The sequence below is a fragment of the Ruegeria sp. CL3 genome (assembly GCF_056536505.1).
In genome coordinates this window covers 56,660-112,370 of sequence record NZ_JBQFPT010000004.1, presented here as the reverse complement: position 1 = coordinate 112,370, position 55,711 = coordinate 56,660, and the positions used below count along the sequence as shown (strand labels likewise).

The 55,711-nt window shown below is 59.5% G+C and carries 54 protein-coding genes (2 of these 54 cut by a window edge); 29 read left to right on the top strand and 25 right to left on the bottom strand.

The window, feature by feature from the left end; genetic code table 11:
• The 4 genes in view from zwf to ACR0NO_RS07000 are tightly spaced (at most 51 nt apart) and all read left to right on the top strand, a layout consistent with a single transcriptional unit that may run on beyond the window.
• Positions 1–872: the 3' portion of a glucose-6-phosphate dehydrogenase gene (gene zwf, locus ACR0NO_RS07015; RefSeq protein WP_480723448.1), read on the top strand. It extends 574 nt beyond the left edge of the window; 872 of the gene's 1,446 nt are visible here — the last part of the coding sequence; the start codon falls outside the window, past its left edge; its stop codon occupies positions 870–872.
• A gap of 2 nt (positions 873–874) precedes the next feature.
• The gene (edd, locus tag ACR0NO_RS07010; protein ID WP_480723447.1) at positions 875–2,680 is read left to right on the top strand and encodes a phosphogluconate dehydratase; all 1,806 of its coding nucleotides are present in this window, start codon (positions 875–877) and stop codon (positions 2,678–2,680) included.
• Between the two features lie 3 nt (positions 2,681–2,683).
• Complete coding sequence (locus ACR0NO_RS07005; protein ID WP_480723446.1) at positions 2,684–3,316, top strand: bifunctional 4-hydroxy-2-oxoglutarate aldolase/2-dehydro-3-deoxy-phosphogluconate aldolase; 633 nt, start codon at positions 2,684–2,686, stop codon at positions 3,314–3,316.
• 51 nt (positions 3,317–3,367) lie between these two features.
• Positions 3,368–4,558 (top strand): pyridoxal-phosphate-dependent aminotransferase family protein, encoded by a 1,191-nt coding sequence (locus ACR0NO_RS07000; RefSeq protein WP_480723445.1) that lies wholly within the window; start codon positions 3,368–3,370, stop codon positions 4,556–4,558.
• Positions 4,559–4,638: 80 nt separating this feature from the next.
• Here the strand turns inward: ACR0NO_RS07000 and ACR0NO_RS06995 are convergent, their stop codons facing one another.
• Entirely contained in the window at positions 4,639–5,748 is a 1,110-nt protein-coding gene (locus ACR0NO_RS06995) for a pyridoxal phosphate-dependent aminotransferase (RefSeq protein ID WP_480723444.1), read from the bottom strand.
• A 125-nt stretch (positions 5,749–5,873) separates the two neighbouring features.
• Here ACR0NO_RS06995 and ACR0NO_RS06990 point away from each other — a divergent pair, with 125 nt between their 5' ends.
• Entirely contained in the window at positions 5,874–6,656 is a 783-nt protein-coding gene (locus ACR0NO_RS06990) for a crotonase/enoyl-CoA hydratase family protein (RefSeq protein WP_170719376.1), read from the top strand.
• Here ACR0NO_RS06990 and ACR0NO_RS06985 read toward each other — a convergent pair whose 3' ends face one another.
• The 3 genes from ACR0NO_RS06985 to ACR0NO_RS06975 all read right to left on the bottom strand — a co-directional run bounded on the left by ACR0NO_RS06985 (position 6,657) and on the right by ACR0NO_RS06975 (position 11,497).
• Entirely contained in the window at positions 6,657–6,989 is a 333-nt protein-coding gene (locus ACR0NO_RS06985; RefSeq protein WP_170640347.1) for a DnaJ family domain-containing protein, read from the bottom strand. It abuts the gene before it with no gap.
• 39 nt (positions 6,990–7,028) lie between these two features.
• The gene (locus ACR0NO_RS06980; protein ID WP_480723443.1) at positions 7,029–8,192 is read right to left on the bottom strand and encodes a benzoate/H(+) symporter BenE family transporter; all 1,164 of its coding nucleotides are present in this window, start codon (positions 8,190–8,192) and stop codon (positions 7,029–7,031) included.
• Between the two features lie 143 nt (positions 8,193–8,335).
• Positions 8,336–11,497: a valine--tRNA ligase gene (locus ACR0NO_RS06975; protein WP_480723442.1), complete on the bottom strand. Its 3,162-nt coding sequence runs from the start codon at positions 11,495–11,497 to the stop codon at positions 8,336–8,338.
• A 361-nt stretch (positions 11,498–11,858) separates the two neighbouring features.
• Between ACR0NO_RS06975 and ACR0NO_RS06970 the strand changes: the two genes are divergently transcribed.
• The 3 genes from ACR0NO_RS06970 (at position 11,859) to gntH (ending at position 14,633) form a co-directional block, all read left to right on the top strand.
• A complete protein-coding gene (locus ACR0NO_RS06970) occupies positions 11,859–12,083 on the top strand; it encodes a hypothetical protein (RefSeq protein WP_480723441.1) in 225 nt (74 codons plus the stop codon).
• Between the two features lie 3 nt (positions 12,084–12,086).
• A complete protein-coding gene (locus ACR0NO_RS06965) occupies positions 12,087–13,163 on the top strand; it encodes a DUF2235 domain-containing protein (RefSeq protein WP_480723440.1) in 1,077 nt (358 codons plus the stop codon).
• A gap of 210 nt (positions 13,164–13,373) precedes the next feature.
• Entirely contained in the window at positions 13,374–14,633 is a 1,260-nt protein-coding gene (gntH, locus tag ACR0NO_RS06960; RefSeq protein WP_480723439.1) for a guanitoxin biosynthesis MBL fold metallo-hydrolase GntH, read from the top strand.
• 227 nt (positions 14,634–14,860) lie between these two features.
• On the opposite strand, the gene ACR0NO_RS06955 is transcribed toward gntH, so the two are convergent.
• Positions 14,861–15,436 carry a GcrA family cell cycle regulator gene (locus ACR0NO_RS06955; protein WP_170719371.1) on the bottom strand — a complete coding sequence of 192 codons (576 nt, stop codon included), beginning with the start codon at positions 15,434–15,436 and terminating at the stop codon, positions 14,861–14,863.
• Between the two features lie 125 nt (positions 15,437–15,561).
• Here ACR0NO_RS06955 and ACR0NO_RS06950 point away from each other — a divergent pair, with 125 nt between their 5' ends.
• Positions 15,562–16,365: an ABC transporter permease gene (locus ACR0NO_RS06950; protein WP_480723438.1), complete on the top strand. Its 804-nt coding sequence runs from the start codon at positions 15,562–15,564 to the stop codon at positions 16,363–16,365.
• Here the strand turns inward: ACR0NO_RS06950 and ACR0NO_RS06945 are convergent.
• A complete protein-coding gene (locus ACR0NO_RS06945) occupies positions 16,347–17,237 on the bottom strand; it encodes a DMT family transporter (RefSeq protein WP_170554598.1) in 891 nt (296 codons plus the stop codon). The two genes, ACR0NO_RS06950 and ACR0NO_RS06945, sit on opposite strands and share 19 nt — an antisense overlap.
• Positions 17,238–17,539: 302 nt before the next feature.
• Between ACR0NO_RS06945 and ACR0NO_RS06940 the strand changes: the two genes are divergently transcribed.
• Positions 17,540–18,727 carry an acetylornithine transaminase gene (locus tag ACR0NO_RS06940; RefSeq protein ID WP_480723437.1) on the top strand — a complete coding sequence of 396 codons (1,188 nt, stop codon included), beginning with the start codon at positions 17,540–17,542 and terminating at the stop codon, positions 18,725–18,727.
• A 68-nt stretch (positions 18,728–18,795) separates the two neighbouring features.
• Positions 18,796–19,722, top strand: coding sequence for an ornithine carbamoyltransferase (gene argF, locus ACR0NO_RS06935; RefSeq protein ID WP_170471881.1), 927 nt, complete (start codon positions 18,796–18,798; stop codon positions 19,720–19,722).
• Here the strand turns inward: argF and ACR0NO_RS06930 are convergent.
• Complete coding sequence (locus tag ACR0NO_RS06930; RefSeq protein ID WP_480723613.1) at positions 19,719–20,279, bottom strand: ferric reductase-like transmembrane domain-containing protein; 561 nt, start codon at positions 20,277–20,279, stop codon at positions 19,719–19,721. The genes argF and ACR0NO_RS06930 overlap by 4 nt on opposite strands.
• A 44-nt stretch (positions 20,280–20,323) precedes the next feature.
• Positions 20,324–20,803, bottom strand: a complete 480-nt coding sequence (locus ACR0NO_RS06925; protein ID WP_480563627.1) for a twin-arginine translocation pathway signal — start codon at positions 20,801–20,803, stop codon at positions 20,324–20,326.
• A gap of 283 nt (positions 20,804–21,086) precedes the next feature.
• Here ACR0NO_RS06925 and ACR0NO_RS06920 point away from each other — a divergent pair, with 283 nt between their 5' ends.
• Positions 21,087–22,049, top strand: coding sequence for a pirin family protein (locus ACR0NO_RS06920; protein WP_209254443.1), 963 nt, complete (start codon positions 21,087–21,089; stop codon positions 22,047–22,049).
• 74 nt (positions 22,050–22,123) lie between these two features.
• The gene (locus tag ACR0NO_RS06915) at positions 22,124–23,098 is read left to right on the top strand and encodes a 2-dehydropantoate 2-reductase (protein ID WP_480723436.1); all 975 of its coding nucleotides are present in this window, start codon (positions 22,124–22,126) and stop codon (positions 23,096–23,098) included.
• Positions 23,099–23,160: 62 nt separating this feature from the next.
• Here the strand turns inward: ACR0NO_RS06915 and ACR0NO_RS06910 are convergent, their stop codons facing one another.
• The 3 genes from ACR0NO_RS06910 to hrpB form a co-directional block, all read right to left on the bottom strand.
• The gene (locus tag ACR0NO_RS06910; RefSeq protein ID WP_170554586.1) at positions 23,161–24,639 is read right to left on the bottom strand and encodes an inorganic phosphate transporter; all 1,479 of its coding nucleotides are present in this window, start codon (positions 24,637–24,639) and stop codon (positions 23,161–23,163) included.
• 81 nt (positions 24,640–24,720) lie between these two features.
• Positions 24,721–25,179 (bottom strand): NUDIX hydrolase, encoded by a 459-nt coding sequence (locus tag ACR0NO_RS06905; protein ID WP_480723435.1) that lies wholly within the window; start codon positions 25,177–25,179, stop codon positions 24,721–24,723.
• A gap of 163 nt (positions 25,180–25,342) precedes the next feature.
• Positions 25,343–27,793 carry an ATP-dependent helicase HrpB gene (gene hrpB / locus ACR0NO_RS06900; RefSeq protein ID WP_480723434.1) on the bottom strand — a complete coding sequence of 817 codons (2,451 nt, stop codon included), beginning with the start codon at positions 27,791–27,793 and terminating at the stop codon, positions 25,343–25,345.
• A 120-nt stretch (positions 27,794–27,913) separates the two neighbouring features.
• Here hrpB and meaB point away from each other — a divergent pair, with 120 nt between their 5' ends.
• The 4 genes from meaB (at position 27,914) to ACR0NO_RS06880 (ending at position 30,670) form a co-directional block, all read left to right on the top strand.
• On the top strand, positions 27,914–28,885 hold the full coding sequence (gene meaB / locus ACR0NO_RS06895; RefSeq protein ID WP_480723433.1) for a methylmalonyl Co-A mutase-associated GTPase MeaB: 972 nt from the start codon (positions 27,914–27,916) through the stop codon (positions 28,883–28,885).
• Between the two features lie 221 nt (positions 28,886–29,106).
• A complete protein-coding gene (rpmB, locus tag ACR0NO_RS06890) occupies positions 29,107–29,394 on the top strand; it encodes a 50S ribosomal protein L28 (RefSeq protein WP_085794823.1) in 288 nt (95 codons plus the stop codon).
• A gap of 397 nt (positions 29,395–29,791) precedes the next feature.
• On the top strand, positions 29,792–30,142 hold the full coding sequence (locus tag ACR0NO_RS06885) for a hypothetical protein (protein ID WP_480723432.1): 351 nt from the start codon (positions 29,792–29,794) through the stop codon (positions 30,140–30,142).
• Positions 30,143–30,187: 45 nt separating this feature from the next.
• Complete coding sequence (locus ACR0NO_RS06880) at positions 30,188–30,670, top strand: copper chaperone PCu(A)C (protein ID WP_480723431.1); 483 nt, start codon at positions 30,188–30,190, stop codon at positions 30,668–30,670.
• A 98-nt stretch (positions 30,671–30,768) separates the two neighbouring features.
• Here the strand turns inward: ACR0NO_RS06880 and ACR0NO_RS06875 are convergent, their stop codons facing one another.
• Complete coding sequence (locus ACR0NO_RS06875; RefSeq protein ID WP_480723430.1) at positions 30,769–31,377, bottom strand: HdeD family acid-resistance protein; 609 nt, start codon at positions 31,375–31,377, stop codon at positions 30,769–30,771.
• Between the two features lie 63 nt (positions 31,378–31,440).
• Complete coding sequence (locus tag ACR0NO_RS06870; RefSeq protein ID WP_480723612.1) at positions 31,441–32,133, bottom strand: NAD-dependent deacylase; 693 nt, start codon at positions 32,131–32,133, stop codon at positions 31,441–31,443.
• 28 nt (positions 32,134–32,161) lie between these two features.
• On the opposite strand from ACR0NO_RS06870, the gene ACR0NO_RS06865 reads away from it, so the two are divergent.
• Positions 32,162–32,605: a low molecular weight protein-tyrosine-phosphatase gene (locus tag ACR0NO_RS06865; RefSeq protein ID WP_170377955.1), complete on the top strand. Its 444-nt coding sequence runs from the start codon at positions 32,162–32,164 to the stop codon at positions 32,603–32,605.
• Here ACR0NO_RS06865 and ACR0NO_RS06860 read toward each other — a convergent pair.
• From ACR0NO_RS06860 to ACR0NO_RS06850, 3 genes are all read right to left on the bottom strand, one after another.
• On the bottom strand, positions 32,602–33,555 hold the full coding sequence (locus tag ACR0NO_RS06860) for a LysR family transcriptional regulator (RefSeq protein ID WP_170554570.1): 954 nt from the start codon (positions 33,553–33,555) through the stop codon (positions 32,602–32,604). The genes ACR0NO_RS06865 and ACR0NO_RS06860 overlap by 4 nt on opposite strands.
• 66 nt (positions 33,556–33,621) lie before the next feature.
• A complete protein-coding gene (locus ACR0NO_RS06855; RefSeq protein WP_170660004.1) occupies positions 33,622–33,930 on the bottom strand; it encodes a hypothetical protein in 309 nt (102 codons plus the stop codon).
• Positions 33,931–33,932: 2 nt separating this feature from the next.
• A complete protein-coding gene (locus tag ACR0NO_RS06850) occupies positions 33,933–35,033 on the bottom strand; it encodes a Hint domain-containing protein (RefSeq protein ID WP_480723429.1) in 1,101 nt (366 codons plus the stop codon).
• A gap of 162 nt (positions 35,034–35,195) precedes the next feature.
• On the opposite strand from ACR0NO_RS06850, the gene lepA reads away from it, so the two are divergent.
• Together lepA and ACR0NO_RS06840 are read left to right on the top strand one after the other, a co-directional pair.
• Positions 35,196–36,995 (top strand): translation elongation factor 4, encoded by a 1,800-nt coding sequence (gene lepA / locus ACR0NO_RS06845; RefSeq protein ID WP_170665622.1) that lies wholly within the window; start codon positions 35,196–35,198, stop codon positions 36,993–36,995.
• A gap of 1,286 nt (positions 36,996–38,281) precedes the next feature.
• Positions 38,282–38,461: a CTP synthetase gene (locus ACR0NO_RS06840; RefSeq protein ID WP_480723428.1), complete on the top strand. Its 180-nt coding sequence runs from the start codon at positions 38,282–38,284 to the stop codon at positions 38,459–38,461.
• Positions 38,462–38,574: 113 nt separating this feature from the next.
• Here ACR0NO_RS06840 and ACR0NO_RS06835 read toward each other — a convergent pair whose 3' ends face one another.
• Positions 38,575–39,351, bottom strand: a complete 777-nt coding sequence (locus tag ACR0NO_RS06835; protein ID WP_170377970.1) for a Bax inhibitor-1/YccA family protein — start codon at positions 39,349–39,351, stop codon at positions 38,575–38,577.
• Positions 39,352–39,529: 178 nt separating this feature from the next.
• Complete coding sequence (locus tag ACR0NO_RS06830; protein WP_170477309.1) at positions 39,530–39,745, bottom strand: YjiS-like domain-containing protein; 216 nt, start codon at positions 39,743–39,745, stop codon at positions 39,530–39,532.
• 123 nt (positions 39,746–39,868) lie between these two features.
• Between ACR0NO_RS06830 and ACR0NO_RS06825 the strand changes: the two genes are divergently transcribed.
• Entirely contained in the window at positions 39,869–40,750 is an 882-nt protein-coding gene (locus ACR0NO_RS06825; protein WP_480723427.1) for a LysR family transcriptional regulator, read from the top strand.
• Here ACR0NO_RS06825 and ACR0NO_RS06820 read toward each other — a convergent pair.
• Entirely contained in the window at positions 40,747–41,703 is a 957-nt protein-coding gene (locus tag ACR0NO_RS06820; RefSeq protein WP_480723426.1) for an NADPH:quinone oxidoreductase family protein, read from the bottom strand. The two genes, ACR0NO_RS06825 and ACR0NO_RS06820, sit on opposite strands and share 4 nt — an antisense overlap.
• A gap of 326 nt (positions 41,704–42,029) precedes the next feature.
• On the opposite strand from ACR0NO_RS06820, the gene ACR0NO_RS06815 reads away from it, so the two are divergent.
• From ACR0NO_RS06815 to ACR0NO_RS06805, 3 genes are all read left to right on the top strand, one after another.
• On the top strand, positions 42,030–42,401 hold the full coding sequence (locus tag ACR0NO_RS06815) for a helix-turn-helix domain-containing protein (RefSeq protein ID WP_170377978.1): 372 nt from the start codon (positions 42,030–42,032) through the stop codon (positions 42,399–42,401).
• A 45-nt stretch (positions 42,402–42,446) separates the two neighbouring features.
• Positions 42,447–43,238, top strand: coding sequence for a histidinol-phosphatase (gene hisN, locus ACR0NO_RS06810; protein WP_480723425.1), 792 nt, complete (start codon positions 42,447–42,449; stop codon positions 43,236–43,238).
• A 114-nt stretch (positions 43,239–43,352) separates the two neighbouring features.
• Complete coding sequence (locus ACR0NO_RS06805) at positions 43,353–44,690, top strand: 8-oxoguanine deaminase (RefSeq protein ID WP_480723424.1); 1,338 nt, start codon at positions 43,353–43,355, stop codon at positions 44,688–44,690.
• A 61-nt stretch (positions 44,691–44,751) separates the two neighbouring features.
• Here ACR0NO_RS06805 and guaD read toward each other — a convergent pair whose 3' ends face one another.
• The gene (gene guaD / locus ACR0NO_RS06800) at positions 44,752–46,041 is read right to left on the bottom strand and encodes a guanine deaminase (RefSeq protein WP_480723423.1); all 1,290 of its coding nucleotides are present in this window, start codon (positions 46,039–46,041) and stop codon (positions 44,752–44,754) included.
• A 143-nt stretch (positions 46,042–46,184) separates the two neighbouring features.
• Here guaD and mgtE point away from each other — a divergent pair, with 143 nt between their 5' ends.
• Together mgtE and ACR0NO_RS06790 are read left to right on the top strand one after the other, a co-directional pair.
• Positions 46,185–47,576, top strand: coding sequence for a magnesium transporter (gene mgtE, locus ACR0NO_RS06795; RefSeq protein WP_170665608.1), 1,392 nt, complete (start codon positions 46,185–46,187; stop codon positions 47,574–47,576).
• Complete coding sequence (locus ACR0NO_RS06790) at positions 47,573–48,130, top strand: 5-formyltetrahydrofolate cyclo-ligase (protein WP_170677173.1); 558 nt, start codon at positions 47,573–47,575, stop codon at positions 48,128–48,130. Before mgtE ends, ACR0NO_RS06790 begins: the two co-directional genes overlap by 4 nt.
• 10 nt (positions 48,131–48,140) lie before the next feature.
• Here ACR0NO_RS06790 and ACR0NO_RS06785 read toward each other — a convergent pair whose 3' ends face one another.
• Positions 48,141–48,374: a putative hemolysin gene (locus tag ACR0NO_RS06785; RefSeq protein ID WP_170377990.1), complete on the bottom strand. Its 234-nt coding sequence runs from the start codon at positions 48,372–48,374 to the stop codon at positions 48,141–48,143.
• Between the two features lie 89 nt (positions 48,375–48,463).
• Between ACR0NO_RS06785 and ACR0NO_RS06780 the strand changes: the two genes are divergently transcribed.
• The 3 genes from ACR0NO_RS06780 to ACR0NO_RS06770 all read left to right on the top strand — a co-directional run bounded on the left by ACR0NO_RS06780 (position 48,464) and on the right by ACR0NO_RS06770 (position 51,965).
• Positions 48,464–49,276 (top strand): TIGR00282 family metallophosphoesterase, encoded by an 813-nt coding sequence (locus tag ACR0NO_RS06780; protein WP_480723422.1) that lies wholly within the window; start codon positions 48,464–48,466, stop codon positions 49,274–49,276.
• A 77-nt stretch (positions 49,277–49,353) separates the two neighbouring features.
• Entirely contained in the window at positions 49,354–51,132 is a 1,779-nt protein-coding gene (locus tag ACR0NO_RS06775; RefSeq protein ID WP_170462063.1) for an SLC13 family permease, read from the top strand.
• 98 nt (positions 51,133–51,230) lie between these two features.
• Positions 51,231–51,965: a YbaY family lipoprotein gene (locus ACR0NO_RS06770; RefSeq protein ID WP_480723421.1), complete on the top strand. Its 735-nt coding sequence runs from the start codon at positions 51,231–51,233 to the stop codon at positions 51,963–51,965.
• 4 nt (positions 51,966–51,969) lie between these two features.
• On the opposite strand, the gene ACR0NO_RS06765 is transcribed toward ACR0NO_RS06770, so the two are convergent.
• The 4 genes from ACR0NO_RS06765 to ACR0NO_RS06750 all read right to left on the bottom strand — a co-directional run.
• Entirely contained in the window at positions 51,970–53,631 is a 1,662-nt protein-coding gene (locus tag ACR0NO_RS06765) for an FAD-binding dehydrogenase (RefSeq protein WP_480723420.1), read from the bottom strand.
• An 11-nt stretch (positions 53,632–53,642) separates the two neighbouring features.
• Entirely contained in the window at positions 53,643–54,500 is an 858-nt protein-coding gene (locus tag ACR0NO_RS06760; protein WP_480723419.1) for a bile acid:sodium symporter family protein, read from the bottom strand.
• A gap of 73 nt (positions 54,501–54,573) precedes the next feature.
• Entirely contained in the window at positions 54,574–55,308 is a 735-nt protein-coding gene (locus ACR0NO_RS06755; protein ID WP_480723418.1) for a glutamine amidotransferase, read from the bottom strand.
• A gap of 16 nt (positions 55,309–55,324) precedes the next feature.
• Positions 55,325–55,711, bottom strand: the 3' portion of a protein-coding gene (locus ACR0NO_RS06750; RefSeq protein WP_480723417.1) for an SLC13 family permease. The gene runs 1,386 nt beyond the window's last position; only the last 387 of its 1,773 coding nucleotides appear in the window; its start codon lies beyond the right edge, outside the window; the stop codon is at positions 55,325–55,327.

Sequence of the window (55,711 nt, the reverse complement as noted above, 5' to 3'; positions counted from 1 at the left end):
CCAATTCGCTGTTCGAGCCGCTGTGGAACGCGACCCATGTCGATCACGTGCAGATCACTGTGGCCGAGACTGTCGGGGTCGAAGGGCGCGGTGCTTACTACGACCAATCCGGCGCGATGCGCGATATGATCCAGAACCATCTGGTGCAGCTTCTCTGTCTGACCGCGATGGAGCCGCCTTCGAAATTCGCGCCTAACGCGGTGCGCGATGAAAAGGTCAAGGTGATCGAAGCGCTGGAGCCGGTCGAGCCGAAGGATATCGCGCGCGGTCAGTATCGCACAGACAAGGGCGGCGACGGTTACCTCGATCATGTCGGCGATCCTGCCAGCCGCACCGAAAGTTTTATTGCTTTGAAGGCTCATATCGGCAACTGGCGCTGGGCGGGCGTGCCATTCTACCTGCGCACCGGCAAACGCCTAAGGGCGCGCGAGTCCGAAATTGCAGTGTTTTTCCGCGACCCACCGCATACGATTTTCCCCAATGTGGGGCCTCTGCACGGCAATGTTCTGGTGATCCGTTTGCAACCGGACGAAGGCATCACGCTGCGCACTACGATCAAGGAACCGGGGCAGGGCGGGTTCCGTCTATCCGACGTGGCGCTCGACATGAGCTTTGCCGATGCGCTGGGCGATGGCGCGCAATCGCCTGACGCCTATGAACGCCTGATCATGGACGTGATCCGCGGCGACCAAACCCTGTTCATGCGCGGGGATGAGGCCGAGGCCGCCTGGGCCTGGGTTGATCCCATTATTCGCGGCTGGGAAGAGCGCGGCGACAAGCCCGCAAAATACGATCAGGGCAGTTCAGGGCCAGAAGAAGCATTGATGCTGATGCATCGCGATGGACGCCGCTGGCGTCAGATCGGAGGGTAATCATGGTCAATACAGTTATTTCGGACGTCACCAAACGTATCATCGACCGCAGCGCCAACCTGCGCGGCCCGCATCTTGAGCGCATGGAACAGGCCAAATCCAAGGGCCCCGCCCGTGCGCATCTGTCCTGCAGCGGTCAGGCGCATGCTTATGCCGGAGCCGGTGAGGATCAGAACTCGATGGCGACCGGTACGGCTGGGAACCTTGGTATCGTCACCGCCTATAACGACATGCTCTCGGCCCACCAACCGTTCGAGCGGTATCCCGAGTTGATCCGTCAGGCGATCCGCGCGGCAGGTGGCACAGCGCAGGTCGCAGGCGGGGTTCCCGCCATGTGCGACGGCGTGACCCAAGGCGAGGCGGGGATGGAACTGTCGCTGTTCTCGCGCGATGTGATCGCGCTGGCGACGGGCGTGGCTCTCAGCCACAACACCTATGACGCGGCGGTGTTTCTTGGGGTTTGCGACAAGATCGTGCCCGGCCTGATCATCGGCGCGCAGGCCTTTGGCCATCTGCCGGCCGTCTTCCTGCCGGCTGGTCCGATGACCAGCGGTCTGCCCAACGACGAAAAGGCCAAGGTCCGCCAGCAATTCGCTGCCGGAGAGGTTGGTCGCGACGCCCTGATGAAGGCTGAAATGGCCGCCTATCACGGCCCCGGCACCTGCACCTTCTACGGTACCGCCAACACCAACCAGATGCTGATGGAGTTCATGGGTCTGCACCTGCCGGGCTCCAGTTTCGTCAACCCCAACACGCCTCTGCGCGATGCCCTGACCGAGGAAGGCGCGCGCCGCGCCCTGTCTCTCAGCGCGTTGGGCAATCACTACACGCCGGTTTGTCAGATCCTCGATGAACGCGCCTTCGTCAATGGTATCGTTGGTCTGATGGCCACAGGCGGGTCGACCAACCTGCTGATCCACCTTATCGCCATGGCGCGCGCAGGCGGTATCGTTCTGGATTGGGAGGATTTTTCCGACATCTCTGCAGTGGTCCCTCTGGTCGCGCGGGTCTATCCCAACGGTCTGGCCGATGTGAACCACTTCCATGCCGCCGGGGGCTTGGGCTTTACCATAAGCACGCTGTTGGACGATGGGCTGCTGCACCCCGACACACTGACCGTCGCGGGGCAGGGGCTTCACAACTACACCAAGGAACCCAAGCTGAAAGACGGCGAGTTGGTCTGGGAAGACGGCGCTGGTCACAGCCTGAATGAAAAGATCGTACGTCCGGCCAAGGACCCGTTCCAGCCCACCGGTGGCCTGTCGCGCCTGACAGGAAATCTGGGCACGGGCGTCATGAAGGTCTCGGCCGTGGCCCCCGAACATCAGGTGGTCGAAGCACCCGTCCGTGTGTTCCACGACCAGAATGACGTCAAAGCCGCCTTCAAGGCCGGAGAGTTCACTGATGACGTCATCGTGGTAGTTCGGTTCCAGGGCCCGAAGGCCAACGGCATGCCCGAGCTGCATTCGCTGACGCCGATACTGTCGATCCTTCAGGGCAGAGGCCAAAAGGTCGCTCTGGTCACCGATGGCCGCATGTCTGGTGCGTCGGGCAAGGTTCCCGCTGCCATCCATGTCTGCCCCGAGGCGCTGGACGGTGGCGCCATCGGCTATCTGCAAGACGGTGATCTGCTGCGCGTCGATGCCGTAAAGGGTGAGCTGGAAATCCTCACACCCGGCGTCCTCGACCGCAGCCCAGCGACTGCTGATCTGTCTGCCAACCAGCACGGCGTCGGCCGCGACCTCTTCGGCGCGTTCCGCCAGAATGTCGGGTCCGCCGACACAGGTGCCAGCATTTTCGGAGTTTAACCCATGACCAAAACCCAACGCACCCGCGAGATCTGCGCGCTGGCCCCCATCGTTCCGGTGCTGGTTGTCGATGACGCCGCACACGCCCGCCCCTTGGCCGAGGCGCTGGTCGCAGGCGGTCTTCCCGCGCTCGAAGTCACTCTGCGCACCCCTGCGGCACTGGACGTGATCCGTGCCATGGCCGCTGTGCCCGGAGGCGTCGTGGGCGCAGGCACGCTGGTCACTCCCGAAGACGTCCGCGCCGCCAAAGAGGCAGGTGCGCAGTTCGGGGTCTCACCCGGCGCGACCGATGCCCTGATCGCCGCCTGCGAAGCTGAAGGCCTGCCCTTGCTACCCGGCGCGGCCACCGCGAGTGAGGCCATGGCCCTGCTGGAAAAGGGCTATGACATGCTGAAATTCTTCCCTGCCGAGGCCTCGGGCGGCGCGCCGGCCCTCAAAGCGATTGGGGCGCCCCTGCCTCAGATCACCTTCTGCCCTACAGGGGGCGTATCGCCCTCGAATGCCCGCGACTACCTTTCGCTGTCCAACGTGGTCTGCGCCGGTGGCAGCTGGGTCGCGCCCAAGCAGATGGTTCAAGAGGGCGACTGGTCCGGGATCGAAGCGCTTGCGCGTGAGGCGACCCACCTGACGGATTGACGCCGCAAGGCGAAACGCTAGGGTAGGCCACAAGTTAAGCAGGTTACCCTCATGACAAACCAAACCTCCCTCGTGCATGGGCGCGAGTATCTGGCCATTCCGGGCCCTTCGGTGATGCCCGACGCGGTGTTGCAAGCCATGCACCGCCCGTCGCCCAATATCTACGATGGCGCGTTGATCGAGATGATGCCCGCGCTGACGCAGGACCTAAAGCGCGTGGCCGGAACTCAGCACAGCGTCGCCATTTATATCGCCAACGGCCACGGCACGTGGGAGGCCGCGCTGTCGAATGTGATCGCCCCCGGAGAAACCGTTCTAGCCCCGGCCTCGGGTCGTTTCACCCATGGCTGGGCCGAGATGGCCGAGGGGATCGGCGCAAAGATCGACCTAATAGACTTCGGCTTGTCTTCACCCTGGGATTTCGACCGCATCGCCGAGGCGCTGAACGCCGACAAGGAGCACAAAATCAAAGCTGTGCTTGCCGTCCACGTGGATACGTCCACCTCGATCCGGAATGATATCCCTGCCTTGCGCGCTTTGCTGGATGAGTTGAATCATCCCGCACTCCTGATGGCCGACTGTATCGCTTCCATGGGGTGCGACCGGTTCGAGATGGATGCTTGGGGAGTCGATGTCACAGTGACAGCCTGCCAAAAGGGCCTGATGACCCCGGCGGGCACCGGCTTTGTCTTCTTCAACGACAAAGCGCAGGCGAAACGTGCCGCCATGCCTCGCGTTTCGCAGTATTGGGATTGGCAACCGCGCGCCGACCCAGAGCTGTTCTATCAATATTTCAATGGCACCGCGCCCACCCATCACCTCTACGGCCTGCGCGCCGCGCTGGACCTGATCCATGGTGAGGGTCTCGAAAACGTTTGGTCCCGGCATGAGCGCCTTGCCAAGGCCATCTGGGCCGCCTGCGATGTTTGGGCGCAAGGCGGAGCACTTCATTTCAATGTCAGCGACCCGACCCATCGCAGCCATGCGGTCACCGCCCTCCGCCTGACCGAGGGGCGCGGCACGCCGCTGCGCAACTACACCGAAAACCAGCTTGGTCTGACGCTGGGCATCGGCTTGGGAATGGAGGATTGGGATGCCTGTTTCCGCCTCGGTCATATGGGGCACGTCAACGCGCAGATGATCATGGCGATCCTGGGCGGCATGGAAACCGCCATGGCGGCACTTGATATCCCCCGCGGCCAAGGCGCGCTGGAAGCCGCCGCCGCGACATTGGCCACATAGCGCCGATCCGCCCCTTCATCTGGCCGAAAATATCCTCGGGGGGAATCGCGCCTTGGCGCGATGGGGGGCAGACAGCCCCCCTATACCGCGCGAGCTTGCGCCAAAGCCAAAGGCAAGGCAGCTTCAAAAGCCGCCATCTCTGCCTCTGCACCACAACTCACCCGGATGCAGCGGTTCTGCGGGGCCGCAAATGGCATCCGCACAAACACACCCTGTTCGACCAGCGAGTCCAGAACAGCCTTCGCAAACACCCCGTCACGCCCGCAGTCAATCGCAACGAAATTCGTGGCCGAAGGCAACGGGATCAAACCGTTGGCCTGCGCAATGCGTCCGATATGATCCCGCGCCTCAGTGATCCGGGCCTGCACTTCTGACAGCCAGTCGCCATCCTCAAGTGCCGCCAGCGCCCCGGCTTGCGCAGCCCGGTTCATGCCGAAATGGTTGCGTACCTTGTTGAACGCCGCAATCAATTCGGGGGCACCGATAGCATAGCCCACCCGCGCGCCTGCCATCCCGTACACCTTGGAGAACGTCCGCATCCGGATCACACGGGGATCATCGGCGGCAACAGGCGCAGCAGTGCCGTCCGGCGCACATTCGACATAGGCCTCGTCCAGAACCAGCAGGCATCCTGAGGGCAGAGCCTCCATCGCGGCCACGATATCGGCGCCCGAATGCCAACTTCCCATCGGGTTGTCGGGGTTTGCCAGATAGACCAGCTTGGCATTAACCTCTGCGGCCTTGGCAAACAAAGCTGCGGGGTCTTCGTGATCGTCGCGATAGGGAACCTTGTGCAACTCACCTCCGAAACCCGCCACATGGTAGTTGAATGTGGGATAGGCCCCGTCTGAAGTCACCACCGCGTCACCCGGCCCGATTAACAGCCGCACCAGATAGCCCAATAGCCCGTCAATGCCTTCGCCCACCACGATATTCTCGGGGGCAACACCGTGATGTGCGGCCAAAGCATTGCGCAGATCGTGATTCTCGGGGTCGCCGTACATCCAAATCTCACCGGCAGCCCGTTGCATCGCTTCGATGGCGCGAGGCGAGGGGCCAAACACGCTTTCATTCGCGCCAAGCCGTGCCTTGAAGGGGGCACCGCGCTGACGCTCCTGCGTTTCCGGCCCCACAAACGGGACGGTTGCAGGCAGGGATTGGGCGAGAGATGTGTAGCGAGGTTTGGTCATAGGCGCAGATAAGCCCACCGTGCGGGTTGCTGCAAGCCCGAGCCTCAGCATGCCTCAACGTCGCGGTGGAACTGCACGCACATTCGGGGCAGTCTTGTAAAGACTGCAAATCAAGGAGGTCCGGAATGGCGCGCGTATCTGTCGAGTACAAGGATCACATCGCTCATGTCACGCTCACGCGCGGCGACAAGATGAATGCTCTGGACGAGGCGATGATCAAGGCGCTGCTGGCCGCTGGGCAAGAGGTCGCGGCCTCAGACGCCCGCGCTGTTGTCCTATCTGGTGAGGGCAAAAGCTTCTGTGCCGGTCTCGACATGGCGAGTTTTGCGAAGATGGCCCATATGGACCCGACCGAATGGCTGATGACCCGCAGCCATGAAGACGCCAACGAGATGCAGGAACTGGCCCTGATCTGGCGGCGCATCCCCGTTCCTGTCATCTGCGCGATCCAAGGCGCGGCCTATGGGGGCGGCCTGCAGATTGCCCTAGGCGCGGATATCCGCATCGCCCACCCCGAGGCGAAGCTGGCGGTGATGGAAATGAAATGGGGTATCATTCCCGATATGGGGGGCATGGTTCTGCTTCCGAAACTGGTCCGCTCAGACGTTTTGCGGCTGCTGACCTATACCGCGCGTCCCATTGGGGCTGCACAGGCGGCCGAGTGGGGCTTGGTCACCAGGCTGTCCGACGATCCGCAGACCGAAGCACTGGCCTTGGCTGAAAACATCGCCTCACAAAGCCCCTCGGCCATCCGTGCCGCTAAGCGGCTCATAGACTTTGCCGAAACCAATCCGCGCGCCGATGTGTTGCTGGCCGAGTCTTCGGAACAGGTAGATCTGATTGGAAAACCCGACCAGATGGAGGTCGTTATGGCGCAGATGCAAGGCCGAAAGCCCGAGTTCAAGTGATCACCGCATAAAGGCGCGCCGCGCGTCTCGGGCCATGTTGTAGCGCATCTCGAGATCGGCGATCTTTGACATCGTGGCTTTGCGGGCCTCGGGATCGGTCAATCCGGCATACTGTTTACGGGCCTCGTCCAACTGTTTTTTGATGTCGAACTCCTCGGGCAGTACCCCGGCTTGCGCCATGATCCGATGGCCGGCCGCAATGGCGGGATCGCTTTGCGCTTCGCCTGAGCGATCGGGCAGAGGCGCACCTTCGCCCTCAAGACCCTGCAATTGACCTTCGGCCTGAGCCTTCTTGATCTGGCGTTCTACCAATTTTCCAAGCGATCCGAACATGGGTGCAGGATAGCTTTTTCAGGCGCGGGGAGAAAGGGATCATCGCAGTTTGGTGGTCAAGATGTAGGCGACGCCCCCAGCCATCAAGCCCCAGACCGCAGCGCCCAGACCGAACACCGTGATCCCTGAGGCCGTGATGGCGAAGGTCAGGATTGCGGCTTCGCGCTCGGCGGGTATTTCGAGTGCTGCGAAGGTGGCGTTGGCCATCACTCCGATCAAGGCCACGCCGGTCAGCGTGCCCATAAGTAGCGGGTCGGCATGGGCGGCAAAGCCTGTGATCGCCACGGCGAAGATACCGAAGACGCAGTAGAACACACCTGCCATAATTGCTGACCAATAGCGCAAACTACGGTCTGGGTGGCTGTCTTCGTTCGAACACATCGCGGCGGTGATGGCCGCCAGACAGGTGGCAGGGGCTCCAAATGGGGCCGACAACATGCTTGCCCCTCCTACGGACGAGAACAACTTGTCGGGTGCGGGGGTGTAGCCAAAGCTGCGCATCACGGCGATGCCGGGGATGTTCTGGGTTGCCATTGTGACGACGAATAGCGGCAGGCCGATGCCGATGGCTGACGCAAACGAGAATGAGGGCATCGTCCAGACAGGCGCGGCCAGATAGGCCTCGGGCCGGACGGATGCACCTTCGGCGCTGAACACTACCACGAGGGCTGCGGCTACGACGGCTGCGGGAACGGCAAACAGCCGGTTCAGGCGTCCGGCGATGAACCATGTCAGGATTACGGGCAGTGCCTGCCAAGGTAGCTCAACAGCCGCTTTGAACGGGACAATACACAGGGGCAAGAGCACTCCGCCGAGCATCGCCTGCGCCAGAGTGGTCGGGATCGCAGCGGCCAGACGCCCCAAGGGTTTCCAAAGTCCGGCCAGAATCGTTAATGCTCCTGCGCAGAGAAAGGCTCCGATTGCGCCTGAGAAGCCTGCGACCGGGGTGGCTGAAACCGCTAGCAATGCCGCTCCGGGGGTAGACCAGGCAACGCTGATGGGTTGCCGGTAGCGCAGGCTGAGAACAATCGCGGCCAGCCCCATGGCAATCGCAGCACTCATCAGGCCCGAGGCAGCTTGGCCCGGTGATGCGCCCATCGCACCCAGCCCTTGTAGCACGATGGGAAACGAGCTGAAGAACCCGACAATGGCGACTACGAGTCCTGTTGAGACGGTCTGCATCGGAGGAAAAGGTCGTGCCATAGGGGCCTCGGAGGGTTGTTATTCCGAACTGCTAACAAGCGCGGGCTGGCGCGAACAAGGGGAAAGCTCTGAGGGCAAAGAAAAACCTCACCACCGCTTCGGGTGGTGAGGTTGGGATTTCCCTATTTGGAACGAGAAGGAAATCAGGCGAGTTCGGCCAGACGAGCGAGGGCTTCGTTCAGCTTGGCCTCTTCTTCTTCACGCGCAGCGAGGTTTGCTTTGGCTTCCTCAACTACTTCTTCCGGGGCCGAGGCCACGAATTTGGGGTTGTTCAGACGCCCACGAAGACCGCCGAGTTCTTTGGCCAGTTTGCCCTTGGCTTTCTCCAACCGTTCCTTTTCGGCGCCGATGTCGATGATGTCCGCCAGAGGCAGGCCGAAGCTCGCGCCCGGGGCGGCAATCGAGATCGTGCCTTTTGGCAGCTCATCAGCCTTGGTCAGACTATCGATCCGCGCAAGACGTTTGATCAGTGCTTCGTTGCGCTCCCACGCGGCTTGACCGTGATTGTCGATCTCGGTCACCAGCATCGGCACGTAGAGGCCCGCCGGAACCCGCATTTGCGCACGGGCGGAGCGGGTGTTTTCGATCACCGAGATCACCCAGTTCATTTCGCGATCCGCGTCGGCGTCGATCAGGTCGGCAGCGGCGTAGGTCGGCCAGTCGGCGTGGACAACCATCTTGGCGCGGTTGCCGGTCAGCGCCCAAAGCTCTTCGGTGATGAAGGGCATGATCGGGTGCAGCAGGACCATGCACTGATCCAGAACCCAGCGCATGGTGGCGCGGGTCTCGGCCTGTGCCTCGGTGTCGTCGCCTTGTAGTAGGGGTTTCGACAGTTCTACGTACCAGTCGCAGACCTTGCCCCAGACAAAGGCATAAAGCCCGTTGGATGCATCGTTGAAACGATAGCTTTCCAGCGCAGCATCGACCTCTTCCCGCACGCGGGCAGTTTCACCGATGATCCAGCGGTTCACGGCCGCCTTGGGCTTCAGGTCGGCCACATCCAGTTGTGGGACGGCGTCGGTGAATACCTCGTTCATCTCAGCAAAGCGGACGGCGTTCCACAGCTTGGTGCCGAAGTTCCGGTAGCCGGTGATGCGTTCGCGGGACAGTTTCAGCACACCACCAATCGCCGCCATCGAGGCGTTGGTAAAGCGCAGCGCGTCGGCGCCGAATTCGTCCACGATTTCCAGCGGGTCAATGACGTTGCCGGTGGTCTTGGACATCTTCTTGCCCTTCTCGTCACGGACGAGCTGGTGCAGGTAGACGGTGTGGAACGGGATCTGATCGACCACGGCCAGTTGCATCATCATCATCCGGGCGACCCAGAAGAACAGGATGTCGAAACCGGTAACCAGAACGTCCGTCGGGAAATAGCGTTCCAGTTCCTCGGTCTGTTCGGGCCAGCCTAGCGTACCGATGGGCCAGAGGCCGGAGGAGAACCATGTGTCGAGCACATCCGGGTCGCGCCAAACCGGATAGACCAGCTTGGTCGGGTCTTGTTCGACCGCGTATTGAGCAAGGCTTTCGGCGAACTGATGGATCGCTTCCTGCTTGTCGGCGACTTCGACAACCGTCGCGTGGCTCAGCGGACTGGGGATGTTTGCGTTGTCGTCGAGGAATTTCTCGGTGACGGCTTCAAGGCTAGCAGCGCATTCCATGACATTGCCACGATGCAACATGCCGCCTTCGTTCAGCAAACGGCCCAATTCGACCAGATCAAGGTCGCCGTCGTTTTCGTCGTCCTTGAAGTTCTCAGCCGAGAGATCGAGGCCATACCAAACCGGAATCTGATGCCCCCACCACAGCTGGCGCGAAATACACCAGGGCTCGATGTTTTCCAGCCAGTGGTAGTAGGTTTTCTCGCCCGACTCGGGGATGATCTTGACCGTACCGTCCTTGACCGCATCCAGCGCGGGGCCGACGACTTTGGCGGCATCAACGAACCATTGGTCTGTGAACATCGGCTCGATGACCACTTTGGAGCGGTCGCCAAACGGCTGCATAATCGGTTTGCTCTCGACCAGCGGGACCAGCTTGTCCGCGCCTTCATGATCGGGCTTCAGAGCGGTTGAACCCAGACGCGGATCATCCGCGCGGGTCATAACAGCCAGACCGTCCGCAGTGATTTCTTCGACAACCTTCGCTCGCGCTTCGAATCGGTCGAGGCCGCGCAGGTGGTCGGGGATCAGGTTGATCGCGTCGATCTCGTTCTCGGTGAACTCCTTGCCGCGTGCGTATTCCTGCGCCTTGTCCGCTTCTTCCGCGTAAGGCGCACCATCGGCCCGCATCGTGCCTTTGGTGTCCATCAGGCGGTACATCGGGATGCCGCCGCGCTTGGCGACCATGTTGTCGTTGAAGTCATGCGCGCCGGTAATCTTCACCGCGCCCGAGCCAAAATTGGGATCAGGGTAGTCATCGGTGATGATCGGAATCTGACGGCGATGCTCTTTCGGACCAACCGGGATTTCGCAAAGCTTGCCGACGATGGGCGCATAGCGCTCATCCGAGGGATGAACCGCAACTGCACCGTCGCCCAGCATCGTCTCGGGGCGGGTCGTGGCGATCGAGATATAGTCGCGCTCTTCCTCAAGCACGAGATTCCCGCCCTCGTCCTTCTCGACATAGGTGTAGGTCTCGCCCCCGGCCAACGGGTATTTGAAGTGCCACATGTGGCCCGCGACTTCGATATTCTCGACTTCGAGGTCCGAGATCGCAGTTTCGAAATGCGGGTCCCAGTTGACCAGACGCTTGCCGCGATAGATCAGGCCCTTTTCGTACATGTCGACGAAAACTTTGATCACGGCATCGTGGAAATTGGCCGAGTTCTCATGGCCTGTGCGCGGATCGCCCGCCGCACCCGCCATGGTGAAGGCGTTGCGCGACCAGTCGCAGGAGGAGCCGAGGCGCTTCAGTTGCTCGATGATCGTGCCACCGTATTCGCCTTTCCACTCCCAAACTTTCTCAAGGAATTTCTCGCGACCCAGCTCGCGCCGACCCGGCTGCTGCGTGGCGGCAAGCATCTTTTCAACCTGCATCTGCGTGGCGATGCCCGCGTGGTCCTGGCCGGGCTGCCAGAGAGTGTCGAAGCCGCGCATCCGGTGCCAACGGATCAGGATGTCCTGAAGCGTGTTGTTGAACGCATGGCCCACGTGCAAAGCACCTGTCACGTTGGGCGGCGGGATCATGATGGTAAAGCTCTCGTCACGCGATTTGTTTGCGCCTGCCTTGAAGGCTCCGGCCTGTTCCCAGGCCTCGTAGATGCGGGCCTCAGCCTCGGCCGCGTTGAATGTCTTTTCCATCGCCATGGGGTGCGTCCTGCGTCATCAATCTTGGGTTAATGCGTGCAATAGCGAAAGGATGGCAAAAGGGGAAGGCTTTGCGCTCAAATCCACAAGGCATTCGATCCGCCGGGACCGTGAACCAGGCCACAGACGGCCAGTGGGTTGTTCAGCTACACTTGTAGCGTGCAGTCACGAGATGGCGCGACCCGATAAGATGCGGCTTCACTGCTCGTTTCGTGATCTGTCGTCAGACGGTTTCGGGAATTTTGCAATGCGTTTGAGCTTTCGTAATATATTCAGACAAATGGTGGCTGTAACGATGAGGTCACGCATGCCGCACGCCTTAGTCATGATGATGCCCAAATGCCCGCTTAGGCTTGCAGCTATGCTTCAACGTCTCACGGTTTCGTTGGATCTCTTGTCCGGCATGCGGATGATACCCATCCTTGAGTATACCTCGCCTCTACCGGCGCGCGGGCAAGTGATGGGTCGGCAGTCGAACGGAGGCGGGATATGGGCGCATGGGCCTCAGCTGCCGATGCACCGTGAAGGCCAGGGCGGCGCAATGCTGAGACGCGCGCGCACCCTCGAAGAGTACAGGAGTGGCTGAGATATGATTCTGTCACGGATAAGCAGAAAGGTACTTGGATGGCTCGGGCGGCCCTTACGCTCTGAGCATTCCGCCGAAGCGCTGCACCGTGAGCCGATCAGCCATGTTGTCATTCTGGACGGAACCATGTCGACGCTGGAGCCTGGCTTCGAAACCCATGCCGGGCAGACGTTTCGCCTGTGTCAGGAAATGGGGCCTCAGGTTTCTGTGTTTTATGAGGCCGGCGTCCAGTGGGAAAGCTGGAAGTCCTCGCTGGATGTGATGATGGGGCGGGGCATCAATCGGCAGATCCGTCGGGCCTATGGCTATCTCGCTTCGCGCTACAAACCCGGAGACCGGATTTATTTCATTGGGTATTCGCGGGGGGCCTACGGTGTTCGCAGCCTTGCGGGTGTGATCGACATGATCGGGTTGTTGAAGGCGGAACACGCGACCGAGCGGAACATCAAACAGGCATACCGCCACTATGAATGTAACCCGAGCGGCACAGCTGCCCGCGATTTCCGCCGCAAATTTTGCCATGAGGATGTGGCAATTGAGATGGTCGGGGTGTGGGACACGGTCAAAGCGCTGGGTCTGCGCCTGCCGCTGCTTTGGCGTTGGGCCGAGGAAAAGCACGCGTTCCACAATCATCAACTGGGCCGGGCGATCCGCCACGGATATCACGCGATGGCCCTGAACGAGACCCGCGAGGTCTATGAGCCTGTCTTGTGGAAATGCACGCCCGAGTTCAAAGGCCATGTCGAACAGGTTTGGTTTCGGGGCACCCATGGCGATGTGGGTGGTCAGTTGAACGGCTATGAAGAAGCACGCGCCCTCAGCAACATCTCTCTCATCTGGATGCTGGACAAGGCCGAGCGGCATGGGCTGCCGCTGCCGGAGGGATGGCGCGCGCGTTTTCCGACCAATGCTCAGGGGGCTTCGGTTGGGACGTGGCGCGGGTGGGGCAAGATTTTTCTTCTGCGCAAAAGACGGATAGTGGGCGAGGACCAATCCGAACACTTGCACGCCTCGGTCGCGCCCGAAGATGTGCCTGGGTGGCAACCTGAACCAGACCTACCATCCCATCCGGCGCAGTAAAATGCCGATCATGTGCCCGCGGCTCCAAGATCACCGCCACCTCAATGTCAGGTTCGAGCCCAATGCAGCAACCGAAATTTAATGAAAGCCCTACCCTAAATCCGCCGATTTCTTGAAGCCTTGCCAGACGCATTCAAAATCTGCAATCTTATTATGAGTCGGCTTCAAACTATTGAAAATTCCCGGTGGTCCTAATCGGAGGCAATTGCAATGGCTTTTTCCGCCCAAAACAGAAACTGTATTTTGGCGTTAATATCTTCGTTTTTTTTGGCCTCGGCGAATACTTTAGGCGCGCAAAGTAATGATCCAACCGAGTGGTCTAGGACGGAACCGTTTCCTAACCAAACTGTTTATTATCCAGGAACCGAGGCTCTGGGTCCTGACGAAATGCGAGTTGTCGCCTGTGGCACCGGTATGCCTCAGCCGCGTCTGAAACAAGCTGCGGCATGTTTCTTAGTTGAATTGGGAAATGGCGAAAAGTTTATCTTCGATATGGGAGAGGGATCCTATGAAAGGATCATGGCGCTTGGGATTCCACTGGATCAGCTGGATAAAGTCTTCTTGGGTCACCTGCACCTAGATCATGCTGGCGATTTTCCAGCCTTTTACTTCACCGGTCCCGTAAACAACCGTCTAACGCCTGTTCGCCTTTGGGGGCCCGAAGGCATCAAGCCTGAGTGGGGAACAAAGTCTTGGGCAGATCACATGAAGAAAATGTGGGCATGGGAAGAAGCGACTCGTGGGGCGGCGGTCGACCCCAGAGGGCTGCAACTTGAGGTTAACGAATTCGATTGGAAAATCGTAAATAACGTCATTTTTGACGAAAACGGCGTTCAGGTCAGAACCCTGCCAGCCATACATGGTGAACAATCAGTTAGTTTTCTACTTGAATGGAACGGTCTGAAGTTTGCTTTTTCATCCGACACGCTACCTACGCGATGGTGGAGAGAGCATGCGGTAGGTGCGGACCTTGCAATTCATGAATGCTTTACCCCTCCAGATTTCATGATCGAGAAATATGGTTTTGCCCCTTCCGAAGCAATTTTTGTTGGTTCTCAAGGGCACACTTCCGCGCAAGCATTCGGCAAGATTATGTCCGAAACGGAACCAAGATTGGCGGTTTGCTACCACTTCCAAAATGATCATGACATTGCGCTGGCCGTCTATTCAGCAATCCGAGAAACATATGATGGGCCATTGGACTTGGCGGCTGATTTCATGACCTGGAATGTAACCAAAGATAGTATTCGTACTCGTCAAGGAGTGCCCAATGAAGAGTCTTTCCCGGCACCAGTACAAATGCCCAAGCAACCGCCTGACTCAGCTGCAGAGTTCCCGTTCTCCGAATTTGATCTCGAGAGCATGGATATCGGAGCAGCTGAAGCTACAAACGAAATGATCAGGGCATTCAACGAACGCACAGGAAATGACGAAGTCGGAGCTTATACAAGCATTCCCTTCCAAGAGTGAATAAGGCGTCGGAGCACCCCAAAGAATTGGAAGTTCTGAGGTCGGCTTTGTCCGCACATCCGACGCCCCAATCTAAAACACCTTTGCAGAAAGTTGCGAGGGTGTTTTTGAAAGCGCCTGATACGCATAGGGTTGTTTTGACTTCGCAACACTTCCGAAACGAGGCTCGGAGAAACTCCGCACCCTTTCCACATCCTAGAATAGAATTATGGTTCTGGCGTTCCAAATCACCGACGGCGGTCGCGGCGCGAGCTCATGGGTTGGAAGGCCACGCCGACATGCGCCTCGCAGTAGGGCTTGCCCGCTTCAACCGGCAGGCCGCAGAACCAGAAATCCTCGGTCGCGGGGTCGCCGACGGGCCATTTGCAGGTCTTTTCGGTCAGCTCCATCAGCGTCAGCTTTTTGGCTTTCTTCTCAACCTCGTTGACCTTGGCCAACGCCTCGGGGCTGATCTCATTCGCCGAAGGTTGCGGCGGCAGAGGTTGACCCGCCGGGATAATCTGACGACGGGCGGGAACCGCGGGCTTCGTCTCCGCTGCCGGGGCAGGGGCCGGACGCGCGGGTTCGGTCTTGGGGGCGGGCTTTGGTTTCGCCTCGGCCTTGGGCGCGGGTGCCGGTTTTTCTTTTGGCTCAGCCTTGGCGGGCGTTGCTCCGGTAGCGCGGTTGGACAGGCCCAGACGGTGGACCTTGCCGATTACCGCGTTGCGGGTCACGCCGCCCAGTTCCTTGGCGATCTGGCTGGCCGACTGGCCCTCGCCCCACATTTTCTTCAGCAGTTCTACGCGCTCGTCAGTCCAGGACATCGGTTGCCTTTCAAAAGCGGAAAGCGGCCCCGGATTCGGGCCGCCTTGGGAATTCGTCTCAGCGCCCTATTCTAATCACTGCGGGCCGAGTTACAAGCGGTCTTCGAATCAGTTAAGAGGCTCTCATGCAGAATCTTGTGGATCAGGACGCGCGCCGGTTTGGCGCGGTCAATTGGATGGGCCTCTACACGCTGGCCAAACGCGAAACCCTGCGCTTTATGGCGGTGTGGACCCAGACCCTGCTGGCCCCGCTGGTGACGGCTGGATTGTTCCTGTTGATCTTCACCATTGCCATCGGTCCAAGCCGGCCTGACGTTATGGGTGTGCCGTTTCTGATCTTTCTGGCGCCCGGTATCATGATGATGACGGTGATCCAGAATGCTTTCGCCAATACCTCGTCCTCGATGGTGATCTCGAAAGTTCAGGGGAACATCGTGGATACCCTTATGCCGCCGCTGTCCCCGCTAGAGATCCTGCTTGGCTATTTGGCAGGCGGCATTGCGCGCGGCGTTCTGATCGCTTGTGTCGTGGCCCTCGCGTTTCTGGTGTTTCTATCGATTGCGCCGCAGAACCTGTTCATCACCCTGATATTCGTCATCTTGGGCGGTGCTTTCATGGGCGCCTTGGGCCTATTCGCCGGTATTTTTGCCAATAAATTCGACCAGATGGCCGCGATCACCAACTTCATCGTCACGCCTTTGGCCTTCCTGTCGGGGACCTTTTACTCGGTCGAGGCGCTGCCGCCGGTGCTGAACAAGCTCAGCCACTTGAACCCGGTTTTCTATCTGATCGATGGTCTGCGCTATGGGATGATCGGAGTGTCCGACAGCTCACCTTGGCTTGGGATGGCAGTGTGCACCGGGGCGACGCTGTTCGTTGGTGCCGTGACCTGGCAGATGTTGCGCACAGGCTACCGGCTCAAGGCCTGACGGTGAATGGTTTCGCGCCAGACCAGAATCAACGCGCCTGTCAGAATGATGGATGAGCCGATGATGCTGATCCGATCCGGGATCACGTTAAAGATCACAAAGTCGTAGAACGCCGCGAAGATCAATGTGGCATAGCTGATGGGCGCAACGAACGAGGCATCGGCGCGGGCCATTCCGTTGACGAAACAGGCCTGCGCGCAGGCCATCAACCCCCCGATTCCGGCCAAAGCTGCCCATTGTGCAGGGGTCGGCGCCTGCCATACTGCAATCACCGCGACCGAGGCGATGGATAGACCCAATCCGTTGTTCACCAACAGAATCTGGATCGGCATCTCGCGGCCTGAGAGTTTTTTGATGAAAATCAGCTCCATCCCGATCACCGCGGCCGCCGTCAGGGCCAATAGGGCGGCTGGTTGGAAACTGGCAGGCGTCGGGCGCAAGAGAATCAGTGCCCCGGTCAAAGCCACCGCTGCGGCCAGCCAACGCCAAGGGCCGACACCTTCTTTTAGCAGCGGGATGGCCAGAACCATCGCAAAAACCGGGTTCAGGAAGGAAATCGCCGTGGCGTCCGCGATCGGGATATAGGCGACGGATGCAAACATCAGCGTGATCCCCAGCCATCCGAAACTGGTGCGGCCGATATGCAGCCCCCAATGAGGGCGCCTCAGCGCCGGGCGCAGAACAGCTGTGGCGGTCACGATCACCACAAAAGCAAACAGAAACCGCCCGTGGCTGATCTGCATCGGATGCAACGCAGGGCCAAGCGTGTCTGTTCCCAACGCTTTGGCCAGCAATGTTGTCCCTGCCAGCAGGGCGCTGGCGGCAAAGATCAACAGGGCCGCAAGGGGCGGATTCTGAGGTGTAGGCGTCATGGCCAAGCGGTGCGCCACAGGAGTTGAAATAGCAAGCGTGAAATGGCGGCTTCTCATCTCATTATGAAAATTCGGGGCTTTCCAATTATTGGTCTTCCCAGACAGATCGAACCTCGCTATACGAGCCGCCATGATCAAAACCGTACATATCCTGCGCCTCCGACGCCGACGCCTGACCGCGTAACCGGCCCGTTTGATCTATTTGCGCTGTCCAAATCCGCGCATTCTCCACCAAATCAGTTGACGACCATGGCCCCGGTGTATCACTCACAGGGCTTAAGCTATCTTAAAAGGATGATCCGATGATCCCGTCCGTTCTGCCGACCTATAACCGTGCGCCCCTGACTTTCGTGAAGGGCGAAGGCGCCTGGCTGACCGAGGCGGATGGCCGACGTTTTCTGGACCTCGGGGCGGGCATCGCGGTGAACGCGCTGGGCCACGCGCATCCGGCGCTTGTGAACGCGCTGACCGAGCAGGCACACGCGCTGTGGCATGTCTCGAACTTGTATAACATCCCGCAACAGCAGGCGCTGGCCGACAAGCTGGTTGAACATACCTTTGCCGATACGGTGTTCTTTACCAACTCGGGCACCGAGTCCTGCGAACTGGCCGTGAAAATGGCCCGCAAGTATTTCTATGACAAAGGCCAGCCCGAGAAGGTCGAGATAATCACCTTCGATGGCTCCTTCCACGGCCGCTCCTCGGCTGGTATCGCTGCCGCCGGGTCGGAGAAGATGACCAAAGGCTTCGGCCCCTTGCTGCCCGGCTTCGTGCATCTCACGTTCGGAGATCTCGATGGCGTCACAAACGCGATTTCCGAAAAAACAGCGGCAATCATGATCGAGCCGGTGCAAGGCGAGGGCGGCATTCGCCCCGTTCCCGACGCCGAACTCAAGGCCTTGCGTCAGATATGCGACGAACACGGCCTGTTGTTGATCCTTGACGAGGTCCAGTGTGGCGTGGGCCGCACTGGTAAGCTGTTCGCCCATGAATGGGCGGGTATCACGCCGGATATCATGATGGTCGCCAAAGGCATCGGCGGAGGCTTCCCTCTGGGCGCGGTGCTGGCCACGGAAGAGGCCGCTAGCGGCATGACCGCAGGCACCCATGGTTCGACCTACGGAGGGAACCCGCTCGGCTGCGCCGTTGGCTGCGTCGTGATCGACCAGGTCGCCACGCCTGCCTTCCTCGAAGGTGTCAACCGCAAGGCAGGCCTGTTGCGCCAAAAACTCGAAGGCTTGGTGGCCGACCACCCTGAGGTTTTCGAAGAGGTGCGCGGCACCGGCCTGATGCTGGGCCTGAAGTGCAAAGCGACAAATATCGACGTCGTCAACGCGGGCTATGACAACGAGGTCATCACGGTTCCCGCCGCCGACAACGTCATTCGCCTGCTGCCGCCACTGACCCTGACCGAAGACGATATCGCCCAGGCGATGATCCGCCTCGATAAGGCCGCAACGCAAATCGAAGCCAATTTGGCCACCGCCTGATCCTTCTTCTGTTCACAAATACCTCGGGGGCACCGCCCCCGACCGTTGATAGCCAAGAGCAAAACGATATGAACCATTTCCTTGATATCCACAAAACCGGCGCAGCAGACCTGCGCAACATGATTGATCAAGCGGGCGCGATGAAACAGGCCCGCCTTGGACGGCCAAAAGCCGCGCTGGATGATGAACAGCCGCTCAAAGACCATATGGTTGCGCTGATCTTCGAAAAACCCTCGACCCGGACGCGCGTGTCCTTTGATGTCGGTGTACGTCAAATGGGCGGTCAGACGATGGTTCTGTCTGGCAAGGACATGCAACTTGGCCATGGCGAAACCATCGCCGACACGGCCCGTGTCCTGTCACGCTATGTGGACATGATCATGATCCGCACCTTTGACGAGACCGTCTTGACCGAGATGGCCGAATACTCGGACGTGCCCGTGATCAACGGCCTGACCGACCGCACCCATCCCTGTCAGATCATGGCCGATATCCTAACCTACGAAGAACACCGCGGCCCGATTGCGGGTAAAAAGGTGGTCTGGACCGGCGACGGCAACAATGTATGCGCCTCGTTCCTACACGCGGCTGGGCAGTTTGGTTTTGACCTGACCTTCACCGGCCCGGCACAGTTCGACCCCGAGGAAGAATTCATGGGTTTTGCCCGTCAGAAGGGCTCGCAAATCGTCGTTGAACGTGATCCCTACAAGGCCGTTGAGGGCGCGGATTTAGTGGTTGCCGACACCTGGGTTTCGATGCATGACAGCCAATCCGCGAAAGAGCGTCGCCACAACATGCTGCGCCCCTATCAGGTCAATACCGAGCTGATGTCCCATGCCAAGCCGGATGCACTGTTCATGCACTGCCTGCCCGCCCACCGCGAGGAAGAAGCGACCTCCGAGGTGATGGACGGCCCGAACTCGGTCATCTTTGATGAGGCCGAGAACCGCCTTCATGCCCAGAAAGCAGTGATGCGGTGGTGTCTGGGCGTTTAAGTCCGTCTCCTAACGTCCCAAACGCGCAGTTTGGCGAGCGCCTGCCCGCTCGCCAATAGCACCAACACGCACAGGGCTGTCTTGGTCATGATCTCCATCGTGCCTTCGATCAGCATGGCATGCACAACGCTTCCGACGATCGTCACGGAAGCCAGGGTCGTATGCGTTAGCCGCCAGACGCGAAACCGCAAGGCCAAGCGCTGTCGGTAGATACCCAGAAACGCCGTGGAAAAAGCGGCCCACATCGCGATCACTCCCCACGCGGAAAACGGGGTCGCTGAGACGAAGAGCAACGCATCCACCACATCCGGAGGGCTGGTGATCCAGAGACCGCCAACATGGATCACAATGGCCATGACCAACGCAATCCCGACCCATCTATGCGCGCGACGGCTGGTCATTGGGGCAAGTCCCGGCAAGTTTCTGGCCGCCAAAAAAGGTTGCAGCAATAGCAACCCAAGGCTCAGAACCCCGGCAAACCCTGCTAGGATGTAGATAGGGTCACGCCAAGCGAGATAAGGGCTGGTTGCAGCCGCAATCAACGGAACGAGCAACACGGCTCCAATCCCCAGCCAAATCAGAGCGCTTCGGATCACGTGGCTCAGGCAGGTTGCAGTACGAAATGTGCGGCCAGCGTTTTGTCTTTCGCGCTGGACATCACGGGCCGCAGGAACACCGTCTGAAACTCACCGCTGTCATAGGCCAGATGCCCATGCGGTTGCCCGAAGGCAGGCACGATCTGCGGCATCTCCAGCCGAAACTCGCCATTGGCGTCGGTCAAGGTCGCTCCGTGACTGTGAGGATCGCGCTCGTGCCCTTCGGTCGTGTGCGCCCAGATCTGGATGCGTTGACCAGGCAGGGGCGCTCCGTCTCCGGCGCGTCGCACGGTGCCTGTCATCCAGAACCCTCCGCCACCGATCCTGTCGACGATCGGCGCGCCGGGGCGATAGTTGTTGGACCCACCGCGCATCGAAGGGGTCGCAGCGAGCCCGCTGGCATGCGCTCCCCCGGATAAACCCGTCGCGAGGGTGCCAATGCCGGCAACTAGAAGAGACCGGCGGGTTATCTGAAGGCGCGTCATGGAAACTCTCCTGTCATGTGGCCCACATTCTAGCCCGACCTGACTGGCCGGGTTCGCCTATCCCAAAATATAGCACGCTTGATTGGAAAACCGAGCGCGCGCCGTCCAAGCGTGGACGATTTAATGTTCACGGCTATGTGAGGGTGCATGGCCCACCGAGCTTCAACGAACCAGACGCCGCACCAAGTATGTGCATGGTTGCGCGATACATGTCGTGAACTCTGCGCTACAGTGCATTCAGGAACGTTAGAAAGTTAGCCCGTCCGACCAAAGGAGATCAGGCATGAGCTGGAACCCGACTCACACCCCCGACTGCGTCACGGAAAACCCGGCGCTTGAGACGTTGATCATCCCGCGTGCCCGCGATCTGGGCGGGTTCGAAGTGCGCCGGGCGCTGCCATCGGTCGAACGCCAACTGGTCGGGCCGTTCATCTTCTTCGATCAGATGGGTCCAGCCGAGTTCATCACCGAAGGCGGTATTGATGTTCGCCCGCATCCTCATATCGGGCTGGGGACGGTGACCTATCTGTATCAGGGCGAGTTCGAACATCGGGACAGTCTGGGCACCCACCAAATGATCTACCCCGGTGAGGTCAACTGGATGGTCGCCGGTCGCGGCGTGACCCACTCTGAACGCACAAGTGCTGAGACGCGCGCCCGCGAAAACAAGCTATTCGGGATCCAGACCTGGATCGCCTTGCCTGAAGCGCATGAGGATATGGCACCGGATTTTGAGCATCACAAACAAGGCGCGCTGCCCCATATTCAGGACAAAGGCGTCAGCGCCCGCCTGATCCTCGGCTCGGCCTATGGTGAGACAAGCCCGGTTACCATGCTGTCCGAGACTTTCTATCTGGATGTCGAACTGGATCCTGGGGCGTCATTCCCGCTGCCAGACGATCACGAGGATCGGGGTGTCTATGTGACCGAAGGCTCAGTCGAGATCGCGGGCGATAAATTCGAGGCCGGTCGCATGATGGTTTTCCGTCCGGGCGACAAGCTCTCGGTCACGGCCGGGCCGATGGGCGCGCGGCTAATGTTGCTCGGCGGCGCGACCCTCAACGAAGAGCGCTATATTTGGTGGAATTTCGTATCCTCGTCGAAGGAAAAGATCGAGCACGCGACGCGTGAATGGAAAAACGCCGACTGGGCGAACGGAGCCTTCCACTTGCCCCCCGGCGATGATCAGGAGTTCATTCCAATCTCGCCAGAACTGGAACGCACTAAACCCAGACTGGCCCGCTGAACGCCACGTTACCTCGCGCCGGGCTTGCCCCGACACGCTAACCCGGTGATCCTTCCCGCAATGGAGGGATCACCATGAAGATCGTCATTGCAGGTGCGGGTAGTATCGGCTGCTATTGCGGCGCGCTGTTGGCTGATGCTGGGCATATGGTTACTCTGCTGGGCCGCGCCCGCGTCTTGGACCCGATCCGAGAGCAGGGGCTGACGGTCACCGATTTCTCGGGTCTCACTCTTACGATTCCGGACACATCTCTGACGCTCAGCACAGATCCCAGCTGTTTGGCCGAAGCCGATCTGATCGTCGTCACAGTGAAATCAGGCGCAACCGAAGACATAGCGGCACTGATCGCTGCGCACGCTTCGCAGTCGACTCCGGTCCTTTCGTGGCAAAACGGGATGGAGAATGCGCGAACCCTGCGCGCCGCATTGCCCAACCACGATGTCCGCGCAGGGATGGTCCCCTTTAACGTAGTTCCAACCCGCCCAGCCGCCTATCACCGCGCCACATCCGGGGATATCGTCATACAAGCGGGCCCGGGGTCCTTGGCTGAACATCTGACCAGCACCCGACTTCCAATCGCCGAAAGCGGCGAGATAGAGGCCGTTCAGTGGGGCAAGCTCGTCATCAACCTCAACAACGCGCTGAATGCGCTATCTGGCCTTACGCTGGTCGAACAACTGACGGACCACAATTGGCGTCGCCTGATGGCCGATCAGATGGCCGAAGCGCTTGCGGTTCTGAAAGCCGCCGGTCACCCGGTCGCCTCGACCACACCGCTACCCGCGTGGATGACGCCGCATATCCTGCGCCTGCCGACACCTCTGTTCAAGCGCATCGCCTCTAAAATGCTAACCATCGACCCCAGCGCGCGAACCTCGATGGCTTATGACCTGAGCGCCGGCCGCTCTACGGAAATCGACAGCCTGCAAGGCGAAATCATCCGCCTAGGCGAGTCCCTAAACAGACCAACCCCGATAAACAGCCGGGTTGCCGAATTGATCCGCGCAACCCCAACAGAACCCATGCGGCCTGCCCAGATCAGACCCTGATCCGCTCTTCATCTGGCTAAAAATATCCCGGAGCGCGAGGCAGAGCCTCGCAAGTCCCCAGCTTATCCAAATGCAGTCAGCATCCAGAAAATCACAGCTGACAACACAGCCGCTGCCGGAACGGTCACCACCCAAGCGGCCACGATCGTCATGAAATGCGACCGGCGAACCAGCTTGCGCCGCTGATGCTCTTCCCGCGCCAGGCGCTGCTCGGGCGGGCGTTGGCGATTGGAATGTGCCCAGCGTCGGTCGGAATGCCATTCGCGGTAGAAACCCACGCCAAAAACGGCGCCCACTGTGATGTGCGTCGAGCTGACTGGCAGCCCCAACCAACTGGCCAGGATCACGGTGATGGCGGCAGACAGCGCGACGCAAAAGGCGCGCATCGGGTTCAACTTGGTGATCTGACTGCCCACCATTCTGATCAGTTTCGGCCCGAAAAGGAACAGACCGAAAGAAATCCCAAAGGCTCCGATCACCATGACCCATGTGGGAATGGTGACTTTGGCGGCGAAATCTCCGAACTCGGCTGCGTGCACGATAGCGGCGAGCGGTCCGACCGCATTCGCCACATCATTGGCCCCATGCGCAAAGCTGAGGAAGGTCGCAGAGATCACCAGAGGCAGCCCGAACAGGGTTTTCAGCGACCGCGTGCGGTTCTCCAGCCCTTGCGCGCGGCGACGCACCCAAGGCACCGTCACGGCCCATGCCAGCAGACCGGCGGCCAAACCGATTAGAACAGCTGTGTTCAGATCAATTGCAACGATTTTCTTCAGTCCCTTCACCGCCAGATAGGTAGCGAACGCACCGGCCATCAGCCCCACGAGGATGGGCACCCAGCGCTGCGCGGCTGCAATCTTGTCGTCCTGATACTGGATTTTGGCCTTGATCAGCGCCAGAAACACAGCTGCAATCACGCCGCCCAGAACCGGAGAGATCACCCAGCTGGCCGCGATGGCCCCCATGGTGCCCCAGCTGACCGCGCTCAGCCCTGCCGCAGCGACGCCAGCACCCATGACTCCGCCTACGACGGAATGGGTGGTCGAAACAGGCGCGCCCAGCCAGGTCGCAAGATTGACCCACATGGCCGAGGAGATCAGTGCCGCCATCATCGCCCAGATGAACACATTGCTGTTCTGGACCGAGGCCGGATCAATGATCCCCTTGGAGATGGTTGAGACCACATCCCCGCCCGCCAGCAACGCGCCTGCGCTTTCGGCAATGGCCGCGATGGCAATCGCGCCGCCCATGGTCAGGGCATTTGCACCCACAGCCGGGCCCATGTTGTTGGCCACGTCATTGGCGCCGATATTGATTGCCATATAGGCCCCGAACGCCGCCGCTGCGACGACGATCACGCCACCATCCGCCTGCCCAAACAGAACCGCCGCCGTCAACCCGGCCAATGCCATGAAGGCCAGAGCGATGCCCGGCGCCAGCAAGGGGCGGGCGACATGCGCATTTGCTGTCTCGACCCGCGAGATGCGATGCAGGTCGCTATCCAGCGCTTTCCAGCGCGGTTTGGAGTTCGTGTTCGACATGGGTGTGATAAGGTCCAAAAAGATTGACGCCGGTCCCTACAGGTTTCACGACCTGAGGGCAACCATGACGCCACTTGACCTTTAAAGATGCCTTAGCAGGGCCTTGAGTTCAGGCTCATCCACACGTTCAGCGGCAATCTTCGGCGTCACCCAGCTCCGCTCCCGCTGATCTGCTTCGGGGAAGTCATCCAGCAGTTTCGTCACGCGCAGATGGTAGACGCTGGTCAAAACCGCCTCGACCGAGCCGTCTTTGAGGACCTTGTCATAGGTGAAATGACCCACCGGCTCTCTTTTGGCTTTGGCCTCACGCACGCCGGCCTCTTCCCAAGCCTCTTGCAGGGCAGTCCCGGCGCCGTCCAGTCCGTCGATCGGCCAGCCCTTGGGAATGATCCAGCGCCCGGTGTCGCGGCTGGTCACCAGTAGAACCTCGTGGCCTGATTTGGTCTGACGCGTACAGAGGGCGGCCACCTGCACGCGCTTAGGTCGCTGTATCATAGGTCGTCCGACCTCATCCCAGATTCTCTGCAACTGCGCTTTCATTCTTCTGCCGCTCGGAAAACATTTTACCTCAATGCATGTTCAGATAGTCGTCGGAATAGATGAATGCAACGTAACCCCGGAAAAACGGCTTTTCTTGGGGGTTTGGCGGCAATTTTGTCGCAATTTGGAGGTAATTCGGCAAAATCCGGCGCTTGGTGATGCCTCAGTCGGGCCTTCGTTTGGCCCGCAACGTCGGATCGGCCTGAGTTGGGTCCTCGGGCCAGGGGTGTTTGGGGTATTGCGCGCGCATGTCCTTGCGCACATCCGCGTAAGAGCCAGCCCAGAACCCCGGCAGGTCGCGGGTGATCTGGATCGGGCGTTGTGCGGGAGACAGTAGGGTGATCTTCAGCGGTGTGCCTCCGACCACCGGATGGCGCGTGACACCGAACAGTTCTTGCAGACGCACCGAGATTTCGGGCGCATCGCCGCCGTAGTCGATGGGAACCTTGCGGCCCAGTGGGGTGACGAAGGATCCCGGCGCGCGGCGGTCCAGCTCTTGCGTCTGCGTCCAGTCCAGACGGGCCCGCAGCGCGGGCAGCAGGTCAAAGCGCTTCCAGTTCTCTGCGCTACGCACGCCCGATAGCATGGGCAGCAGCCAATCTTCCACCGTGTCGATCAGCCCTTGGTCCGAGAAGTCGGGCAGGTCGACCCCATCGGCACGCGCCAGTTCGACCCGCGCGGCCAGCCGGGCGGCTGCGCCCTCCAACCGCAGCCCCAGATCGCGAACCCCGTCCAACATGGCACGGGCTATCGCGTCCTCGGGGACGTCTTTCCAGATACGGTCCTCTAACGTGATTGCGCCGAGGCATTCTTGCCGCCGTGCAATGACCCGTCGGTCGCGTTTTGACCAGACGCAGCTGGTCTCCCATCCGATCCGATCTGCAAACAGGGCGCGAATTTCACTTTCGCTGATTTGTACAGCCATGCGCGCTTTCGCCTCGCGCGGGTTGCCGTCGGTATCTATGGTCACCAAATAGGGCGCGCCTGCCAGCGTATCGCCGCTGTCCAGCACAACGCCCTTGCCACCGGACAGCACATAGCGCGGTGCATCGCCCTTGCGCCTTTGACCAATGCGGTCTGGATAGGCCAGCGCGGCCATTGACGCAGGGCTTAGGTCTTCAGCCTCAGATCCGGCCTTCACCCGCAACCGTTTGGCCTCGGCCTTCACCCGGTCCAACACTCCCATATTGACCTGCCAGACCCGGTTGCGCTGAAACGCACGGGCGTCGCGCAGAGCTTCAAGCCGCAAGGACAGGTCAACCGGAGCGCCCTTCAGCGGATCACGTTCCGCCATCAGTGCGGCCAGAGGGGCTGCCTGCGCCCCCGCCGTAACCAGCATATGACCCAAGCGGGGATGCAAGGGCAGGGCAGCCAATGCACGCCCATGATCCGTGATCCGCCCCTTGCCATCCAAAGCGCCCAGTAAGGTCAGCAGCGCCTGCGCCTCAGCCAGAGCGCTCTCGGGCGGAGCTGTCAGAAATGCCAGATCACCGGCTTCGGCCCCCCAGAGTGCCAGTTCCAGCGCAAGCCCGGTCAGGTCGGCGGCCTCGATCTCGGCAGGCGGGTAGGCGGCCAATGCCCCCTCTTCGCCTTTCGACCATAGCCGATAGCATAGCCCGTCTGAAACCCGGCCCGCCCGGCCTGCGCGCTGGGTTGCTTCGGCGCGCGTGACTCGTTCCGTCACCAGCCGCGACATGCCCGAGCCGGGATCGAACCGCGCCCGCCGTGCCTGTCCCATATCAACTACGACGCGTATATCGGGGATCGTCAGCGAGGTTTCGGCAATTGAGGTTGCCAGAACCACCTTCCGTCCATTCTCAACCGGCGCAATCGCCGCGCGCTGGGCGGCAAAGGGCATAGCCCCAAAGAGAGGGCGCACAACGCAATCCTGTGGCAGTCGCCCGGACAGTGCGCTTTCTGCGCGGCGGATCTCACCCTCGCCCGGGAGGAACACGAGGATACCGCCACCGATGGCCTGGCTTTCCCGCTCAGCTTTAACGACCAGATCAATCAGCGCATCCAGCCGCCGGGCCTGCGCCCCCAGTGGTTTTTCCAACCATCGCGTTTCAACCGGATAGTTGCGACCTTCCGAGGTCACCAGCGGGGCCTCCATCAACCTCCCCACGGGGTCTGCATCCAGCGTCGCCGACATGGCCAATAGGATCAGGTCATCGCGCAGGGCTCCGGTTACCTCAAGACACAGGGCCAGCCCCAGATCGGCGTTCAGAGAGCGTTCGTGGAACTCATCGAAAATCACCGCGCCGATGCCGGGCAAGTCGGGCTCAGATTGCAACATGCGGGTCAGGATGCCTTCGGTGACCACCTCGATCCGGGTGGATTTCGACACTTTCGCATCGCCCCGGACTCGGTATCCGACCGTTTGCCCCGCGCGTTCGCCTAGCGTTTCGGCCATCCGCTCGGCCGCGGCGCGGGCGGCCAACCGCCGGGGTTCGAGCATCACGATCCGACCGGCGCACAATCCGGCCTCTAGCATCGCCAGAGGCACCCGAGTCGTCTTGCCCGCCCCCGGCGGGGCCTGTAGCACGGCACGGCCATGGGCTCTCAGGGTCTCCAGGAGTTCCGGAAGGGCGTCATCTATCGGCAAACGGCTCATGCGGCCTTATCGCCAAAGCGAGACCCGACGTCCAGAAGCAGCGCAGTTAATCCCGCAGGGCCTCTGGACAAACCACGCGTCGCACATTCATCTAGGGCGGATTCTAAAGGGACCGGACGGATGGACATAGCTGACTTGGGCGACAGGATATTGCAAGGCGAGCGTCGGGCCTTGGCGCGTGCAATCACCTTGGTCGAAAGCCAGCGGGAAGATCACCGGGCGCAAGCGACCGAGTTGCTGTCCCATCTGGCGCAGTCCGGGCGGCAATCCCTGCGGATCGGCCTGTCGGGTACGCCGGGTGTCGGCAAGTCCACCTTCATTGAAAGCTTTGGTATGATGCTGATCGGGCAGGGGCTGCGCGTTGCAGTTCTTGCCGTCGACCCCAGTTCGGCTCGTTCGGGCGGCTCCATTCTGGGCGACAAAACCCGGATGGAGCGTTTGAGCCGCGAGAAAAACGCCTTTATCCGGCCATCGCCCAGTCAGAGCCACCTCGGCGGCGTCGCCCGCCGAACCCGCGAGGCCATCGCCCTGTGCGAGGCAGCCGGCTACGATGTCGTTTTGATCGAAACCGTGGGGGTCGGCCAGTCCGAAACCGTGGTTTCGGAGCTGTCGGACCTGTTCCTGCTGCTGCTGGCCCCGGCAGGTGGGGATGAGTTGCAAGGCGTGAAGCGCGGTATCATGGAGATGGCCGACATCATCCTGATCAACAAGGCCGACGGAGACCTGAAAGCGACCGCAACCCGCACTTGCGCCGACTACGCCGGAGCCCTGCGCCTGTTGCGCAAGCGGCCTCAGGACCCCGAAGGTTTCCCGAAGGCCATGCCGGTGTCAGCGGTTGAGGAACATGGGCTGGACAAGGCATGGGCGGAAATTCAGAGTCTGACCGATTGGCGGCGCGAGGCGGGTCATTGGCAATCCAATCGCGCCGCACAAGCCCGCTATTGGTTCGATCAAGAGGTGCGGCATTCGCTGCTTGCACGCCTCGAAACGGCCCAGGCCAAGGCCCAGATGGCGCAGCTTGATGCAGAAGTATCCCAAGGTCGCCTCAGCCCTGCTGCAGCCGCCGAGAAAATGCTGGCGAGTCTGGTCTAAAGGTGCTTTCACCTTTTCCAAAATACGCGCGCCGCAGGTGCGGCCCGGCAGGCCGTTCCGCAGTAAACGGTTTTGGAAAAGAATCCGTCCGCCGTGTCTTGACCCTTCCAGCGATTCCCACTACACGCATCCAACCAGTTTTCGGGCGCGACTTCGGGTTGTGCCCCTTGTGATTTGGCCGCAGGCGTTTTGCCGGGCCTCCAGAAACAAAGGAAGAAACCATGTCGCGCCGTTGCGAACTGACCGGAAAAGGCCCGATGACTGGCAACAATGTCAGCCACGCCAAAAACAGAACTCGTCGTCGTTTTCTGCCGAACCTGAACGACGTTACCCTGCAGTCCGAGACCCTGGGTCGCGGCGTCAAGCTGCGCATCTCGGCAGCTGCCCTGCGCTCGGTCGACCACCGTGGTGGTCTGGACGCGTTCCTGGCGAAAGCCAAGGACGAAGAGCTGTCGGCAAACGCTCTGAAAGTGAAAAAGGAAATCGCTAAGGCCCAAGCCGCGGCCTAAGTCCTTACACTTAACAGAATTCCAAAGCCTCGAACCTAGCCGGTTCGGGGCTTTTTCATTTGGAAACGATTGGCAACGGTTGTGCTCGTCCGGGAAACAAAATCCTCTTGAGTGATCTTGTTCACAGACAAAGCCGCCCTATTTTTGCCATTATTGGTTTATCAACAACGAGTGTTGTACAATGTCATTTAAGAGTTTTTATTTCTTTCTTTTGCTGAGTAAGCTGGCAAGTAAGACAATTTCCGCATGTTCCCGGATGCAGCGCCGGGTGAACCGGTCTCATACCAGCCTCACAAAGGGAACCGTAAAGCGTCGCGGCCTGGAATACTGAAGCGATTTCGGACGCGACGGTTTGGCGCTTGAAGCCCGCTAGCTCAGCAGCCTATATCGAGGCCGAATGAAACGTTTCGTGCCTCGAATCCTGCCTGTTGTGATGTGCCTGTTGGTTGTTCTGACAGGGCAGGGATTGGCCGTTTCGCGGGGGGTTGACCGCGCCGTAGGCCAGATGGTGCTGTGTACGGGCACAGGACCCGTTGTCGTCTATATGGATGAGGACGGGCAGCCGACAGCGCCTCCGCACTATTGTCCTGACTATGCTTTAGCTCTGCTGGGGGCGGTTCATCTGCATCCTCCGGTCGTACCTGATGCGCCGCTGTTGGGTGGTGTTCATCCGCTCAGCCGCGATGAGAATCTGATCGCGCTGCCTTTGCCGCGGAAACCGGCGCGGGCCCCTCCGGTGAAGGTCTGATTCCCTTTCGATACAAATCAGACCAAAAGAAATAGGAGAGGCGCGATGTCCCTCAAATCCACTCTGTTCGCAACACTGACCGGTTGCATTTTGGCCGTTCCAGCCCTCGCCGCCGATATCATCGTTGTAGACGACGCATATGCGAGGTCGTCTGGTAAAGCTGCCAAGGCGGGTGCGGCCTTTATGGTGATACAGAACACCAGTGATACCGATGATCGCCTGATCCGTGCGACTTCGGACGTATCGGCCCGAGTAGAACTGCACACCCATATGATTGACGATGCAGGCGTGGCCAAGATGGTGCATGTCGAGGAAGGCTTTGTGATTCCAGCGGGTGAGAGCTTTGCGCTCAAGCGCGGGGGTGCCCATGTGATGTTCATGGGTCTGAAGGACCCGTTTGTACAAGGCGAGATGCTGCCGGTTACGCTGGTTTTTGAAAATGCAGGTGAGGTCGTGGTCGAGATTCCGGTTGATCTGGAGCGCCAGGACAAGCATGGCCATGATAACCACGGGTCGCATTCGAACTAGGTGAACGCCTGTCTTCGGGCCGCGCTGCGGCCGTCATCCATGCGTAAGGCCGGGCACGTAGCCCGGCCTTTTTGCGTCCCTAGGTTGATGTTGGCGTTCTAACGATTGATGGTTTTCATGCCGACCCTGTCACTGGCGCTGTGCAGGCGGGTAGCGAGCCAGAACATCACGGCTGCAATCGCAAGGGCTGAAAAGGCTATGGCCCATCCCAGTGCGATCAATGCAACCGCTGGCCATATCATCAGGACCAGGCCGATGATCAAAGCTGCGATCCCCGATCCACGCATCGAGCCGCGTTGAGGGTCGCGTTCATTCATTTGTTGTGAAGCGGCCAGTGAGCCGATGCCGATGATCAATGCCCAGGCACCCAGCAAGAAGAAGGCCAGCTTGACGGTGCCTTCCGGCCAAATAAGCAGGACCAGGCCAATCAGAACAGCGCCAATGGCCGCCCCGCCCAACAGCCCGCGACGACCAACCCCCAATAGAGTCAACCCGCCGTCGATGATCAACAGTGCCCCAACCAGTCGTAGCAACAACGCGATGCTGCCCGAGGGCCAGAACAGAGCGGCGATACCAACCGCACCCGCCAGCACCCCACGTATCAGGAACGTCCACCACAGGCTTGAGAGTTGCGCGCTCAGCCTGTCTCGCTCGGTCATGCTGCCATCGTCCAGAATCTCGCCGGTTTGTGGGTTTTGGTCGGTCATTTTACGGCCTCTTGAATAAACCTTGTGGAAATAGTGCGGGATAGTCCCGCTATGTCGTTCGCACTAGGGTTGCATCTGTATTAAGCGATCAACCCATTTTGGCACAGTTTCGGACGCTTTGCCCAGAAGATGGTCGTCGAAGCCTCCGCCTGTCGGCTCCAGATTGATCTCAATCGTTCGCGCCCCAACTGCTCCAGCTTCGTGCACAAAAGCTGCCGCCGGATAGACTTGGCCTGATGTGCCGATCGCAGCGAAGATCGTGGCGGAGGCGAGGTGACCGAAAATCTCCTCCATATGATAGGGCATTTCGCCAAACCAGACCACGTCAGGGCGTGCGGTGGGGGCGTTGCAGGCCGGACAGGGTTCTCCCACTTCCATCTCAGGCGGTGCTGTCCAGCGGTGGCCACAGGATGCGCAGAGTGCACCGGATAGTTTCCCGTGCATGTGGATCACATCCTGCGCGCCGCCGGCCTCGTGCAGCCCGTCTACATTCTGCGTGACGATCACAACGTCCCCCGGAAAGTCCCGTTGCAGCTTGGCCAGCGCCTTATGCGCCGCGTTGGGTTCCACCTTGGCGGCCTGCACGCGGCGGGCGTTGTAGAACCCCTGAACCAAGGCGGGGTCGCGGGCGAAACCTTCGGGCGTTGCCACATCCTCGATCCGGTGTTGCGCCCATAGGCCGCCCTCATCGCGAAAGGTGCTGAGGCCGCTTTCGGCGGAAATCCCGGCCCCGGTCAGAATGACGATCTTTTCCATATGCCCCTCACGCGCTACAGATTGGCCCATGACACATCGTATCCTCTTTGTTTGCCTGGGCAATATCTGTCGGTCTCCTGCGGCCGAGGGTGCCTTTCGCGCTCGTGCGCCCCATCACGCAACCGACAGCGCCGGGACGGCAGGCTGGCATATCGGCAAGCCGCCTTATGGCCCGATGCAATCCGCGGCAAAAGCGCGGGATATCAAGCTGGACGATCTGCGGGCCCGGCAATTCGTGGTTGAGGATTTCGAGCGGTTCGACCTGATTGTTGGAATGGACGCCGAGAACATCGCGAATATTGAGGCCCTGCGCCCGGTCGGCAATCAGACCCAAGTGCGTCTATTGACTGATTTTGCGCCTCATGCCGGCGCGGATCACGTACCTGACCCGTACTACACGCGGGATTTCGACGGCGCGCTGGATCTGATCGAAACCGCAGTTGAAGGGCTTGCCACGCATCTTGAGGGCTAGCTGTCCATCACCTTCAATTGCCCGCTGAGCCAGGGCAGCTTGGCAATGGCTGGATCGATCATCTGGCTTTGCATCAGCCGTCGCATCATGCCCGAAACCTCTTGCGGAACCTGATCGGACCAGTCGGTGCGGGTGAACAGCGATATCGTGCGCGAAAACGCGCCAAGCGGGCAGGGATGGGCCTGCAGGTCCTCGTGGAACCGGGCCGCGCGCATATATCCCAGCGGTGTAGTGATCGCCCAGCCCAAGCCCCGCGCCACCATCGCCATCAGGGCCAGGTGTGAGCCGATCTCGAACCGCTCTTCGAACTCTATCTGTTGTCGGGCGATATGGGCCTCGATCTGTCGGCTGATCAGCTGCTCGCGCGCATATCGCAGGAAAGGCAGTTTCTCGATGGCCTCGGTTCCATTGCTGACGCTGCTCGGCGCGACCAGAATGAAGGGGTCCTGCACCAGAGGGTACTCTACGACCCCCTCCAAAACCTCGCCGCTATGGGCTGAGACGGCCATATGCAGGCGCTGTGCTTCAAGCTCGGAAAACAGATCAAGGCTGGGCAGGGTGATCAGCTTGAATTTCGAGCGCGTCAGGCTGTCTGCCAGGAGTGTCGCAAGCCGCGGTGTCAGGTCATTGTCGAAATCGTCAATTAACCCGATCGAGAGCGTCGTGAGGTGCCCAAGATCCATCACGGTCAGCTCGCTCTGGGCCATCTGCAGCTCGGACAGAACCGCCTGCGCGCGGGTGAGAAAGCTGCGCCCAGCCTGCGTCAACCGCATCGGCCTGCGCCCGTGGTCCACCAGATCGGTGCCGATGGCCTTTTCCAGATTGCGCAATTGCTGAGAAACCGAGGGCTGGCTGAGCCCCGTGATCTCGGCCGCCTGCGCCACCGATCCTGTCCGGGCCAGCGCCTCAAACACCTCAAGGCCCCGCAGGGTCAGCCCTTTCATCACCATAAGATACACCTTTCGCTGCGCCTTTTCTGGGGCGCAGCGGGCATCAGGTCAAGGTTTCAGAAAGGCTTAGCTGCAGATCGCTTGCGCCATTTGGCCAAAGTTCTGATACCGATCCCACAGTGCGTCATCGCGTGCTGTCTGAGACATCTTCAATTGCTGCGCCTGATGGGGGTCGGTGAACCATTTCGAGACGGTCTTCTGATCACTGCGCGTCAACGCCTGATCCGCCACGCGCTGGATACAAGAACACCGCGCCCGCGTCGCAGCCTGACGATCCGACGCCAAACACGCCCGTTTGATCTGCGATGCGTCCGCAACCGGAGCCACTGTCGTCAGCGACGCCGCACAAAATGCGATTAGGAGGAACTGTTTCATGCTCATGCCTCGTTTTTGCCTGCTTGGAGGGATCTTGCGCCCCTCTCAATCTGCGCTGAAGTATGAATCAAACGGGGCTTGGGATCAATACGTAGGACTTCACAAAGCAAGACCGTGGCTTCACGACGTGTTAGCGGCATCCGCGCGATCTGCATCGGCCCGGCTGATAGTGGGGTGATATTCTGGAAAAAAAATGCGTCTGGCTCTGCTTCCCGAGGCGCTTTCGCAACAAACATGCTTTCCGACTCAATCCCGTTGGCTTTTAGGATGCTATGCCGATCAAGTAAGATGTGATGATAGCAAACGGCGCGTGCATCGGAGAAGCGGGCAAGGCCAACATCAACAAGGCTGATTGCAGGAACAAACACGTCCGGCGCCCCAAACATAAGCTCGGCCGCAGGATGCGTGATCAGCAGGCGATGTTGCTGTGAAACGCTTATTGCCATTGGATTTTGCAATGGGCCGGGGGGGATTTCGACAGCTCTAAAACTCCCGCTTGCGATCACATCTTGCGATCCGACCAAGGTGATCGGCAGGTACCCGTCGTCTTTTGTCCAGACCAAGTCGCCCACCTGAAGCTTCTCAATCGGGATATCACCCTCTGGGGTCTTTATGAGTGTTCCGCGGCAATAGCAGATGGGGCTCACATATTCTGAGGAATCAAAGCTCGGACCCTCTTGCGTGCTGACGACGGTCAGTGGGATACCTGACGGAGGAAACTCGCCCGGGCCGCCGATAAATGCTATCCCTTCAACTGTACCAAAGGCGGGGGAGGAGTTATTCACATTGAAGGCAACAGCCTGGTAGGTATTGGTTCCATCCGTCAGGGTAATGCCATATTCGGCCTCAACCCGCGTACCACTGGAAAACAGGGTTCCATCAATTGTTTGGTCACCATCCAGGCGCTGATTGCCATCATTGTCTGCAAAGCTCGTATCTGAGCCTGCGTCCGTGATGAAGACTTCTGTAACAGCTAGAGTGTCGAACGTAATTGTTCCACCAATCAGATGGATGCCTGTGCCCTGGGTGAGGCCGTCCAGCCCTTGCGCGACCGAAACCGTTAACTGGCTTTCGCCCAAAACGAAGATAGAATAGTCGGCCACCTGATAGCTGCTTTCTGGTTCTTTTTCGGATCAGTCGCTCTAAGCATTCTACCCATTGGCTAGAATCCGGTAAATGCCACTGCTCAGAAAGCTGCGAGAATGGCCTTTTTTGCAACGCTTCAGCGCTTGACGAGACCACAAACTCCGGACATATCCCAATCCATGACAGACCTCGCTCATATCCGCAATTTCTCCATCGTCGCGCATATCGACCATGGCAAATCCACCCTTGCTGACCGGCTCATCCAAGAGACCGGAACGGTCAAGGATCGCGACATGAAGGAGCAGCTGCTCGACAGCATGGATATCGAGCGCGAGCGGGGCATCACCATCAAGGCCAACACGGTCCGCATCGACTACACGGCGGATGATGGCGAGAAATACGTGCTGAACCTGATCGACACCCCCGGCCATGTGGATTTTGCCTATGAGGTCTCTCGGTCCATGCGCGCGGTCGAGGGCTCGCTGCTGGTCGTGGACTCGACCCAAGGGGTCGAGGCGCAGACGCTGGCGAACGTGTACCAAGCCATCGACGCCGATCATGAGATCGTACCGGTGCTGAACAAAATCGATCTGCCCGCGTCCGATTGTGATCGCGTGGCGGAACAGATCGAGGATGTGATCGGCATCGACGCGACCGACGCCATTCAGGTCAGCGCCAAGACGGGGCAGGGCATCCACGAAACGCTTGAGGCCATCGTGCAGCAACTGCCCGCACCGCAGGGCAATCTGGACGCGCCGCTCAAGGCGATGCTGGTGGATTCGTGGTACGACGCCTATCTCGGTGTCATCGTTCTGGTCCGCATCATGGACGGCACGTTGAAAAAGGGCATGCGGGTCAAGTTCATGTCGAACGGCACCTTGCATCATGTCGACCGCGTCGGTGTCTTCCGCCCCGAGATGGAGATGGTGGACTCGCTGGGCCCCGGTGAGATCGGCTTTCTGACCGCCTCAATCAAACAGGTCCGCGACACCCGCGTGGGTGACACGATCACCAATGACCGCAACGGGACTGAGGACGCGCTGGACGGCTTCAAACCCGCGCAGCCGGTGGTGTTCTGCGGCCTCTTCCCCGTTGACAGCTCTGAATTCGAAGACCTGCGCGATGCGATCGACAAACTGGCCCTCAACGACGCCTCGTTTAGCTTTGAAATGGAAACCTCCGCCGCGCTGGGCTTTGGTTTCCGCTGTGGCTTCCTCGGGCTGTTGCACCTAGAAGTCATCCGCGACCGCATCGAACGCGAATACGATATCGAGCTCATCACCACCGCGCCGTCGGTGATCTATCACGTCTACATGAAAGACGGCGAGATGATCGAGCTGCACAATCCCGCTGATATGCCCGATCCCTCCAAGGTCGACCATATCGAGGAGCCGCGCATCAAGGCGACAATTCTGGTTCCGGATGAATATCTCGGCGACGTGCTGAAACTCTGCCAAGACCGCCGCGGCATCCAGCTGGACCTGACCTATGCGGGCACCCGCGCCATGGTCGTTTATGACCTGCCGCTGAACGAGGTTGTCTTTGACTTCTACGACCGCCTGAAATCAGTGACCAAGGGCTATGCCTCGTTCGACTACCAGATGACCGGCTATACCGAGGACAATCTGGTCAAGATGTCGGTTCTGGTGAATGACGAGCCGGTCGACGCCCTGTCGACAATGGTTCACCGCGACCGGGCCGAGATGCGGGGCCGGGCGATGTGCGAAAAGCTCAAAGACCTGATCCCGCGCCACATGTTCAAAATCCCGATCCAGGCCGCCATCGGAGGCAAGGTCATCGCCCGCGAGACCCTCTCGGCCCTGCGCAAGGACGTGACCGCCAAATGCTACGGAGGCGACGCCACGCGGAAACGCAAACTGCTGGACAAGCAGAAGGCGGGTAAGAAGAAGATGCGCCAGTTCGGGAAGGTGGATATTCCACAGGAGGCGTTTATTTCTGCACTTAAAATGGACAGCTAGGCTGTCCATTTTAAGTGACGGTGGGCGAAAGCGGTTGGCGCAGCCAACTTGCGTGCCCACAAGTTGGATCAGGAGAGCGACCGTAGCCGCTCAACACATTATTTTTCTTTCCTAACCCCTTTGAAGGGCTTCTTATCGGAAGTTTTAACGTCCATGAAGCGACCTGTTGATGTGTCGCGCTTCACGTAGTGGCCGGATGGAGTCTTGGATTGAGAACGACCTCTAACCATTCCCTTTCTGCGACCGTCACCTGAGGGTGGGTTTGTAGCCATCAAAACCTCCTTACCTTGTATGACAATTGGGCACGCAATAGGCGCATCCGTCTACCAGCAAGTACCGTTGTCTTGCAGCCGACAGGGCGCTTTGGCAATTCGGGTGCCAGCCGAGCGGAACCCGATTCAATAGATACGGAGGATGTGGGCATGAGTTATCGTCCACATGCACTTCATGATACCCATCCGGTTGCGGATTCATGTTGACGTAGTAATTTGGCATAGTGTCGCCTCTCTCGTTGTTTCAGCGAGGGGCGTCTTGACTGTTTTTAGTGAATCCGTCAGGATTCACGCGTTGCAAACGGACCGCGACAACCCCTCATGGTTAAGCGCGGTACTACAACGAAGCGCCGTCTTGGTCTGACCACCTTGGCGGCGCGATTCGTTATAGCTCATACCTCAGCATGGCTCGACGACTATCAATATGCAAGAGAACAAAATGAAAACACCACAAATTGCGGTAAAAACACCCAGATGTTGCCATTTGATACCATTAGTTACCCAATATATTGGTGTTGTCAACAGGAATTAGCAGTTTTCTGTGGATAACTATCTGTTTTTTGCCATCCGCCAACTGACCAATGCTCAGTGGTCGCTCCGTTGAAATCATAACCGTGGGCAAACAAAATCCTGATCACCGACCAACCCACCCGCCCGGCGGCACCGCCGGGCCGCGCCGACCCGCCCCCATGGGGCGGCGCGTTTGCGCCACCCCTCGGGTCGGCGTGGCCCTCAGTTCTACTTATCAACGGTTGAAAATGCTTTTGCGCCCCGGGGTTCCGCTCTTTCGCGGATGAGTTCGCACGCTGGATAAATTCTGGGGCGCCACTCATCCACTCGGGTCGGTCGCGGTTCTTCCCCCCTCCATTCCGCCGCTCCGAACGGTTCCTCGAACTAATACACGCGGGCCGTTGCAAGTGATCTGTGACCTCTAGACCTCTGACCCAGATCAAGGACCGAATTCGATCAAAGCGCTAGTGTTCGCGAACAGGTAAATACTTGAATGAGGTCGCAATGCTCCCCCTGATGTTGATCGTTCATATCTTCCTTGGCTCTACCCTCGCAGGCACAGCGGTTATTGCTGTTCTGGTGATGGGCTACACCGCAGTCCTGCCAATCGTGATGGCGGCTGTGGTGGGGTTTGTGGCGGCCTTTCCGGCCTCGTATCTGGTGGCGCGCAAGCTGGAGGGGTGACACTCGGCCATCGCCTGTGAGCTACAGGTTCCGTCACGCATATTCCGGAAACAAAAAACCTGCCAAGATCGGGTCCTGGCAGGTTTGAATGGTTTCTGCAGTGGGGGAGAGGTTTACTCTCGGTTCCCCAGCAGTTGCAGCAGGAACATGAACATGTTGATGAAGTCCAGGTACAGGCTCAGCGCGCCCATGATGGCGGCTTTGCCCAGCCATTCCTGATCACCGGCATGTGCCATCTGCAGGTAGGTATTCTTGATCTGCTGCGTGTCATAGGCGGTCAGGCCGGCGAAGATCAGAACGCCGATGACCGAGATCGCGAAGGCCATGGCCGACGAGGCCAGGAAGATGTTGACCACCATCGCGACGATCAGGCCGATAACGCCCATGATCAGGAAGGTGCCCATGCCAGACAAGTCTTTCTTGGTCGTGTAGCCGTAAAGCGACAGGCCAGCAAAGGCGATCGAGGTGATCAGGAAGACCTGAATGATCGACTGACCGGTGAAGGCGATGAAGATCCAGCTGATCGACAGGCCCATTACGGCGGCGAACGAGTAGAACACCAGCTGTGCAGCCGCAGCCGACATGCGGTTGATCATGGCGCTGAAGCCGAACACAAAGGCCAGTGGTGCGAACATGATCACCCATTTCAGCGGCGAGACATAGATCGAATGACCTAGCGCGGTCAGGTAAGTGTTCGCGTTCAGTTGCGCCACGGCTGCCGACGGATCGGTGGTGATCGACAGACCCGAGATCGCCCAGGCTGCGAGGAAGGTGATGAACATGCCCACGGACATCGTGCCGTAGACTTTGTTCATATGGGCGCGAAGGCCCTCATCAATCTCGGCGGCGCGTGCGCCTGCGGCCGTCCGAATCGTATCGAATTGTGCCATTTACAAAGGTCTCCCTAAACGTATCTGCGTGCGGCCCGTAAGTATTGGCCACTTTCCTGCTGAATATCGGCAACTGCAGGCTGTGTTTCAAGAGTTTCTGCAGTATTTCCGCCTAAAATACGCAACAAAAACGGCGACCTGCTGCCGCAGATCGCCTATCGCTGAAAAAACATGAGTATTAAAGGCAGCTTTTCCAGAACTGCGGGGCATCCCAGATCGGGCGGCGGGCCTCAGCGTCGGCCTGGGCACGGGTGATGCCGATGTCGTTCAGGGCACTGGCATCCAGCCGAGCCAGTTGTTGACGTTGACGTCGTACGGACAGGACGGACCGTATACGCGCAAACAGGGATTGTTTGTGTTGAGGGCAGGGTCGGTTCAGGGCGATCGAGTTCATGGTCTATCCTTTCGTTTTTCAGATGGTTTGAATTGGTCTCATCAACTTTCTTGATTTATATGGTGAGTTAGGGCACATTTTAAAAACGAATATTTTTGATTGGATGCATAAGGATTCGTGAACATGAGAAATCTGGACATCACCACATTGCGATCCTTTGTGGCTGTGGCCGATCAGGGAGGCGTCACGCGGGCGGCAGGGTTTCTGCATCTGACGCAATCAGCCGTCTCCATGCAGCTGAAACGCCTGGAAGAGCTTTTGGACCTAGAGCTTCTGGACAGAAGTGGTCGGACCATCGCGCTGACCGCCTCGGGCGAGCAGTTGCTTGCCTATGCCCGTCGGATGATTGCTTTGAATGATGAGGTGATCTCGAAACTCACGGATCAGGCCTTTGAGGGCGAGGTGGTTCTGGGTGTCCCTCATGACATTGTCTACCCGGCGATCCCGCGTGTTCTTCAGCGGTTCAACGCCGATTTCCCGCGTGTGCGGGTGCAGTTGATCTCGTCCTATTCGCTGCAGCTTAAGGATATGTTCAAGCGCGGGGAATGTGACCTGATCCTGACGACCGAGCCTTCCTCATCCGATGGTTCTGAAACCATAGCCGAGCTGCCACTGCGCTGGATCGGGGCGCCCGGTGGCTCGGCCTGGCGCAAGAGTCCGTTGCCGATTGCGCTGGGGCGGCGCTGTATGTTCCGCCCGCAGGTTATCGCAGCGCTGGATGCCGCAGGTATCCCGTGGGAGCTTTCCGTCGAAACCGAGAATGACCGCACCATCGAAGCGACCGTCAGCGCTGATCTGGCGATTCATGCGATGCTGGACGGCACCGAGGCTGCGCATCTCGAACAGATCGACTCGGGTGGTGTTTTGCCCGAGCTGCCTGCACATATGATCAACCTCTACGGAGGAGAGCCGGGGCGCGATGCAGTCATTGAAGCGTTGGCGCAACTGGTGCGCCAAAATTTCCGCATGCTGGGCAGCACGCCTTTGCGGGCCGTGGTGGGCTAGGGCGTAATCACGATCTTGCCGGTGGATTTGCGCTCTTTCAAAAGGCGCAGGCCGTGTTCGACCTCGCTCAACGGCAGGGTACGGCTGATATGAGGGGTGATCTTCCCTTCGGCATGCCATTGGAACAACGTCTGAAAACTGTTCCGAACGATGTCTGGGCGGAACCTCAGATAGCCGCCGATATAGAAGCCGATCACCGTCAGGTTCTTTACTAGAAGGTGGTTGGACGGGATTTGAGGGACTTCGCCACCGGCAAAGCCGATGGGCAGCAGACGACCTTCAGGGTTGGTGGCGCGGAAGGCGGCTTTGAATACGTCGCCCCCAATCGCATCATAGACCACATCAGCGCCTCCCAACTCTTTGACACGGGCGCGCAGGTCTTCCGAGTCGTCGATCAGGTGATCCGCCCCGGCGGCCTGTGCAACCGCCAGCTTATTCGCACCGCGCGCTTGGGCGATCACGGTCGCGCCCATCAGTTTGCCGATTTCCACCGCGGTCAGTCCGACGCCACCGGCGGCTCCGGTCACGAGCAGGGTTTCACCTGGCTGCAACCGGGCGCGATGGTCCAGTGCCAGATGGCTGGTCCCGTAGGCGATCTGAATGGCGGCAGCCTCTTCAAAAGTAGTTTCTTCTGGGATGCGGATGGCCCGATCCGCGTCAAACACACCGTACTCGGCCAACCCGTCCTGGCCCGAGTACACGGCGACACAGTCACCAACGTTCAAGTCAGAGACTGCTGGCCCCAATTCTTCGACGACGCCGGCGACTTCCATGCCTAAAGTGAACGGAGGGTTTGGCGTATCCTGATATGTGCCCTTCTGCATCAGCAAATCGGCGAAGTTCAGGCCGCACGATTTGATGGCGATTCTGACCTGTCCCTCGGCAGGTGTCGGCGTGGGTACTTCGACAATTCGCGCGTCGGCGCCTTTGGATTCAATGCGATATGCTAACATGATGGCTCATCTCGGTTTTCAGGGAATAGGTCGCAGTATGAGCGAAATTGTCAATGCGTTCAGCTGATTGAGCGCGCTAACGAAGACAGTTTGGTCAGGCCGCGCCGCCAAAAACCCAGAGATGCACAACCATAAACCAATGTACAGAGATTCCAATTCAACCAACTTGAAAAAAAAGTCAAAAGCGGCAATATTGGACGGCAGTGCTGTATCGGGGGATCGCACATGTCTGGTTGGGGGATGCTTATGGGGACTTCTCTAACTTCTGTTTATGTGAACGGCGCGAAGTCCCGCAACAGATGTGTGTGTAGTAGAGGAGAATACCAATGACTCATCACGTCGATGTCCATGTGGGCAAGCGTGTCCGACATCGCCGCTGGCTGATTGGCATGACCCAACAGCAGTTGGCGCAGCAAGTTGGTATCAAGTTTCAGCAAATTCAGAAATACGAAACCGGGGCGAACCGAATCAGTGCCTCCCGTCTGTGGGACATTGCCGATGCGCTGGACGTACCGGTCAGCTTTTTCTTTGAAGGTCTTGAAGAAGGCCAAAAAGAGAAATCCGACAAGAGCGCGCTTCCTGCTGACCTGATGGGTGACAAGGAAGCTCTGGATCTGGTGCGCTCTTACTACGCGATTCCGGAAAACCAGCGTCGCCGCTTGTTCGAACTGGCACGCGTTCTTAGCGACGTTGCCTGATCACCACGGCTTGACACCGGCCTGTGTTCGCAGCACCTGTGCTGCATGAGCCAGACCGACCTAACCGACCTTGAAGTTGCCGAAGAAATGGCTGACGCCGCGCGCGCAGCCATCCTTCCGTATTTCAGACAGACTAATCTCGAAACTGACAACAAGCTGGCTGGCGGGTATGACCCCGTCACTGTGGCTGACCGCGCGGCGGAACAAGCCATGCGGGCGGTTCTGGCACAGCGTCGGCCAGAAGATGGCATTCTTGGTGAAGAATTCGGGCAGGTTGAGGGGACTTCGGGCCGGATCTGGGTACTTGATCCGATCGACGGCACCCGAGGGTTCGTCAGCGGTACACCGACCTGGGGCGTGCTGATCGCTCTGTCCACTCAAGATGGTCCGATCATGGGCGTGGTGGATCAGCCCTATATCGGTGAGCGTTTTGTGGGCGGATCAGACATAGCTCAACTGACTGGGCCTTTGGGCACAACTGCGTTGAAAACGCGTGGGACAAAGGTGTTAGAGCAGGCAACCCTGTTCACGACCTTCCCTGAGGTTGGCACGTCAGAGGATCGTGCAGGTTTTCACGCCGTCGCTGAGTTGGTTCAACTGACCCGCTATGGCATGGACTGCTACGCCTACGCCCTGCTTGCCGCCGGTCAGGCAGATCTGGTGATCGAGGCCGGGTTGAACGCCTATGATATTCAAGCACCGATTGCGGTGATCGAAGCCGCAGGCGGTATCGTCACCGATTGGCAAGGTGGCCCGGCCCACAATGGCGGAAGGGCGTTGGCCGCCGCCAACGCTGAAATTCACGCCGCGGCGTTGGAAATCCTGCGTAACTATTGAATGTCGTTGCCGTCTTGGCCGCGCGTAGGTAAGCTGGCCCAAGCCGGTTCTTGCGCCCGTTTTCCGCTGGCTGATGCACTCCTTGCTTGAGACGGGCAAAAGCAGGAGCGTGAAATGCCCGAAATACTGATCAAAAACGCCGATACCATCCTAACAATGGATGATGATCGCCAGGAACTGCACGGCGCGGATATCCTGATCCGAGGCGGCCAGATCGCCGAAATCGGCCAAGACCTGACCACGACCGGAGAGATTCACGATGCCTCGGGCTGCGTCATCACACCCGGGTTGGTGAATACGCATCACCACCTTTACCAAACTCTGACACGGGCGGTTCCGGGCGGGCAGGACGCTTTGCTGTTTGGTTGGCTGCAGACGCTCTACCCGATCTGGGCGCGTTTCGGATCGGATGAGATGTTCACTTCGGCACAGATTGGGCTGACCGAACTTGCCTTGTCGGGCTGCACGCTCAGTTCCGATCACCTGTACCTCTACCCGAACGGAGCGCGGCTTGAGGACACGATTGCCGCCGCCTCGGAATTGGGGATTCGCTTTCATCCCACGCGCGGGGCGATGAGTATCGGTGAAAGTGACGGAGGCCTGCCGCCCGATAGTCTTGTCGAGCGTGAGAAAGACATTCTCAACGATATGATCCGCGTGGTGGATGCGTTTCACGATCCTTCCGAGGGGTCGATGTGCCGGGTGGGCCTTGCACCGTGTTCGCCCTTTTCCGTCAGCCGCGACCTGATGCGAGACGCAGCACTACTGGCGCGCGACAAGGGGGTGATGCTGCATACGCATCTGGCCGAGAATGACGAAGATATCGCCTATTCCGAAGCTCAATTCGGCTGTCGTCCCGGTCAATATGCCGAGGAGCTGGGCTGGACCGGAGCAGATGTCTGGCATGCCCATTGCGTGAAACTGGATGGGGTCGAGATCGATCTGTTCGCAAGGACGGGAACCGGAGTGGCCCATTGCCCCTGCTCGAACTGTCGCCTCGGGTCTGGCATAGCGCCAGTAAGAACCATGAGGGATAAAGGCGCGAAGGTGGGGCTGGGCGCGGACGGGTCGGCCAGCAATGACAACGGCAACCTGATGCTCGAGGCGCGGCAAGCTATGTTGCTGCAACGCGTGGTGAATGGCGCAGACGCCATGTCCGCCCGCGAAGCGCTTGAGATCGCGACACGGGGTGGCGCCGACGTGCTTGGACGGCCCGATTGCGGCCGACTGATGCCGGGTAAACGGGCCGATATTGCCGTCTGGGATACCCGCACAAGCCTCGAAAGCGCGGGCAGTTGGGACCCGGCAGCCTTGCTTCTGGCGGGTCCAATGCAGGTCAAACATCTGTTCGTTGAAGGCCGCCAGATCGTGCGCGACGGTCAGATCACGACGATTGACCTGCCGCGCACCATCGAAACCCAAAAACGTCTGGCCCGCGCACTTGCCCAATAGCGGAATCCGCCCTTCATCTGGCTAAAAATATCCACGCCGGAGGCATGTGCCGAAGGCGCATTCAACGGGTGACCTGCGCCCCTCCGATCCAGACATCGGCAATGGCGCGGTCGTCACCCATCATGATAGTGGGGAACACGGCCTCCCACAGATCATCCGCGTGGGCCTCGCGCTGGGCGATAGCTGGGGTCGAGGCGAGGTTGATCACCACCAAATCGGCCTCCATCCCCGTGGCAACATTCCCGATGCAGTCGTCCATCCGCAACGTTCGCGCCGACCCGACTGTACCCAGCCAAAGCAATTGCGCAGGGTGCAAAGGGCGACCGCGCAGCTGGCCGATCTCATAAGCAGCGGCCATGGTGCGCAGCATCGAAAAGCTGGACCCGCCACCGGTATCAGTGGCCAGGCCAACGCGGTGGCCATCTCGGATCAACCCATTCATGTCGAACAGGCCCGACCCGATGAAGGTGTTCGAGGTCGGGCAATGCACCAAGCCGGCGTCCACCTCGCGCAGCCGATCCCGCTCACGATCTTCCAGATGGATGACGTGACCATAGAGACCATTCTGTCCCAGCAGGCCGAACTTCTCATAGGTGTCCAGATAGTCGCGCGCATCCGGGAACAGGGACCGGACCCACTCAATCTCATCAGTTTGCTCGCTCAGATGGGTTTGCATCAGACAATGCGGATGCTCCGCCCAAAGTGCGCCCAAAGCCTCAAGCTGTTCGGGTGTCGAGGTGGGCGAGAACCGTGGGGTGATCGCATATGACAGACGATCCACGCGGTGCCATTTCTCCAGCAGGACCAGGGACTGATCATAGGCCGTTTGCGCTGTATCCCGTAGGCCCTCTGGCGCGTTACGGTCCATGCAAGTTTTGCCCGCAGCAACCCGCTGACCGCGCTGTTGGGCGGCCGAGAAAAAGGCATCGACGCTTTCGGGATGGATTGTGCAGAAACTGCACATGGTAGTCGTTCCATGCGCGGTTGTCAGGTCGAGGTACCGGTTGGCGAGCTCGGTGGCGTAGTCGATATCGCCGAACTTCATCTCTTCCGGGAAGGTATAGGTGTTCAGCCAGTCGATCAGCCGCTTGCCCCAGCTCGCGATCATGGCGGTCTGAGGGAAATGCACATGCGGGTCAACGAACCCGGCCATGATCAGGTGCTTACCGTAGTCCCTAACCTCAGCATCCGGATGCACGGCACGCAAGCGATCCAGCGCGCCAACGGCCTGAACACGCCCATCCTCAATCACGACCGCTTCGTCGAGTTTGGTGCAATCCGTTGGCTCTCCCTCAAAAGGGGAGCCGTCAAAACTCAGAACGCGCCCTTTCAAAAGCGTCTTTTGCGCCATTCGCCTTGTTCCTTAGCTGTTTTAGCCCGTTCATCAGCATATGCGTGCGAAAGATGAGGGTAAATCGGCGCATTGTCATTGTTTTCCGGTAGCTGCTTCTTCTAATTAGGGGCCAATGGCATGACTAAGAACGGGAGCAGCACATGACCACAGGCATTGATGATCCCGTAACCGACTCCGCTGACGAAGACGTCTACGCACTGGACCGCCGTACCGTTGCGGCGATCCTGTTTGCCGTGGACGTGGATGATCGCGACAAGCTGGTCGAGTTGATGGAGCCGCTGCACGCCGCCGACATCGCCGACCTTCTTGAGCAGATCAATCCCTATGACCGTGCCCGCCTGATCCGTCTCTATGACAAAGAGTTCGATGGCGACATCCTGTCGGAACTGGATGAGGCCGTCCGGGAAGAGGTCATTGGTGTCCTGAAACCCGACGTTCTGGCCGAAGCCGTACGGGACATGGACAGCGACGATGTCGTTGACCTGCTGGAGGATCTTGAAGAGCCACAACAGGAGACGATTCTGGACGCGCTTGAGGACTCCGAGCGAGTCGCGGCAGAGCAGGCGCTGTCCTACCCCGAAAACTCGGCTGGTCGTTTGATGCAGCGCGAGGTCGTCATGGCGCCCGAGCATTGGACGGTGGGGCAGGCCATTGATTTCATGCGCGCCAATGATGACCTGCCGGAACAGTTCTATCATGTCGTGCTGGTTGATCCGCGTCTGAAACCTGTCGCGCAGATCACCTTGGGCAAACTGATGGCCGCGCGACGCGAAGTGCCGCTGCGGGACCTGGCAGAAGAGGAATTCCACATCATCCCCGTCGATCAGGACGAAGAGGATGTGGCCTATGCCTTCAACCAATACCACCTGATCTCGGCCCCAGTGGTCGATGCCGATGGCCGCTTGGTCGGTGTCATCACCATCGACGACGCCATGGTGGTCCTTGATGAAGAACATGAGGAAGACATTCTGCGTCTGGCGGGGGTGAGCGACGAAAGCTCGATCTCGGACAGTGTCGCCGCGACCAGCCGTCGGCGTTTGCCGTGGCTTGCGGTGAACCTATGTACGGCGATCTGTGCCTCTCTGGTGATTTCGCAATTCGAGGCCGCGATTGATCAGCTGGTGGCGCTTGCGATCCTGATGCCGATTGTCGCCTCGATGGGTGGCAATGCAGGGACACAATCGTTGACGGTTGCCGTGCGGGCACTCGCCACGCGCGACCTGACCGCCTCGAACGTCATGCGTGTGATCCGACGCGAGCTGTTGGTCGGCATGCTGAACGGCCTGTGCTTTGCGATCGTTCTGGGCACTGTGGGGATGCTTTGGTTCGATTCGCCTCTGCTTGGGGTCGTGATTGGGTCAGCTTTGGTCGTGAACATGATCATCGCGGGCTTTGCAGGTACGGTAGTACCGGTCTTGCTGGACCGAATGGGCATTGACCCGGCGCTGGCATCTGGGACGTTTGTGACAACCACAACGGATGTCATGGGCTTCTTCATCTTCTTGGGACTTGCCAGCGTGGTGCTTCTGTGACCGATCTGACTGAAATCAAAGCGATGGCGCGCAAGGCCGCGTTTGCCCGTCGCAAAGCGGCGTTTGATGCCTCTTTGCCGGGCGCTGCGGGCCGTTTGTCCGAGATACTGGCAGGCCACCGAGGCGTGCCCATGTCGGGCTACATGCCAATCCGGACAGAGATCGACCCGCTGCCTGCAATGGCTGAGGCCACAGCCTACGGTCCCGTTGGTGTGCCGGTGATTCAGGCCGCGGGGCAGCCGCTGAAATTCTCGCGTTGGACGCCTGAGGGCGCTTTGAAGGATGGGCCTTTCGGGGCAAAAGTACCCGAGGTCGACGATTACTTCGACCCCGAAATCCTGATTGTTCCTCTGGTGGCTTTTGACGCCAAGGGTGGCCGTCTGGGCTATGGCGGCGGGTTCTACGACCGCACGTTGGAAGGGCTGCGCGCCAAACGCCCAACCCTGGCGATCGGCTTTGCCTTCGATGCGCAAGAGGCCGAAGGACTGCCGTTGGAGCCCACCGATCAGTCGCTGGATATGGTAATCACGGAAAGCCGGATTCTGACGTTCTAAGGCTGCCTCGTTAGATCGAGTGGTTTTCGCGGAAGTATTCCCAAGCGTCTACCTCGCGGCCGCTGGCCAATATGCAAACGCCGGTTTGCCCGTCGGCACCGTCGCGGATTTCATATTTGCCACCGCTTTCCACGCAGAACGTGGCCGCAGGGTTGGCAATCTGCGTGTTGGAATCGCTCGTTCCCGCCTGGTCACAAGCGGCTAGCGCAGTGAGGCCAAGGGCAGACAATAGGATACGCGACATCAAGTTTCTCCGATCTAAAGGGCTTTGACGGTTTATTACGGCAGCATAACCACTTGTGCTTCGCGTTGACCAGACTTACGACCGATGGGATGAGGATACTTTTTCTGGGTGACGTCATGGGCCGCGCGGGACGCACGGCCATCCAACAGCATCTGCCGCGTCTGCGCGACGAATGGCGGTTGGATTTTGTTGTGGTCAATGGCGAGAACGCCTCGAACGGGATGGGGTTGTCTGGGGATCATGCCAAACTGCTATTCGATGCGGGCGCGGATTGCGTGACGCTGGGCGATCATGCTTTCGACCAGAAAGACATGCTGCAACACATCGAAAAAGAGTCGCGCATCGTACGCCCGGTGAACTTTGCCAAAGGCGCGCCGGGGCGGGGTCATCGCCTTTTCAAAGCACCCGGAGGGCGCAAGGTTCTGGTGGTTCAAGTTCTGGGCCAGGTTTTCATGAAGCGGCCCTTTGATGATCCGTTCTCGGCGGTCGAGCCGATCCTGAAGTCCCACCCGCGCGGTGGGCAGGCGAATGCCATCATCGTTGATATGCATTGCGAAGCGACCTCTGAGAAAATGGCGATGGGGCACTATTGCGACAAGCGCGCCAGCCTTGTGGTGGGAACGCATACGCACGTTCCTACAGCGGACTCACAGATTCTGCCCGGCGGCACGGCTTATCTGACAGATGCGGGGATGTGCGGTGACTATGACTCGGTCATTGGTATGGACAAGGTCGAGCCGATGCGTAGGTTCATCACCGGTATGCCCAAGGCGCGTTTTTCGCCGGCCAATGGCGAGGCTACCCTGAGCGGAGTGTTCGTCGAGACCAATGATCAGGATGGCAGCGCAAAATCAGTTCGCATGGTCCGCGTGGGCGGGCGACTAGAGCAGGCCGGGCCGTAAATGCTTGCCCTGATCCTCGCAATGCGGGAAACTGGAAGTCAGGCGCTTGGGCCTAGGGTTCGGACTGAAAACCACGAATGCAATTCCTCTCACTGACAGACACGGGCAGCGCGATACTGGCGCTTTTGGTGGTCGCAGGTATGTTCGTGATGTTCCTGCGCGAGGTCTACCCGACCGAGGTCGTGGCCATTGGTGGCGTCGCATTGATGCTAGTGACGGGCATTCTGCCCTATCAAAGCGCGCTGGCCGTGCTGTCGAACCCCGCGCCTTGGACGATTGCCGCGATGTTCATCATCATGGGAGCATTGGTGCGGACCGGAGCGCTGGATGCGTTCACCTCAACGGCCCAAAAGCAGGCGCAAGTAAACCCGCGCATAGCGATTGCCTTGCTGATGGGGTTTGTGGTGGTGGCGTCCGCGGTGGTGTCGAACACGCCGGTGGTCGTCGTGATGATCCCGGTTTTTGTTCAGATCGCCCGCACGCTGAACGTGCCTGCCTCTAAGCTGCTGATCCCGCTCAGCTATGCGGCCATTCTGGGCGGTACTCTGACCCTGATCGGGACCTCGACCAACCTGCTGGTGGACGGTGTGGCCCGGGCACAGGGCATGCAAGCGTTCACGATTTTCGAAGTCACGCCGCTGGGTATCGTGCTGGTGATCTATGGCATGGTCTACCTGCGCTTCATCGCGCCGCGCCTTTTGCCGGAGCGGGACAGCATGGCCTCGATGCTGAGCGACCGGTCCAAGATGAAGTTCTTTACCGAGGCCGTCATTCCCCCGGAAAGTAACCTGATTGGGCGTGAGGTCACCGGCGTGCAGCTGTTCAAGCGTCCCGGTGTGCGTCTGATCGACGTTCTGCGCGGAGACGATTCCTTGCGACGTAATCTCAAGGGTGTAACGCTAAATGTCGGCGACCGGGTGGTTCTGCGCACCGAAATGACCGAGCTGCTGAGCCTGCAGAGCAACAAGGAGCTCAAGCGGGTTGATCAGCTTTCGGCTGTTGAGACCAAAACGGTCGAAGTTTTGATCACTCCGGGCTGTCGTATGGTGGGGCGTGCGCTGGGAACAATGCGTCTGCGCCGTCGCTATGGTGTATATGTTCTGGCTGTGCATCGGCGGAACCAGAATATCGGTTTGCAGTTGGATGAGCTTGTCGTGCGGGTGGGGGATACTCTGCTGCTCGAAGGGTCTCCGGCTGACATCCAGAAGCTGGCCGCCGACATGGACATGGTCGATGTCACTCAACCCTCGGCGCGGGCCTTCCGCCGAAGCCATGCGCCCATTGCGATTGGATCACTGGTCGGAATCGTCGTTCTGGCGGCGCTGGGCGTTGCGCCGATCCTGCTGCTATCGATCCTAGCCGTCGCTGCCGTTCTTCTGACGCGCTGCATCGACGCGGATGAGGCGTTCTCCTTTGTCGAGGGTCGCCTGCTGGCGCTGATCTTTGCCATGCTGGCCATCGGGGCCGCCTTGGACGCGTCAGGTGCGGTGTCCCTGATTGTCGAAGCGGTCGCCCCGTCGCTCAGTGTTTTGCCTCCGTTCCTGATCATCTGGGCGGTGTACCTGCTGACCTCGGTTCTGACCGAGCTGGTCTCAAACAACGCGGTCGCCGTGGTTGTCACGCCTATTGCGATCGGTTTGGCGCAGGCTGTCGGGATGGACCCGCGTCCCCTTGTGGTTGCTGTCATGGTTGCGGCCTCGGCCTCTTTTGCGACGCCGATCGGGTATCAGACAAACATGATGGTATATGGGCCCGGGGGCTATCGGTTCACGGATTTCATGAAGGTGGGCATTCCGCTGAACCTGACCGTTGGGCTTTTGGCATCGCTTCTCATTCCGCTGTTCTGGCCGCTGTAGGATCGGCACTGACCCGCCGTCTTTTTGCGGTGCCTCTTGCAAATCCTGGCCGATACACAAAGCTTTATGAATGTATATTGCGACAAGAGGATTGGACCATGCCTGCAAAAGGAACCGCAATTGCCGCGATCGCCTGTGCGATGATGGCGAGTACTGGCTTTGCCGGAACAGTCGAAGGCTCGGCCAGCTATCGCGAAAGGATCGCCGTTCCGCCCGATGCAACCCTGTTTGTTGAGCTGCAGGATGTTTCGCTTGCTGATGCGCCAGCCGTAACGCTTGCGGCGCAACGCTACGCTCTGTCTGCCGTTCCGGCCTCGTTTCAGCTGAGCTATGACGACGCCCTGATCAAGGATGGGCACCGCTATTCTGTGAGGGCGACGATTACTCAAGGGCAAAAGCTGCTGTTCACCACTGACACGGTCTATCCGGTAATTTCTGATGAGGCGGGCAATTCCGTCGATCTGATGCTCGTGCAAGTTCAGGCGCAGGGGGCGACAATGCTGGAGAATTCGGACTGGATCGCCGCATCGCTAAACGGTGAGCCCATCGAAACGGAAAGACGACCGGAGCTGATCTTTGGCCAAGGCGGCGCGTTCTCGGGCACCGGCGGGTGCAATCGGTTCACTGGTCAGGCCGAGATCTCAGGCAACCGCATCGAGTTTCCTAACAATATGGCGGCCACCCTTATGGCTTGCCCGCCACCTTTGGATGAGATCGAACGCGCCTTCCTTAAAACAATGCAGAGCGTCACCACCTTCGCCATACAGGGCGACGCGTTGGCCCTTTTGGATGAGGCGGGCGAACCCGTCATCAAACTGGTTCGCAAGCAGTGACGCGTCAGGCCACAGCGCGGGATCGCCCTGCGTTGCGGCCTGAGAAGATGCAGCCGCCAAGGAAGGTGCCTTCAAGCGCGTTGTAGCCATGATAGCCTCCGCCGCCGAAACCGGCGACTTCGCCGGCAGCAAACAGGCCGGGCACCACTTGCCCGTTCGCTCCGATCATCTGACTGTCCAGATTGGTCTGCAGCCCGCCAAGCGTCTTGCGGGTGAGCACGTGCAGCTTGACCGCAATCAACGGGCCGTTTGAGGGATCGAGGAACTTGTGCGGCTTGGCCGTCCGTATCAGCTTGTCACCGCGATAGTTGCGCGCCGCCAGAATCGCCATCATCTGAGCGTCTTTTGAGAACGGATTGTCGACCTGAGAATCCCGCGCTTCGATCTGCGCCCTCAGATGGGCTTCATCAATCAGACCTCCGCCCAACTGGTTCATGCCGCTGACCAACTCGGTCAGAGTGTTGGCGACGATGAAGTCCTCGCCCTTTTCCTTGAACGCCTCAACGGGGGCCGTGGCTTTGCTGCCTGACAGGATGCGTTGGCGGATCACCTCTTTCCAACTGCCCGAGGTGAAATCGGGGTTCTGTTCTGACCCCGACAGAGCGAATTCCTTTTTGATGATCTTCTGGGTCAGAACGAACCAGCTGTACTCGTGTCCTGTTTTCAGAATTTCGCGCAGCGTCCCTAGCGTGTCGAACCCCGGCAAGCAGGGCGGTTGCAAGCGGTTGCCCTTGGCATCGAACCACATCGAGCTTGGACCGGGCAGGATACGAATTCCGTGTGCGGGCCAGATCGGATCCCAGTTTCGGACGCCTTCCGTATAATGCCACATGCGGTCGCCGTTGATCACATGGCCGCCCGCCTTTTCGCTGATCGCGATCATGCGCCCATCGACGTGAAACGGGACACCTGCGACCAAGTCTTGCGGAGGTTCGCCCAGACGGTCGCGGGGCCAGTTCTTGCGAACCATCTCAAAATTCCCGCCGATCCCGCCTGAGGTGACGATGACCGAAGGGGCATAGTATTCAAACTCGCCCAGCTCTTCGCGGTTGGTTTTGGCGCCGCGCTGGGCTGTATCCTCGGCCAGAACTTCGCCCGAGACACCTTTGGCGCAGCCGTTTTGCATTATGATGTGGCTGACCTGATGGCGGAACTTCAGCTGGATCAACCCCGCACTGACATGTTCTTTCACGCGGCGGATGAAATGCTCCAGCACGCCCGGTCCGGTGCCCCAGGTGATGTGAAACCGCGGCACCGAATTGCCATGCCCGTCCGCATAGGAGCCTCCACGCTCGGCCCAACCAACCACCGGGAACCAGCGCAAACCCATATCGTGCAGCCAAGGGCGCATTTCCCCTGCGGCGAACTCGACATAGGCCTCGGCCCATTTCCGGGGCCACTGATCGTCGTCGCGATCAAATTGCGCGCTGCCCATCCAATCCCGCAGGGCCAGGTCGTGGCTGTCCTTGATGCCCATCCGGCGCTGCTCGGGCGTGTCGACCATGAACAGGCCACCGAGGCTCCAGAACGCTTGCCCTCCCAGGAAGCTCTTGGGTTCCTGATCCACAACGATCACAGTCTTGCCCCGGTCGCCCAGCTCAGCCGCAGCCGCCAGCCCGGCCAGCCCGCCTCCGACAACGATCGCATCTGCCGTGTTATTGGCCATGTCAGGTCCTTTCAGCGTTTGCGAAACCAAAGGAGGAAGGGGAACACAACGACATACATAGTGACGCCATAAACCGCCGAGGGCAAAGCCAGAGTGCTGAACCCGGTCTCGGTTCCCGTGATCAATGCCGCCAAGGTCAGCCCAAGGGTTGAGTTCTGGATGCCGGTGTCAATCGAGATGCTTTTGCACTCGGCCCAGGACAGGTTCGCGGCGCGCGAGACACCCAGACCGATCAGAAGCAGGGCGATATTCAAAGACACCAACCCGGTGCCCATGATGCCAAGGTTCTCAATAAAGAGCTGCCAGTTCCCGGCCACGGCGGCGATGACGATCAGCAGGAACAGAGCGCCAGCCAGTTTGGACAACCCGCCCTCGATACGGTTTGCAAACCCCGTTGCAAACCTGCGAACCGTTATACCAATGGCGACTGGCAGGGTCGTGATCAGGAACATGGCGATCGCCAGCCCGGTGATCGACACCTCGGGCGCGTTCTCGCCCATGAAATGCGCGATGGTCCATGCGGCTAGGATCGGCACAGTCAGGATCGACAGGATACTAATCACCGCTGTCAGGCTGACCGAAAGCGCCACATCGCCCCTGGCAAATTTCGTCAGGATGTTGCTGGTCACACCACCCGGACAAAAGCTGAGCAGCATGAAACCGACGGCAATCTCGGGCGGCAGACCTAGCAGTTTGACGGTTGCAAACGCGGTGATTGGCAGCAGCACGACCTGACACAGCGCACCGATTGCAAACGGGTATTTGCGGGTCAGGACGCGTCGGAAATCGGCGATCTCAAGCCCGATGCCCAAAGACAGCATGATGATGGCCAGCGAAACAGGCAGGCCGACATTGATTAGAAAATCCAAGAACAACTCCTCCCAAAGTCGTTTCAATGCAGACTAAGCGAGGGGGAAACCGTCAGGCAACCGCGTCGTTAGGTCATCTATAACGTTCTACAAACCGGCGCAGGATTTCGCCCGGCTGTGTGACGTCGGCGGCGTTGCAGATATCGATCAGGCGCTGGGCGTCCTCGGGCGGGAAATAGCCGTGATGCTTATAGATGTTGATGCGCTGCTCAAAGTCTTTGGCGCCAGCTTCCGGATGGAACTGGGTGGCATAGACGTTTTCCCCCCAGCGGATCATCTGAAACGGGCAGGGTTCTGAGGCGACAAGATGCACGCATCCATCGGGCAGGGTCTGGACGGCCTCTTTGTGGCCCACAAACGCGTCGAACTTGGGCGTAAGGCCCGCAGTCAAGGGATCAGCGGCGCCGTCCTCTGTCAGACGGCATGCCGAAGGGCCAACCGGTTCACCGAACTTGGCCTTGCTGACGTCGCCACCCAAATGCGCGGCCAGAACGCCTAACCCATAGCAGCAACCCATGAAGGGATGATCCTGCTCAGTGATCTGCGGCATCAGCCCCATGACCGCGTTCTCAATCTTTGTGTCCAACTCGGATTTCGTTGCAGGATCGTCGCTGACGCAGCCCGGGCCTCCGCCAACGATGACACCTGCATAGTCGGTGACATTCAAGCCTTCAGGCAGGTCTTCGCAATCCAGCCTGATGCGGTGGGTTTGCTCTGGCGTCAGGCCGGTTTTGTCGAGGATCGAGGCATATTCGGCATCCGATGCATCAGCTTCGGGGCGCAATTGTAGGATCAGAAAGCGTTTCATAGTGGGGCTTTACCTGTCAAAGCGGCCAGAAGACAAGGATCGCGGGGATCGAAACAGCGATGATCAGGATTTCAAGCGGCAGACCCATGCGCCAATAGTCACCGAACCGATAGCCTCCGGGGCCCAGAACCAGCGTGTTGTTCTTGTGTCCGATCGGTGTGAGGAACGCGGCCGAGGCCGCAACCGCCACCGTCATCAGGAACGGGTCGGGAGAGACTTCGAGCGTGCGGGCCATCTGGATGCCGATCGGGGCGGCGACAATGGCCGTGGCCGTGTTGTTCAGCACGTCCGACAGGGTCATCGTCACGACCATGAGTACGGTCAGGATGGCCCAGGCGGGCAGGCCATTAGTCAGCTGGATCAGGGCATTGGCGATCAATTCGGTACCGCCTGAAGTCTCTAA

Excerpts from the sequence above, each read along its gene's own strand:
- lepA (WP_170665622.1), top strand. The coding sequence starts at position 35,196 with ATGACAGACCTCGCTCATATCCGCAATTTCTCCATCGTCGCGCATATC.
- ACR0NO_RS06820 (WP_480723426.1), bottom strand. The coding sequence starts at position 41,703 with ATGTTAGCATATCGCATTGAATCCAAAGGCGCCGACGCGCGAATTGTC.
- guaD (WP_480723423.1), bottom strand. The coding sequence starts at position 46,041 with ATGGCGCAAAAGACGCTTTTGAAAGGGCGCGTTCTGAGTTTTGACGGC.
- ACR0NO_RS06775 (WP_170462063.1), top strand. The coding sequence starts at position 49,354 with ATGCAATTCCTCTCACTGACAGACACGGGCAGCGCGATACTGGCGCTT.
- mgtE (WP_170665608.1), top strand. The coding sequence starts at position 46,185 with ATGACCACAGGCATTGATGATCCCGTAACCGACTCCGCTGACGAAGAC.
- ACR0NO_RS06880 (WP_480723431.1), top strand. The coding sequence starts at position 30,188 with ATGTCCCTCAAATCCACTCTGTTCGCAACACTGACCGGTTGCATTTTG.
- ACR0NO_RS06785 (WP_170377990.1), bottom strand. The coding sequence starts at position 48,374 with ATGTCGCGTATCCTATTGTCTGCCCTTGGCCTCACTGCGCTAGCCGCT.
- ACR0NO_RS06955 (WP_170719371.1), bottom strand. The coding sequence starts at position 15,436 with ATGTCCTGGACTGACGAGCGCGTAGAACTGCTGAAGAAAATGTGGGGC.
- ACR0NO_RS06780 (WP_480723422.1), top strand. The coding sequence starts at position 48,464 with ATGAGGATACTTTTTCTGGGTGACGTCATGGGCCGCGCGGGACGCACG.
- ACR0NO_RS06830 (WP_170477309.1), bottom strand. The coding sequence starts at position 39,745 with ATGAACTCGATCGCCCTGAACCGACCCTGCCCTCAACACAAACAATCC.
- ACR0NO_RS06940 (WP_480723437.1), top strand. The coding sequence starts at position 17,540 with ATGATCCCGTCCGTTCTGCCGACCTATAACCGTGCGCCCCTGACTTTC.
- ACR0NO_RS06860 (WP_170554570.1), bottom strand. The coding sequence starts at position 33,555 with ATGGTGATGAAAGGGCTGACCCTGCGGGGCCTTGAGGTGTTTGAGGCG.
- ACR0NO_RS06905 (WP_480723435.1), bottom strand. The coding sequence starts at position 25,179 with ATGAAAGCGCAGTTGCAGAGAATCTGGGATGAGGTCGGACGACCTATG.
- ACR0NO_RS06835 (WP_170377970.1), bottom strand. The coding sequence starts at position 39,351 with ATGGCACAATTCGATACGATTCGGACGGCCGCAGGCGCACGCGCCGCC.
- ACR0NO_RS06770 (WP_480723421.1), top strand. The coding sequence starts at position 51,231 with ATGCCTGCAAAAGGAACCGCAATTGCCGCGATCGCCTGTGCGATGATG.
- ACR0NO_RS06945 (WP_170554598.1), bottom strand. The coding sequence starts at position 17,237 with ATGACGCCTACACCTCAGAATCCGCCCCTTGCGGCCCTGTTGATCTTT.
- ACR0NO_RS06865 (WP_170377955.1), top strand. The coding sequence starts at position 32,162 with ATGACACATCGTATCCTCTTTGTTTGCCTGGGCAATATCTGTCGGTCT.
- edd (WP_480723447.1), top strand. The coding sequence starts at position 875 with ATGGTCAATACAGTTATTTCGGACGTCACCAAACGTATCATCGACCGC.
- ACR0NO_RS06970 (WP_480723441.1), top strand. The coding sequence starts at position 11,859 with ATGCTTCAACGTCTCACGGTTTCGTTGGATCTCTTGTCCGGCATGCGG.
- hisN (WP_480723425.1), top strand. The coding sequence starts at position 42,447 with ATGAGCCAGACCGACCTAACCGACCTTGAAGTTGCCGAAGAAATGGCT.
- hrpB (WP_480723434.1), bottom strand. The coding sequence starts at position 27,793 with ATGAGCCGTTTGCCGATAGATGACGCCCTTCCGGAACTCCTGGAGACC.
- ACR0NO_RS06990 (WP_170719376.1), top strand. The coding sequence starts at position 5,874 with ATGGCGCGCGTATCTGTCGAGTACAAGGATCACATCGCTCATGTCACG.
- ACR0NO_RS06995 (WP_480723444.1), bottom strand. The coding sequence starts at position 5,748 with ATGACCAAACCTCGCTACACATCTCTCGCCCAATCCCTGCCTGCAACC.
- meaB (WP_480723433.1), top strand. The coding sequence starts at position 27,914 with ATGGACATAGCTGACTTGGGCGACAGGATATTGCAAGGCGAGCGTCGG.
- ACR0NO_RS07000 (WP_480723445.1), top strand. The coding sequence starts at position 3,368 with ATGACAAACCAAACCTCCCTCGTGCATGGGCGCGAGTATCTGGCCATT.
- ACR0NO_RS06920 (WP_209254443.1), top strand. The coding sequence starts at position 21,087 with ATGAGCTGGAACCCGACTCACACCCCCGACTGCGTCACGGAAAACCCG.
- ACR0NO_RS06950 (WP_480723438.1), top strand. The coding sequence starts at position 15,562 with ATGCAGAATCTTGTGGATCAGGACGCGCGCCGGTTTGGCGCGGTCAAT.
- ACR0NO_RS06965 (WP_480723440.1), top strand. The coding sequence starts at position 12,087 with ATGATTCTGTCACGGATAAGCAGAAAGGTACTTGGATGGCTCGGGCGG.
- ACR0NO_RS06755 (WP_480723418.1), bottom strand. The coding sequence starts at position 55,308 with ATGAAACGCTTTCTGATCCTACAATTGCGCCCCGAAGCTGATGCATCG.
- ACR0NO_RS06805 (WP_480723424.1), top strand. The coding sequence starts at position 43,353 with ATGCCCGAAATACTGATCAAAAACGCCGATACCATCCTAACAATGGAT.
- ACR0NO_RS06870 (WP_480723612.1), bottom strand. The coding sequence starts at position 32,133 with ATGGAAAAGATCGTCATTCTGACCGGGGCCGGGATTTCCGCCGAAAGC.
- ACR0NO_RS06815 (WP_170377978.1), top strand. The coding sequence starts at position 42,030 with ATGACTCATCACGTCGATGTCCATGTGGGCAAGCGTGTCCGACATCGC.
- ACR0NO_RS06915 (WP_480723436.1), top strand. The coding sequence starts at position 22,124 with ATGAAGATCGTCATTGCAGGTGCGGGTAGTATCGGCTGCTATTGCGGC.
- ACR0NO_RS06855 (WP_170660004.1), bottom strand. The coding sequence starts at position 33,930 with ATGAAACAGTTCCTCCTAATCGCATTTTGTGCGGCGTCGCTGACGACA.
- gntH (WP_480723439.1), top strand. The coding sequence starts at position 13,374 with ATGGCTTTTTCCGCCCAAAACAGAAACTGTATTTTGGCGTTAATATCT.
- ACR0NO_RS06765 (WP_480723420.1), bottom strand. The coding sequence starts at position 53,631 with ATGGCCAATAACACGGCAGATGCGATCGTTGTCGGAGGCGGGCTGGCC.
- ACR0NO_RS06975 (WP_480723442.1), bottom strand. The coding sequence starts at position 11,497 with ATGGCGATGGAAAAGACATTCAACGCGGCCGAGGCTGAGGCCCGCATC.
- ACR0NO_RS06980 (WP_480723443.1), bottom strand. The coding sequence starts at position 8,192 with ATGGCACGACCTTTTCCTCCGATGCAGACCGTCTCAACAGGACTCGTA.
- ACR0NO_RS06985 (WP_170640347.1), bottom strand. The coding sequence starts at position 6,989 with ATGTTCGGATCGCTTGGAAAATTGGTAGAACGCCAGATCAAGAAGGCT.
- ACR0NO_RS06840 (WP_480723428.1), top strand. The coding sequence starts at position 38,282 with ATGCTCCCCCTGATGTTGATCGTTCATATCTTCCTTGGCTCTACCCTC.
- ACR0NO_RS07005 (WP_480723446.1), top strand. The coding sequence starts at position 2,684 with ATGACCAAAACCCAACGCACCCGCGAGATCTGCGCGCTGGCCCCCATC.
- ACR0NO_RS06925 (WP_480563627.1), bottom strand. The coding sequence starts at position 20,803 with ATGACGCGCCTTCAGATAACCCGCCGGTCTCTTCTAGTTGCCGGCATT.
- argF (WP_170471881.1), top strand. The coding sequence starts at position 18,796 with ATGAACCATTTCCTTGATATCCACAAAACCGGCGCAGCAGACCTGCGC.
- rpmB (WP_085794823.1), top strand. The coding sequence starts at position 29,107 with ATGTCGCGCCGTTGCGAACTGACCGGAAAAGGCCCGATGACTGGCAAC.
- ACR0NO_RS06875 (WP_480723430.1), bottom strand. The coding sequence starts at position 31,377 with ATGACCGACCAAAACCCACAAACCGGCGAGATTCTGGACGATGGCAGC.
- ACR0NO_RS06825 (WP_480723427.1), top strand. The coding sequence starts at position 39,869 with ATGAGAAATCTGGACATCACCACATTGCGATCCTTTGTGGCTGTGGCC.
- ACR0NO_RS06910 (WP_170554586.1), bottom strand. The coding sequence starts at position 24,639 with ATGTCGAACACGAACTCCAAACCGCGCTGGAAAGCGCTGGATAGCGAC.
- ACR0NO_RS06885 (WP_480723432.1), top strand. The coding sequence starts at position 29,792 with ATGAAACGTTTCGTGCCTCGAATCCTGCCTGTTGTGATGTGCCTGTTG.